This window comes from Bradyrhizobium sp. 139 (genome assembly GCF_023074175.1).
In the GTDB taxonomy this organism is placed as follows: Bacteria; Pseudomonadota; Alphaproteobacteria; order Rhizobiales; family Xanthobacteraceae; genus Bradyrhizobium.
Map to the genome: position 1 here is coordinate 56,189 of NZ_JADPKS010000128.1, position 48,469 is coordinate 104,657.

Annotated in this window: 37 protein-coding genes, 1 tRNA gene and 2 pseudogenes (1 of these 40 only partly in view); 20 read left to right on the forward strand and 20 right to left on the reverse strand. The window is 59.6% G+C overall.

From position 1 onward, the window contains the following. The 6 genes from IVA80_RS29305 to IVA80_RS29330 form a co-directional block, all read right to left on the reverse strand. Positions 1–96 carry the start of a S41 family peptidase gene (locus IVA80_RS29305; protein WP_247438102.1) on the reverse strand. The gene continues 1,263 nt to the left of window position 1, outside the view, so 96 of the gene's 1,359 nt are visible here — the first part of the coding sequence; the start codon lies at positions 94–96; its stop codon lies off the left edge, out of view. Continuing rightward, positions 93–1,418, reverse strand: a complete 1,326-nt coding sequence (locus IVA80_RS29310; protein ID WP_247438103.1) for a peptidoglycan DD-metalloendopeptidase family protein — start codon at positions 1,416–1,418, stop codon at positions 93–95. The genes IVA80_RS29305 and IVA80_RS29310 overlap by 4 nt, the downstream gene beginning before the upstream one ends. A gap of 33 nt (positions 1,419–1,451) precedes the next feature. Beyond that, entirely contained in the window at positions 1,452–1,934 is a 483-nt protein-coding gene (rlmH, locus tag IVA80_RS29315) for a 23S rRNA (pseudouridine(1915)-N(3))-methyltransferase RlmH (protein WP_247438104.1), read from the reverse strand. Between the two features lie 93 nt (positions 1,935–2,027). Next, positions 2,028–2,384, reverse strand: a complete 357-nt coding sequence (rsfS, locus tag IVA80_RS29320; protein ID WP_247438105.1) for a ribosome silencing factor — start codon at positions 2,382–2,384, stop codon at positions 2,028–2,030. A gap of 197 nt (positions 2,385–2,581) precedes the next feature. Beyond that, positions 2,582–3,226 (reverse strand): nicotinate-nucleotide adenylyltransferase, encoded by a 645-nt coding sequence (locus IVA80_RS29325; RefSeq protein ID WP_247438106.1) that lies wholly within the window; start codon positions 3,224–3,226, stop codon positions 2,582–2,584. Between the two features lie 22 nt (positions 3,227–3,248). After that, the gene (locus IVA80_RS29330) at positions 3,249–4,544 is read right to left on the reverse strand and encodes a glutamate-5-semialdehyde dehydrogenase (RefSeq protein WP_247438107.1); all 1,296 of its coding nucleotides are present in this window, start codon (positions 4,542–4,544) and stop codon (positions 3,249–3,251) included. A 193-nt stretch (positions 4,545–4,737) separates the two neighbouring features. Here IVA80_RS29330 and IVA80_RS29335 point away from each other — a divergent pair, with 193 nt between their 5' ends. Continuing rightward, positions 4,738–5,016, forward strand: coding sequence for a type II toxin-antitoxin system ParD family antitoxin (locus IVA80_RS29335; RefSeq protein WP_247438108.1), 279 nt, complete (start codon positions 4,738–4,740; stop codon positions 5,014–5,016). Continuing rightward, on the forward strand, positions 5,006–5,302 hold the full coding sequence (locus IVA80_RS29340) for a type II toxin-antitoxin system RelE/ParE family toxin (RefSeq protein ID WP_247438109.1): 297 nt from the start codon (positions 5,006–5,008) through the stop codon (positions 5,300–5,302). The genes IVA80_RS29335 and IVA80_RS29340 overlap by 11 nt, the downstream gene beginning before the upstream one ends. A 19-nt stretch (positions 5,303–5,321) precedes the next feature. On the opposite strand, the gene proB is transcribed toward IVA80_RS29340, so the two are convergent. Continuing rightward, a complete protein-coding gene (gene proB / locus IVA80_RS29345; protein WP_247438111.1) occupies positions 5,322–6,443 on the reverse strand; it encodes a glutamate 5-kinase in 1,122 nt (373 codons plus the stop codon). Between the two features lie 201 nt (positions 6,444–6,644). Between proB and IVA80_RS29350 the strand changes: the two genes are divergently transcribed. Beyond that, positions 6,645–7,610 carry a Bug family tripartite tricarboxylate transporter substrate binding protein gene (locus IVA80_RS29350; RefSeq protein ID WP_247438113.1) on the forward strand — a complete coding sequence of 322 codons (966 nt, stop codon included), beginning with the start codon at positions 6,645–6,647 and terminating at the stop codon, positions 7,608–7,610. Between the two features lie 131 nt (positions 7,611–7,741). Here the strand turns inward: IVA80_RS29350 and IVA80_RS29355 are convergent, their stop codons facing one another. The 3 genes from IVA80_RS29355 to IVA80_RS29365 form a co-directional block, all read right to left on the reverse strand. After that, positions 7,742–9,376: an alkaline phosphatase family protein gene (locus IVA80_RS29355; RefSeq protein ID WP_247438115.1), complete on the reverse strand. Its 1,635-nt coding sequence runs from the start codon at positions 9,374–9,376 to the stop codon at positions 7,742–7,744. 96 nt (positions 9,377–9,472) lie between these two features. Next, positions 9,473–10,513 (reverse strand): GTPase ObgE, encoded by a 1,041-nt coding sequence (gene obgE, locus IVA80_RS29360; RefSeq protein WP_247438117.1) that lies wholly within the window; start codon positions 10,511–10,513, stop codon positions 9,473–9,475. Between the two features lie 97 nt (positions 10,514–10,610). Further along, positions 10,611–11,090, reverse strand: a complete 480-nt coding sequence (locus IVA80_RS29365; protein WP_247438119.1) for a MaoC family dehydratase — start codon at positions 11,088–11,090, stop codon at positions 10,611–10,613. A 215-nt stretch (positions 11,091–11,305) separates the two neighbouring features. Between IVA80_RS29365 and IVA80_RS29370 the strand changes: the two genes are divergently transcribed. Beyond that, positions 11,306–12,220: a DMT family transporter gene (locus tag IVA80_RS29370; RefSeq protein WP_247438121.1), complete on the forward strand. Its 915-nt coding sequence runs from the start codon at positions 11,306–11,308 to the stop codon at positions 12,218–12,220. A gap of 4 nt (positions 12,221–12,224) precedes the next feature. Here the strand turns inward: IVA80_RS29370 and IVA80_RS29375 are convergent, their stop codons facing one another. From IVA80_RS29375 to rplU, 3 genes are all read right to left on the reverse strand, one after another. Next, the gene (locus IVA80_RS29375; protein WP_247438123.1) at positions 12,225–12,818 is read right to left on the reverse strand and encodes a GNAT family N-acetyltransferase; all 594 of its coding nucleotides are present in this window, start codon (positions 12,816–12,818) and stop codon (positions 12,225–12,227) included. 155 nt (positions 12,819–12,973) lie between these two features. Continuing rightward, the gene (gene rpmA / locus IVA80_RS29380; RefSeq protein WP_008137923.1) at positions 12,974–13,243 is read right to left on the reverse strand and encodes a 50S ribosomal protein L27; all 270 of its coding nucleotides are present in this window, start codon (positions 13,241–13,243) and stop codon (positions 12,974–12,976) included. A 97-nt stretch (positions 13,244–13,340) separates the two neighbouring features. Next, positions 13,341–13,733, reverse strand: coding sequence for a 50S ribosomal protein L21 (gene rplU / locus IVA80_RS29385; protein WP_247438125.1), 393 nt, complete (start codon positions 13,731–13,733; stop codon positions 13,341–13,343). Positions 13,734–14,092: 359 nt separating this feature from the next. Between rplU and IVA80_RS29390 the strand changes: the two genes are divergently transcribed. Next, a complete protein-coding gene (locus IVA80_RS29390) occupies positions 14,093–15,235 on the forward strand; it encodes an ROK family protein (protein ID WP_247438127.1) in 1,143 nt (380 codons plus the stop codon). 394 nt (positions 15,236–15,629) lie between these two features. Here the strand turns inward: IVA80_RS29390 and IVA80_RS29395 are convergent, their stop codons facing one another. After that, positions 15,630–16,493 (reverse strand): alpha/beta hydrolase, encoded by an 864-nt coding sequence (locus IVA80_RS29395; protein WP_247438129.1) that lies wholly within the window; start codon positions 16,491–16,493, stop codon positions 15,630–15,632. Positions 16,494–16,628: 135 nt separating this feature from the next. Here IVA80_RS29395 and IVA80_RS29400 point away from each other — a divergent pair. Next, positions 16,629–16,718, forward strand: a tRNA-Ser gene (locus IVA80_RS29400). Between the two features lie 370 nt (positions 16,719–17,088). Beyond that, on the forward strand, positions 17,089–18,690 hold the full coding sequence (locus tag IVA80_RS29405) for a hypothetical protein (RefSeq protein ID WP_247438131.1): 1,602 nt from the start codon (positions 17,089–17,091) through the stop codon (positions 18,688–18,690). Between the two features lie 1,146 nt (positions 18,691–19,836). On the opposite strand, the gene IVA80_RS29410 is transcribed toward IVA80_RS29405, so the two are convergent. Next, on the reverse strand, positions 19,837–21,864 hold the full coding sequence (locus IVA80_RS29410; RefSeq protein WP_247438133.1) for a DEAD/DEAH box helicase family protein: 2,028 nt from the start codon (positions 21,862–21,864) through the stop codon (positions 19,837–19,839). Positions 21,865–21,933: 69 nt separating this feature from the next. Here IVA80_RS29410 and IVA80_RS29415 point away from each other — a divergent pair, with 69 nt between their 5' ends. The 5 genes from IVA80_RS29415 (at position 21,934) to IVA80_RS29435 (ending at position 35,375) form a co-directional block, all read left to right on the forward strand. Then, positions 21,934–23,625 (forward strand): DUF6119 family protein, encoded by a 1,692-nt coding sequence (locus IVA80_RS29415; protein WP_247438135.1) that lies wholly within the window; start codon positions 21,934–21,936, stop codon positions 23,623–23,625. Between the two features lie 220 nt (positions 23,626–23,845). Then, complete coding sequence (locus IVA80_RS29420) at positions 23,846–27,355, forward strand: helicase-related protein (RefSeq protein WP_247438137.1); 3,510 nt, start codon at positions 23,846–23,848, stop codon at positions 27,353–27,355. 87 nt (positions 27,356–27,442) lie between these two features. Next, the gene (locus IVA80_RS29425) at positions 27,443–28,444 is read left to right on the forward strand and encodes a hypothetical protein (protein WP_247438139.1); all 1,002 of its coding nucleotides are present in this window, start codon (positions 27,443–27,445) and stop codon (positions 28,442–28,444) included. Between the two features lie 2 nt (positions 28,445–28,446). Beyond that, positions 28,447–32,016 carry a DUF1156 domain-containing protein gene (locus IVA80_RS29430; RefSeq protein ID WP_247438141.1) on the forward strand — a complete coding sequence of 1,190 codons (3,570 nt, stop codon included), beginning with the start codon at positions 28,447–28,449 and terminating at the stop codon, positions 32,014–32,016. A 17-nt stretch (positions 32,017–32,033) separates the two neighbouring features. Next, on the forward strand, positions 32,034–35,375 hold the full coding sequence (locus IVA80_RS29435) for a DUF499 domain-containing protein (RefSeq protein WP_247438142.1): 3,342 nt from the start codon (positions 32,034–32,036) through the stop codon (positions 35,373–35,375). Positions 35,376–35,399: 24 nt separating this feature from the next. Here IVA80_RS29435 and IVA80_RS29440 read toward each other — a convergent pair whose 3' ends face one another. After that, a complete protein-coding gene (locus IVA80_RS29440; protein ID WP_247438143.1) occupies positions 35,400–36,449 on the reverse strand; it encodes a phage exclusion protein Lit family protein in 1,050 nt (349 codons plus the stop codon). A gap of 643 nt (positions 36,450–37,092) precedes the next feature. Here IVA80_RS29440 and IVA80_RS29445 point away from each other — a divergent pair. Together IVA80_RS29445 and IVA80_RS29450 are read left to right on the forward strand one after the other, a co-directional pair. After that, positions 37,093–37,467 (forward strand): hypothetical protein, encoded by a 375-nt coding sequence (locus IVA80_RS29445; protein ID WP_247438144.1) that lies wholly within the window; start codon positions 37,093–37,095, stop codon positions 37,465–37,467. A 262-nt stretch (positions 37,468–37,729) separates the two neighbouring features. Beyond that, complete coding sequence (locus IVA80_RS29450; protein ID WP_247438145.1) at positions 37,730–39,154, forward strand: type IV secretory system conjugative DNA transfer family protein; 1,425 nt, start codon at positions 37,730–37,732, stop codon at positions 39,152–39,154. On the opposite strand, the gene IVA80_RS29455 is transcribed toward IVA80_RS29450, so the two are convergent. From IVA80_RS29455 to IVA80_RS29465, 3 genes are all read right to left on the reverse strand, one after another. Then, a complete protein-coding gene (locus IVA80_RS29455; protein ID WP_247438146.1) occupies positions 39,100–39,798 on the reverse strand; it encodes a hypothetical protein in 699 nt (232 codons plus the stop codon). The two genes, IVA80_RS29450 and IVA80_RS29455, sit on opposite strands and share 55 nt — an antisense overlap. Before the next feature lie 26 nt (positions 39,799–39,824). Continuing rightward, on the reverse strand, positions 39,825–40,544 hold the full coding sequence (locus IVA80_RS29460) for a hypothetical protein (RefSeq protein WP_247438147.1): 720 nt from the start codon (positions 40,542–40,544) through the stop codon (positions 39,825–39,827). Positions 40,545–40,741: 197 nt separating this feature from the next. Continuing rightward, positions 40,742–41,212: a hypothetical protein gene (locus IVA80_RS29465; protein WP_247438148.1), complete on the reverse strand. Its 471-nt coding sequence runs from the start codon at positions 41,210–41,212 to the stop codon at positions 40,742–40,744. 429 nt (positions 41,213–41,641) lie between these two features. Between IVA80_RS29465 and IVA80_RS29470 the strand changes: the two genes are divergently transcribed. The 4 genes and pseudogenes from IVA80_RS29470 to IVA80_RS29480 all read left to right on the forward strand — a co-directional run bounded on the left by IVA80_RS29470 (position 41,642) and on the right by IVA80_RS29480 (position 45,978). After that, positions 41,642–41,962, forward strand: coding sequence for a hypothetical protein (locus IVA80_RS29470; protein WP_247438149.1), 321 nt, complete (start codon positions 41,642–41,644; stop codon positions 41,960–41,962). 117 nt (positions 41,963–42,079) lie between these two features. Beyond that, positions 42,080–42,838: pseudogene (gene mobF / locus IVA80_RS38150) on the forward strand (MobF family relaxase); the annotation flags it as partial. A 123-nt stretch (positions 42,839–42,961) separates the two neighbouring features. Further along, complete coding sequence (locus IVA80_RS38155) at positions 42,962–44,854, forward strand: AAA family ATPase (RefSeq protein ID WP_346348032.1); 1,893 nt, start codon at positions 42,962–42,964, stop codon at positions 44,852–44,854. Between the two features lie 725 nt (positions 44,855–45,579). Then, positions 45,580–45,978, forward strand: coding sequence for a hypothetical protein (locus tag IVA80_RS29480; protein ID WP_247438150.1), 399 nt, complete (start codon positions 45,580–45,582; stop codon positions 45,976–45,978). Here the strand turns inward: IVA80_RS29480 and IVA80_RS29485 are convergent. Next, positions 45,975–46,210 (reverse strand): annotated as a pseudogene (locus IVA80_RS29485) (SOS response-associated peptidase); the annotation flags it as partial. The gene IVA80_RS29480 and the pseudogene IVA80_RS29485 sit on opposite strands and share 4 nt — an antisense overlap. Positions 46,211–46,643: 433 nt before the next feature. Between IVA80_RS29485 and IVA80_RS29490 the strand changes: the two are divergent. Beyond that, the gene (locus IVA80_RS29490; RefSeq protein WP_247438152.1) at positions 46,644–47,096 is read left to right on the forward strand and encodes a hypothetical protein; all 453 of its coding nucleotides are present in this window, start codon (positions 46,644–46,646) and stop codon (positions 47,094–47,096) included. Positions 47,097–47,117: 21 nt separating this feature from the next. Beyond that, complete coding sequence (locus tag IVA80_RS29495) at positions 47,118–47,693, forward strand: hypothetical protein (RefSeq protein WP_247438154.1); 576 nt, start codon at positions 47,118–47,120, stop codon at positions 47,691–47,693. Positions 47,694–48,469: the final 776 nt, after the last annotated feature.

Below are 48,469 nucleotides of genomic sequence, written 5' to 3' on the forward strand. Positions count from 1 at the left end.
GGAGCCCATGAAGGCCGCGCGCGGCTGGGTCACGAACAGCGTCAGCGCCGCACCGGTGGCGGCGCTGAGGAGGATAACTGAAGTCTTGCGCATCATCCGCGAACCTTCTCGCCTTCATTTGCGGCCCACCATGGGCCTGGATCGATTGGAGTGCCGTCCTTACGGAACTCGACATACAGCACAGGTTGACTCGCGTTCGTGGCGAGAATGGAGGCGACTTGAGAAGTCGACCCCATGATCGCGACCGGCTCCCCCGTGAGCACAAACTGTCCGATGTTGACCGAAATGCGCTCCATCCCGGCGATCAGGACATGATACCCGCCCCCGGCATTGAGGATCAAGAGTTGTCCATAGCTGCGGAACGGACCGGCATAGACGACCCAGCCGTCACACGGCGTCGTGACCTGGGAGCCGGGCCGACTTGCCAGTGAAATGCCCTTCTGGACCCCGCCGACCCCATCGGAACCGCCAAAGTCCCTGATCTTGTTACCGTTAACCGGAAGAGGCAGGAGCCCCTTGGCCGACGCAAAAAGGATCGCCGGGGTGGTCCGGGACCGGTCTTTGAAAGCGGCAGGGCCCGACTTGCTGCTGGCGGCCGCCTTTGCCTCGGCCTGCTTTGCGGCCTCAGCCGCCTTCTCAGCCGCCTTGGCGGCGCTTTGCAGATCCTGCTCCATCTTGGCGATCAGCCCCTGGAGATCGCCGACTTGTCTGGAGAGCGCGATGGCGCGCGAATTTTCGGCGTCCAGGTCTTTTTCACGCGACGCCTGCTGGCGCTGCCGCTCCTCGACCAGCGCGGCGAGCCGGGTCTGGTCGTTGCGGACCTTGTCGCGGTCGGTGGCGAGCTGGTCGCGTTCGGCGGCGATGTTCTTGCGCAAGCCTACGAGCTCGCCGAGGTCGCCTGCGATCTTCTCGGCGCGGCCGCGCAATTCCGGCACCACGGCGCCCAGCAGCATGGCGGTGCGCAGGGATTGCAGCGCATCTTCGGGCCGCACCAGGAGCGCCGGCGGCGTGCGCCGGCCGGCCCGCTGCAAGGCCGCCAGCACTTCGACGATGTCGGCGCGGCGCGATTCCAGCGAGGTGCGCATCGCCTGCTCGCGGCTATTCAGCGAGCGCAGCCGCGCTTCGGCCTCGTCGATCCCGGTCTCGACCGACCGCACATTGGCTGCGGTATCGATCAGCTGCTGATTGAGTTGGGTGCGGTCCTGGCCCAGCGAGGAGATCTCGGCCTTGAGCTTGGCCTGGGCCTCTTCCGCGCTCTTCTGCCTTGCGCGCGCGGCCTCGAGCTCCTGTTCGCGCTGCTTGATCGCATCGGGCGAGACGGCCGCTGTCTGTGGCACCGGCGCTGCCGTCTGAGCTTGCGCAAGGCTTGCGCCCGTGACGCCAGTGATCAGCAGCAGGTTGAGGATCGGCGCTCGCATCACTTTACGCAAAGGTGCTCGTTGTGGCGCGCATCACGCGCGGTGATAGGGGTGGCCGGCCAGAATGGTGGCGGCCCGATAAAGCTGTTCCAGAAGCATGACGCGGACCATTTGGTGCGGCCAGGTCGCAGAGCCGAACGCGATCGCGAGCTTGGCCTTACGGCGCAATTCGGGCGAAAGTCCGTCCGCCCCTCCGATCACGAAGATAGTATGTCCGGCACCCTCGTCGCGCCAGCGCCCGAGGTGCCGTGCGAATACGGTGGAGTCGAGGTTCTGGCCGCGCTCGTCCAGCGCCACCAGGATCGATTTTTCCGGGACGTGCGCACCGATCGCCGCGGCCTCTTCGGCCATCCTGGTCGCGGTGTCGCGCGCCCGGCTTTCGGGAATTTCGTGGATGACGAGTTCGCGGAATCCGAGCTTGCGGCCGGCCTCGTCGAACCGCTCGAAATAGCGGTCGGCAAGCTCCCGTTCGGGGCCCTGCTTCAGCCGGCCCACCGCGATGACAGCAACACGCATGATATTTTCAGGTCGCGTTTCAAGACCGCACGCAATATGCGCGCGCACGACGCTAGCATGCGCGTCAGCCGATTCGAAATCGGCTCGAGGAGCCTAGATCGCCTTCGCCGCCCCTGGGCCCTGCGTGTACAATCTCTCGAGATTGTAGAACTCGCGGACCTCGGGTCTGAACACGTGCACGATCACATCGCCGGAATCGATCAGCACCCAGTCGCAATTGGGCAAGCCCTCGACGTGGATGTTCTTGATACCGTTTTCCTTGAGGCTCTTGCTGACGTTCTCCGCGATCGCGCCGACATGCCGGTTAACCCGGCCGGTGGTGACGATCATGTAGTCGGAGTACGCCGATTTGCCGCGAAGGTCGATGGTGACCGTCTCTTCCGCCTTCATGTCGTCGAGGCGGGAGAGGATCAGGCTCAGCGTCTTGTCGGCGTCGGGTTGCGCCTTCAAGGCCGCAGCTTTGGTCGATGTTTTACGCGTAGGCTTGGCAACCTTGGGTAAAACAGACTTGGACAATACAGATGTGGTCAGGGACCATTCCTTTCACTGTATCGCGAACGCCGAATCCAGCGCTCACTGGTTACACTACATCATGTGGGGTTAAGGGTTTCAATATGCCAGAGAGCCCCGGCTCCGCATACTCCGTCTCACTTCGTACCTTTCCAGCTCCCGTCCGGGTTCCGCAGGCCCGTTGAGGAGAGGTTCAGCTTCAATCCGGTCAGGAACACCCAGGCCGGCGCAGGCTGATCCGCAAGCAGTGCTGCTTTGTTCTCCGGCAGGCGGTAGCGCGCGAGTGCCTTGGCGGCGGGAGAGGCGAGGGCACGAAAGCTCTGCGGCGGGCGATCGATCACTGCAATCGGCACCTGGGCGGCGATGCGCCGCCAGTCCTGCCAACGATGGAATTGAGCGAGGTTGTCGGCGCCCATGATCCAGACAAAGCGCAGGCCTCTGAAGCGGCGGCGCAAGGTGTTGATCGTGTCGATAGTATAGCGGGTGCGAATGACGGATTCGAGACAGCTCACCTCGATCCTGGGGTCATCAGCGACGTCGCGCGCCGCCTGCATGCGCGCGCCGAGCTCGTGCAGCGTGCCGTTCTCCTTCAGCGGATTGCCGGGGGTTACCAGCCACCAGACGCGATCGAGCTGCAATCGCTTCAGCGCAAACTGGCTGATCGCGCGATGGGCCTGATGCGGCGGATTGAAGGAGCCGCCGAGCAGGCCGATGCGCATGCCCGATGTCGAGGGCGGGACCGCTTGCGCCAAGGAACGCGGCACGACGAAATTTTTGCTCAATGCCCGCGCCCCGCGACGTTACTTACGGCCGGGTCTGGCCGGTGCCGTGCACGCGATATTTGAAGCTCGTCAACTGCTCGGCGCCAACCGGGCCGCGGGCGTGGAATCGGCCGGTGGCGATGCCGATCTCGGCGCCGAAACCGAACTCGCCGCCGTCGGCGAACTGCGTCGAGGCATTGTGCAGCACGATCGCGGAATCCACCTCGCTCAGGAATTTCCTCGCAGCAGCCTCATCCGCGCTGACGATCGCGTCGGTGTGATGCGAGCCGTGGTTCTGGATATGCGCAATCGCGCCGTCGACGCCGTCCACCACCTTCGCCGCGATGATCGCGTCGAGATATTCGGTGTCCCAATCGTCCTCGCTCGCAGGTTTGACGCGCGCGTCGGTCTTCTGCACGACGTCGTCGCCGCGAACCTCGCAGCCGGCCTCGATCAGCATCTCGACCAGCGGCTTCAGGCTCTTCGCAGCAGCGGCGCGATCGACCAGCAGCGTCTCGGCCGCGCCGCAGACGCCGGTGCGGCGCATCTTGGCGTTGAGCACGATCGACTTCGCCATCGCGAGGTCGGCGCCGGCATCGATATAGACGTGGTTGACGCCTTCGAGATGCGCGAACACGGGCACGCGCGCTTCGGCCTCGACGCGCGCGACGAGGCTCTTGCCTCCGCGCGGAACGATCACGTCGACGGCGCCGTTCAATCCCGACAGCATCATGCCGACTGCCGCGCGGTCGCGCGTCGGCACCAGCGTGATCGCAGCTTCCGGCAGACCGGCTTCGCGCAGTCCCTGCACCAGGCATTCATGGATCGCGCGGCAGGAGCGGAAACTGTCGGAGCCGCCGCGCAGGATCACGGCATTGCCGGCCTTCAGGCACAGCACTCCGGCATCGGCCGCGACATTGGGCCGGCTCTCGAAGATCACGCCGACGACGCCGAGCGGCACGCGCACGCGCTCGATGGTCATGCCGTTCGGCCGCTGCCAGCTCTCGGTGACGATGCCGACCGGATCGGCGATGCCGCGCACGATACCGATGCCCTCGGCCATGCCTTTGACGCGCGCCGGCGTCAGCGTCAGGCGGTCGATGAAGGAGGAGGTGGCATTGCCGGAGGCGCGGGCCTCCGCAACGTCCTCGGCATTGGCGGCGAGGATTGCTGCAGCGTTGCCGCGGATCGCCCGCTCCATGGCCTCGAGCGCCCGGTTCTTCTGCTCCGGCGGCGCCAGCGCCAGCACGCGCGCTGCGGTGCGGGCACGGGTGGCGAGATCGGACATCAGCGCCTGGAGGTCGGCGTTGCCGTCGACGGCTTTGAGGGGGGCGGCCATGGGGAGTTCAACCTTTTGCTAAGGCAGTGTCCTAGCACGGAAATCCCGCTTTTGCGAAGGGCGGGAAGGGTATGGCTGGGGCCCGGTCCGCGCCGCCGGGTCGGCCAATAGCTCGGTTGTGCCAAGGGCAGCATCGCTACTTGCGGGCCACCCGGATATCAATAAATATCATTAACTGATAACGGAGCCTCCCATGGCGGGTAGTTTCAGCATTGGCAAGCATTTCGAGGACCTGATCGACAATCTGGTCGAGAGCGGCCGCTATGCCACTGCGAGCGAAGTGATGCGCGAAGGTCTTCGCCTCGTCGAAGAACGCGAAGAGCGGCGCCAAGCCAAGCTGGAGGCGCTACGCGCCGAAATCCAGAAGGGATTTGACAGCGGGCCAATGGAAGAGGTCGATCTTCACGAGTGGATGAACGACATCAAGGCGCGGGGACGGCAACGGCTGGCAGCCCGCAAACGTGCCGAATAGATTTCGCAAAGCCCCACAAGCAGACCACGATCTCGATTCGATCTATGACTTCATCGCTTCAGATAGCGTGCGGGCTGCTGACAAGCAGATCGCGCGCATCAGCGAGATTTTCGAGATGCTAGTGCAGAACCCGCTGGCCGGACGGGAGCGGTGGGAATTGCGTGCAGACCTCCGCAGCTTCCCGGTCGGCAACTACGTGATTTTCTATGTCCCGTTGCCCGATGGCGTGGAGATCGTCCGTGTGATGCACGACCGGCAGGATATCGCTTCCGACGACATGCAGTAGCAGGGCGCGAATTCGGCCCTTACCCGCCCAGCACCAGATCGTCGCGGTGGATCATCTCGGACCGCCCGCTGATGCCGAGGATGGCCATCACGTCCGGGGAGGAGCGGCCCTTGATCCGCTCGGCGTCGTCGGCGTCATAGGCGATCAGGCCGCGGCCGATCTCGCTGGTGTCGGGGCCGCGCACGATCACTGCGTCGCCGCGGGCGAACTGGCCCTCCACCTTGATCACGCCGGCCGGCAACAGGCTGGCGCCGGCGCGCAACGCGGCGACTGCGCCGGCGTCGATGGTCAGCGTGCCCTTCGGCTCCAGCGAGCCCGCGATCCAGCGCTTTCGCGAGGTGATGGGATTGGCCGGCGTCAGGAACCAGGTGCAGCGGCCGCCATCGGCGATCGCCTGCAAGGGATGCTCGATCTTGCCGGAGGCGATCAGCATATGCGTGCCGCCTGTCGTCGCGATCTTGGCCGCCTCGACCTTGGTGCGCATGCCGCCGCGCGACAGTTCGGACTCGGCGTCGCCCGCCACCGCCTCGATCTCCGAGGAGATGCTGTCGACCACGGGAATGAGCTTTGCGTTGGGGTTGTTCTTCGGCGGGGCGTCGTAGAGCCCGTCGATATCAGACAGCAGCACCAGCAGATCGGCGCTCGCCATGGTGGCGACACGTGCGGCGAGGCGGTCGTTATCGCCGTAGCGGATCTCGTTGGTGGCGACCGTGTCGTTCTCGTTGATGACAGGGATCGCGCGCCACTCCAGCAGCTTGCCGATAGTGGAGCGTGCATTGAGATAGCGGCGTCGCTCCTCGGTGTCCTGGAGCGTCACCAAAATCTGCCCGGCGCCGATGCCGTGCGCGCCGAGCACCTCCGACCAGATCCGTGCCAGCGCGATCTGGCCGACGGCGGCGGCGGCCTGGCTCTCCTCCAGCTTCAGCGGGCCGCGCGGCAATTTCAGCCGGCTGCGGCCGAGCGCGATCGAGCCCGAGGAGACGACGAGCACGTCACGCCCCTCGCGGTGCAGCTTGGCCATGTCATCGGCGAGCGCGGCGAGCCAGGAGGCGCGCACCTCGCCCTTGTCGGAATCGACCAGCAGCGCCGAGCCGACCTTGACGACGATGCGGCGGAATTGACTGAGTTCGGGGCTGACCATGGCGCGTGCGACGAGTTGCTCTGCATCGGAAACGGCGGAGCGACAGGCGGCGCCGGTAAGGCCTGCTTTTGCAGCAGGACGATGGCCGGCGCAAGGCGGGTGGAATGGTAAACGGCGAAGGTTGGCCTTGTCTTGAGCCTTGTGTTGGACGCCGACCCGGTTCTAATGCCCGCAACCAATAATGGGCTGGAGAGGAAGCGAATGGATCGCCGCAAATTCATGGCCGGATGCTTCGGTTTGCCGCTGCTGGCACAGGCGGGCGAGGCCCAAGCGCAGGCCGGGCTGACGAAGGTCATCTTCCCGTTCGCGGCGGGAGCGGGCGGCGACACCCTGTGCCGGCTGATCGCGCAGGAGATGGCGCCGGCGCTGCAACGGACTGTTGTGGTCGAGAACCGCACTGGCGGTGATGGCCTGATCGGCATCAAGGCGGTGAAGGGTGGCAGCCCCGACGGCAGCATGGTGCTGGTGACGACGGGGCCGACCATGTACCTGCTGCCGATGGTGGAGACGACGCCGAGCTTCGACACGGCCAAGGATTTCGTGCCGGTGTCGCTGCTGGCGCGGTTCGAATTTGCGCTCGTGATCGGTCCGGACGTCGATGCCGCGGATTTCAAGGGATTTGTCGCCTGGCTGAAGGCGCATCCGGACAAGACCTCGTTCGGGGTGCCGAGCAACGGCACCATTCCGCATTTCATGGGCTCCAAGCTCGAGAAGGATATCGGCATTCCCTTGACCCGCGTGCCCTATCGCGGCAGCGCGCCGATCCTCAACGACCTCGTTGGCGGCCATGTCTCGTTCGGCATCACGACCTTGGCGGATGCGCTGCCGCAGCATCGTGCCAAGGGCGTGAAGATCATTGCGGTCTCAAGCGCAGAGCGTTCGCCTTTCGCGCCGGAGGTCCCGACGCTGAAGGAAAGCGGCATCGATCTCGTCGCCGACGCCTGGTACGGCATGTGGCTTCCCGCCGGCAGCTCGCCGGAGTTCGCGAGCAAGCTCGGCGTGGCCGCAAGCGTCGCGCTCGCCAAGCCCGAGGTGAAAGAGAAGCTCACCGCAATCGGGCTGATCCCAATCGGCAGCACCGCGGACGGCCTGTCGAAGGAGCTCGCCGCCAACACCGCGTTCTGGCAGCCGATCGTGAAGGCGACGGGATACAAGATCGAGAATTAGAGTTCGCGACCACTCTATCCCCTCATCCTGAGGTGCGCGGAACGCGCGTCTCGAAGGATGAAAGGCCCGGCTGTCTGCGGGGGCCTGCATGGTTCGAGACGGCGCTTACGCGCCTCCTCACCATGAGGGTTTTAGAGTTTCGCGCGCTGTTCGATTCCGTCGCGAATGGTGGCCAGCTCTTTTTCGTCCCACACACCGATCAAAATGCCGCCCTTCACCTGAAGCTGGTTGTCCGCATAGTTCGCGATCTTTTCGCGCGGGGTGGTGATGTGGTCGTTCGGGTGCAGCGCCCAGTCGAACAGTTCGGCCTGCAACCGCGCGATCACGCCCGCGCACTCCGGGTCGTCGCCGCGATCCAAAAACTCTTCCGGATCGGTCTCCAGATCATACAGCATCGGGCGGAAGCCGGAAGCGTGGATGTATTTCCAGCGGCCGTCGAACACCATGAACAGCCGGCAGCGCTCGATCGGCTGGTTCAGTTTAAGCCGCACGTCCTGCATGGCGTAGTCATATTCGGAGAATGCGACCTTGCGCCAATCGCTCGGCGTCGGCCCGCGCAGCAGCGGCAGCAGTGAACGCCCTTCGAGAATATGCGCCGGCACCTTGCCGCCGAAATAATCGACGAAAGTCGGCGCGAGATCGATCGCCTCCACCAGCGCATCGCTGCGCGTGCCGCGCGTGGCGTCGGCCTCCTTCGATGGATCGATGACGATCAGCGGAATCTTCGCCGACTGTTCGTGGAACAGATCCTTCTCGCCCATCCAGTGATCGCCGAGATAGTCGCCATGATCGGAGGTGAACACGATCATGGTCGTCTCCAGCAGGTCGCGCTCCTCCAGAAACTTCATCAGCACGCCCATCTGGTCGTCGATCTGGGTGATCAGGCCCATATAGGTCGGGATCACCTTCTCGCGGGCATCGTCGCGCGCCATGTTGCGGGAGTAGCGCATGTCCATATACGCACCGAACACCGGATGCGGATTCTGCCGCTCGCGCTCGGAGCGGATCACCGGCAGCATATCCGCCGTGGAATACATGCTGGCATAGGGCTCGGGCGCAATATAAGGCCAGTGCGGCTTGATGTAGGACAGATGCAGACACCACGGCCTGCCGTCGGTCTCGGCCTCGGTGATGAAGTCCATCGCGCGCCGCGTCATGTAAGGCGTCTCGGAATGCTCCTCCGGCACGCGCGCGGCCTTGTCGGCGTGGGTCAGCAGCCAGCCGTTCTGCAAGCGGCCGTCGTCGGCGGCGCCGGAATTGGCCCAATGCTCCCAGGGATTCGTTGCTTCAAAACCCTGCTGGCGCAGATAATCGTCGTATTTCGGGCGCGGCCGGCCGGTCGGATGCAGACCGTCGTCGCGCTCATAAGGCTCAAAGCCGCACTCTGCGACGTGCACGCCGATCATCGATTCCGGCGGGATGCCCAGCGCCTTCATGCCTTCGAGATCAGGCGCCATGTGAGTCTTGCCGACCAGCACGTTGCGCACGCCGATCTTTTTCAGGTGATCCCCGAGGGTGGGCTCACCGACGCGCAAAGGCCAGCCGTTCCAGTGCGAGCCGTGCGAGCGCATGTAGCGGCCGGTGTAGAACGACATCCGCGACGGCCCGCAGATCGGCGACTGCACATACGCCTTGCGGAAGAGCACGCCGCGCTTCGCCATGGCGTCGATGTTCGGGGTCTTCAGCGTGGGATGGCCGGTGCAGCCGAGATAGTCGTAGCGAAGCTGGTCGCACATGATCCAGAGAACGTTCTTCGCGCGCGCCATGCTTCGCCCCTGCCGTTTCTGATCGTTGATGCTGCGCCATCGCGTCAGCGAACACAATCGGGCGGCCCTTGGGCCGACCACATCAAGCCGACCAAATCAGGCCGACCACGGCTCCGCTTCGGCCGCGCTCTTCGCCTTGGTGGAGACGGGACTCTCGCCGATCAGGTCAGCCAACGCGCGCAACGCTTCCTTGACGCCATCGCCGGTCACGGCGGAGAGCAGCAGCGGCGTCTTCTTGGCGGCGCGCTTGAGCCGGTCCTTCTGCTTCTTCAGCTCGTCCGGCTCGACCGCGTCGATCTTGTTCAGCGCGACGATCTCGATTTTCTCGGTCAACAGCCCGCCATAAGCATCGAGCTCCGTGCGCACCGTCTTGTAGGCCTTGCCGGCATGTTCGCAGGTCGCATCGACGAGATGCAGCAGCACACGGCAGCGCTCGACATGGCCGAGGAAGCGGTCGCCGAGGCCGGCGCCTTCATGCGCGCCTTCGATCAGGCCGGGAATGTCGGCCAGCACGAATTCGCGGCCGTCGGCATTCACGACGCCGAGCTGCGGATGCAGCGTGGTGAAAGGATAGTCGGCGATCTTCGGCTTGGCCGCACTGACCTTGCTGAGGAAGGTCGACTTGCCGGCATTGGGCAGGCCGACGAGTCCAGCGTCGGCGATCAGCTTCAGCCGCAGCCAGATCCAGCGCTCCTCGCCCGGTTGGCCGGGATTGGCATTGCGCGGCGCGCGGTTGGTCGATGACTTGAAATGCGCGTTGCCGAAGCCGCCATTGCCGCCCTCGGCGAGCACGAATTTTTCGCCGACATTGGTGAAGTCGTGGATCAGCGTCTCGCGGTCTTCGTCGAAGATCTGCGTGCCCATCGGTACCTTCAGCACGATGTTTTTGCCGTTGGCGCCGTGGCGGTCGGAGCCTGCGCCGTTCTCGCCCTTCTGGGCCTTGAAATGCTGCTGGTAGCGGTAGTCGATCAGCGTGTTCAGCCCGTCGGCGACCTCGAGGACGACACTGCCGCCGCGGCCGCCATTGCCGCCGGAGGGGCCGCCGAACTCGATGAATTTTTCGCGGCGGAACGCCACGCAGCCGTTCCCGCCGTCACCGGAACGGATATAGACCTTTGCTTCGTCAAGGAATTTCATGGGCCATAGGTAGGCCAGCCGGTCCCGCGCGGCAACCCGGACTGACCCGCAAATCGGCCGAATTTCTGCGATTTTAGGCGCTTGCTTAACCCCGAGATCAAGCCGGGCGGCGCCGGATCAGGAATTTCTGCGCGCCCTCCAGCACCAGCTCCCTGCGCTGGTTGAACACGGTGCTTTTGAGCGTCACCGTGCCGGTCGAGCGGCCCGGCACCAACTCGGTGACCTCGAGCGCGGGATAGATGGTGTCGTCGGCGAAGACAGGTTTGAGGAACCGGCTCGATTGCTCGAGGAAGCCGACCAGGGATTCCTCGACCATGAACGGAAACAGGCCCGCGCCGGGCGCGGTATGAATGAGCGTCTGGAAACCGTGCGCCAGCAGCTGCGGCATGCCGCGGCTGCGGCAATACTCCACGTCGTAGTGCACCGGATGGGTGTCGCCGCTCGAGGTCTGGAAGGCCGCGAACACCGCCGAGGTCTGGGTCCGGCTCGGCAGCACGAAGCGCTCACCGACCACGAAATCCTCAAACCAGCGTTGCGCCGGGATCATGCGATGCCGGGAGGGATCGAAGTCGGTCATGTGCTGCACCATCAGAAAAAGTCGAAGAATGATCCGTATCGCGCGACGCGCAGTGCGACAATGCGTTCAATTCGCCCAAGGCGGGCTTGTCCTGCGCGCCCACGCGATTAAAACGACCGCAAGCGAATGGTCGCCGGTTCTTGATGCTCCCTCCGCTCGTCATTGCTTTGTCGCAAGAGCTCCTCGCAATGACGGCTTTCCCACGAACGAGAGAAATGCCCTTCTTCAAGAATCTCTCCGCCTATGACGACCGCTCGGCGCGACTGGCCGGCATTGCACTGATGGTGCTGTCGATCTTCATGTTCTCGTTCGGCGATGCCATGGGCAAGTTCCTGGTCGGGACGTACTCGGTGGGACAGCTCCTGTTCCTGCGCGCCTGCGCGGCGCTGCTGCTGCTGTCGCCGCTGGTCTGGCGGCAGCGTCATCAGTTCCTGCATCTGGAGCGGCCGCGTTTGCAGCTGTTCCGCGTCGTGCTGTCGACGCTGGAAGTGGCAGCCTTCTTCCTCGCGACGGTCTATCTGCCGCTCGCAGACGTCATCACCTATTATCTCGCCGGCCCCATCTTCGTCACCGCGATGTCGGCGATCTTTCTGGGCGAGAGGGTCGGCTGGCGGCGCTGGACGGCGATCCTGATCGGCTTCTGCGGCGTGCTGATCGCGCTGCGGCCGTCCGCACAGACGATCAGCCTGCCGGCGCTGATCGCGCTTGGCGGCAGCCTTTCTTTCGCAACGCTGATGCTGATCACACGCAGCCTGCGCAAGACGCCCGATATCGTGATGGCGTCGTCGCAATTCGTCGGCACGTTTTTGCTGGGCGCTGTACTGTCGGCGTTCCACTGGGTGCCGCCGACATCAGGCAGCCTCGTGATCTTCGCGCTGGCGGGATGCGTCTCGGTGACGGCACTGTTCTGCGTCAACCGCTCGCTCAAGCTGGCGCCGGCCAGCGTGGTCGTGCCCTATCAATATTCGATGATCGTCTGGGCGGTGATCTTCGGCTTCGTCGTGTTCGGCGACGTTCCCGAGATCGCCACCATCGTCGGCGCCGCCATCATCATCGGCGCCGGGTTCTATATCTACTTGCGTGAGCGCGATCTCGGCCACGCCGGCGGAGAGGTGAATCCGCCGGCGTAGTGCCTTATCTCACGCGCCTTGCACTGCTCCAGCTCTTCAGCGACGCCCACACACTGCGCGAGAGACGGAAGCAGTCGACGGGCGTGGACGACCCCAGCGCCAGGAACCGATGCAGCTGCACGCCGCTCCACTGGAAGCCGCACTTCTCCAGCACGTTGCGCGACGCCGGATTAGTGACGCGCGCACCGGCGTAGAGCTGATCGTCCTCGAACTCCTCAAAGAAGAAGTCGATCGCGCCGCGCGCGGCCTCGGTGGCAAAGCCCTGGCCCCAATGCTCGACGCCGAGCCAGTAGCCGAGCTCGGCATTGTCAGGCGTGGAGCGGTCGATGCCGACCATGCCGACCGGTCCGGTGTCGTGCTCGATCAGGAACACGGTCTCGCTGCCGAGCGCGGCGGTGGCGCGGACGAATGCGACGGCGTCGTCCTGCGAATAGGGATGCGGAAGGCGGCGGGTGTTTTCCGCGACACGGCGGTCGTTGGCGAGGTGGGCGATGGTCCTGACGTCGGCGAGTGTCGGCCGCCGCAAGGTCAGCCGCTCGGTGGCGACGACGCTTGGTCTCGCCTCCCGCAAGGTCACGCTCGAAAAATCCTGCAACATGTCCGGCTCCGTCGAAGTCACTAAGTGAAAAGTGAGCACGCAAACGAAAAGGGAGGCCGGTTTCCCCGCCTCCCCTGGAGCCTTCGATCTCTATGATCTCAAGGACTCCGCCGGTTCGGTCTGGGACCCGGCGGACTCGAAATTTGATCCACCGTCTATTCAGCCGCCTCTGCGAGCGGGAGCACCGATACAAAGGTGCGGCCGTTGGCTTTGGCCTGGAATGTGACACGACCCTCGATTTTGGCGAACAGAGTGTGGTCCGTGCCCATGCCGACATTAAGGCCGGGATGCCAGGTGGTGCCGCGCTGACGCGCAATGATGTTGCCGGGAATCACGACTTCCCCGCCGAACGCCTTGATGCCGAGGCGCTTGCCCTTTGAATCGCGACCGTTGCGCGATGAACCGCCTGCTTTTTTGTGAGCCATGGCTCGTCTCCAAAATCTTGCGTATGTCTAGATCAATTCCGTGACGGAATCATTTCACAATTTCTCACGCATCAATTCGTGAATTGGCGTGATCAAATTATGCGGCGTCGGCTTCGTCCTTGGCCGTTTCCTTGACGACCTTTTCCCGCTTCGGGCGCGGGCCCTTGGTGGGCTTGGCATTGTCCGTCAGGATCTCGCTGATGCGCAGCACCGTGATCTCGTCGCGATAGCCGCGCTTACGGCGCGAGTTCTTGCGGCGGCGCTTCTTGAACGCGATGACCTTCGGCCCGCGCTTGTGGTCGAGCACCTCGACCGCCACGGATGCACCGGCCACCGTGGGCAGACCCAGGACCGGCGTGTCGCCGCCGACCATCAGAACTTCATTCAACTGCACGATCGAGCCGACTTCGCCTTCGATCTTGCCTACTTCCAGGACATCATCCGGAACGACGCGGTACTGCCGGCCGCCGGTTTTGATGACTGCGAACATCGTTTTCTTCCTTCGTGTTCAATCCCGGCCTCGCGACGGATTGTCCGGGCCGGCTTTTTGTCAGTCGCTACGGGTTTATGCGAGTATGGGTTTATGCGAGTTTTGTGCGGGCGGGAATTATCCCTTTGAAAACCCACGCAAAAACAAGCGGCGCGAGAAACGCCCCGCGCCGGTTGTGGGACTTATAGCCGCCGATCGCCGGGAGTCAAGGAAAACCGCGGGAAAAGGCCTGGATTTGAAGGATTTGGCCCCTTCCGATGCCTGCGCGGAATCTGCGGCCGGCCTGCAACCAACCGGTTCCCCCGCCGTTGTGTCCTCGCAAATGGATACGCGGGCAAGGGGCCATCAAGGGGGCTATCATGGCAACAGACGAGCTGGTCAAGACGACGGGAATTGCCCAGCACGGGGCAAGCCGTCTGCCCTCGGTCGACGTCGACAGTTTCAACATCGAGATCAAGGACGACGACGGCTTTCTCGGCGATCGCGCCAGCAAGGGCGCGTTTCGCGGGATCCTCGAAGAATGGCGAAAGCCCCTCCGCAAGACCGGCGAGGATCCCTTTGGCGACGAGCCGTCCGATGGAATCAGCAAGAAGGCCCTCGATGCCGTTCTGGTCGGCGACGATACGGAGGCCACGGCCGTCGTGCACAGCGCGATCGAGGACTTCGCGCAGCAGCTGGCTTATGTCACGCGGCGGTTCCTCAAGACCAAGGCCTGGGCCAAGACCGAGTGCATCGTGGTCGGCGGCGGCTTTCGCGCCAGCCGGCTCGGCGAAATTGCCATTGCCCGGGCCGAGATCATCCTGAAATCGGAAGGCTTCAAGATCGACATGGTGCCGATCCGCTTTGATCCGGATGATGCCGGCTTGATCGGGGCCCTGCACCTCGCGCCGTCCTGGATTTTCGAGGCCTATGACAGCATCCTCGCCGTCGACATCGGCGGCACCAACATCCGCTGCGGGATCGTCGAGACCCGTTGGAAGAAGGCGCCTGATCTGTCCAAGGCCGTCGTCTTCAAATCCGATTTGTGGCGCCACGCCGATGATGAGCCCAGCCGCGAAGCTGCGGTCAAGCGGCTGGTCAAGATGCTCGAAGGCCTCATCGAGGACGCCGAAGCCGAGGGATTCAAGCTCGCCCCCTTTATCGGAATAGCCTGTCCCGGCGTGATCAACGAGGATGGCTCCATCGAAAAGGGCGCGCAGAATCTGCCCGGCAATTGGGAGAGCAGCAAGTTCAACCTGCCGGCGAGCCTGATCGAGGCTATCCCCGAGATTGGTGAGCACGACACTGCGATCGTAATGCACAATGACGGCGTGGTTCAGGGCCTCTCCGAGATCCCGTTCATGCAGGATGTCGATCGCTGGGGCGTGCTCACCATCGGCACCGGCCTCGGCAATGCGCGCTTCACCAACCGCCGCAAGGAGGGCAGCAACGGAAAAGACCGGGGCTCTACGGAGAACGGCAAGGAAACCAACAAGAAAAAGAGCAGGAATGACAAGGAGTAACCTTGACTGGTTAGGTTAAGGACCGGATTGCGTTGCCGCGCACGGGCCGCACGCTAGGATCGAATCGTCGCCTCACCTGGCCGGCGAAGCCGCCCTTCCCAGCCAGTATTTCAATGAGCGGCACGGGACCGCCAGTGTTTACCGCGTCTGGCGGTCCCACCTCTGATTTGGGCACGGCTATCGCGTATGAAGAAAAACGTGGCGGGCAGCTTGCTTGCGGCTATCCTTCGAGACGCCCGCCTACAGCGGGCCCTCAGGATGAGGTCACGGTTTGCGGCGAGACTTTAGACCCTCGTGGTGAGGAGCCCGCCAAAGCGGGCGTCTCGAACCATGCAGGCCGAGCTCGTCCGGCAGCCTCCCGCTGTGATAGGCGATAGCCCTGCCTGTTTGGGCCTCAACGCCAGCCGATGCGCTGAAAGAACGCCCCGATCTCCGCGGCCGCGCGATCCGGATCTTCCCGATGCGGGAAGTGTCCGACGCCAGGAAACATCGCAAGATCGAGATCGCCAAACGTCTCTCCCAGACGGTCGGTCCAGGCATAGGGAAACAGCGGGTCGTGCTCGGCCCAGCGCACGCAGGTCGGCACATCGATCGGCGGCAGCGGCACGGCCTCGCCCTTCATCATCGCGACACGCCCGGCATGCGACGCGCGATAATGCGCAAAGCCGCCGGCGAGGTTGCCCTCCCTAGAAAAATTGTCGGCGAAGGCGTCGAGGACATCGTCGAAGGCGTTCTTTCGATGCGCCCAGGCTTTGAGGAAGTGGCCGATATAGAGCCGGCAGCTTTCGCGGTTCGCGCCGACAAGTTTTGGCGCCATCTCCATCTGCTGGAAGGACTGGTACCAGATGTGGTTGAGCCTATCGGGCGCGGCCATGCGCGGCCCGATGCCGGGATAGACGAAATCGAAGAAAAACAGTCCGGCGAGCCGCTCCGGCGCCTGCCGGGCGAGGGGCTGCATCACGGCGCCGCCGACATCATGGCCGACCAGCCCGAATCGTTCGATGCCGAGCCCGTCCATCAGCGCCAGCATGTCGGAGGCATGGCCGTCCGGCCCGTAAGGCCCGTCCGGCTTGTCGCTGTCGCCGAAGCCGCGCAGATCGGGCGCGATCAGCATGAAGCGATCGGCCAGCCGGGCCATCACCGGCTCCCAGGTCAGCCAGAATTCCGGCCAACCGTGCAGCAAAAGCAGCGGTTTGCCCCGTCCGGCGCGGACCAGGTGGAAGTCGGCACCATTGGCCCTGATCGTGAGATGCTCCATGGCAGTTCCTCCGGAGTTTGGAAGGACAGGGCGAAAGAGGCAGCGGATTTTCCCTTTCGCGCCTTGTCTGGCCCGCCATCCTCGCCTATTAACGCCCCCAACCACAGGGGCCCTGCTCCTTACTTGGCGCCTTCAGGAGAGGTGGCAGAGTGGTTGAATGCACCGCACTCGAAATGCGGCATAGGTGCAAGCCTATCGGGGGTTCGAATCCCTCCCTCTCCGCCAGTTAATTCGCACCTCGCCGCCACTTTAGATCTGCGAAAATCTCGAAAAACAACGCTTCCGGCCTGCCCCAGGTGTGCAAGTGTCGAAGCGTGTATCCACCAATGTAGTCCACGAAGTAGTCCACCAGGAAAGGGCGTCCAAGGGCCCGGCACGCTGGCCCAGAGGGCCGGGGCGTGCGCCAACCTATCTGGTGCGCCGGCTTTCCACGTATTTCTTCCAGATTCGGCCCCCCTCAAACCTTGCAGCCAGACTGCCGTCATGCGCTCCTATTCGGGTGCGTCTTGGGGTGCTTCCGCATCGTGAGGCGCAGCGGCGGGCGTCTTGGCTGGGCGCGTTGGCGCAGACCGGCTTCAGCCAGTGGAGAGGCGGGGTGAGTACCGACATCGGGGGCGAGATCCCGTGCAGTGACGTCGGGTTTCCGAGGGGCAACAGCCCTGAGGAATTCCTTGCGAACATGCACACCTTCCTGGAGGCGGCGGCGGCTAAAATCGCCAATCCCGCTCCGTGGCCGGATTTCTCGCCGGACGCGCTTCGCGACATCGCCTCGATTCAAGAGGCTGTGCTGATCGAAAAGGAGGTCAGCAGGGGTGGAGCGGGCAATCCCACGGTTGTGGCCCGAGCCGACCTGTTGCGGCAAGACGTCTGGAATCGTTGGCGGGCTGGCGCAGGAATCGCCCCGAGCGGTGAGCCGCTCTCAGACGTGCTCGGCAAGTTGACCGAAGTCGCCGACCGGCAACTTGCAATTCTGGAGCAGACCTCGGCAACGTCGACCAGCCGCAGGTCGCGTGACTTCAGGCCGGTGAAGCCCGAGCCGGCGCATGCGGTCGCTACGCCTAACGTCGAAACCTCGACCGCGCCAAAGTTCAGTGAGCTAGAAGACGAATATTTCGAGCTCCGAAAGGCCGGAGGAGCGTCTGACAGTGCCCTAAGCACGGGGCGGATGCGTGCGGCAACCTTCAAAGCTCTTGTCGGAGATCGGCCGATCGATTGCTATTTGCCGATTGACCTGCAGAACTTCGTCAACGAGCTTCAGTACGTCCCGGTTGAGCTCTCGCGCGAAGGCGAAAATACCGAAGAGCTCCGACAGATGGGCATCCATGCAGCGATCGAAAAGAATAGGATTGAAAGCTGCTACGAGCCTCTCGCCCTGAAAACAATCCAAGATGGATACGTTCAAACGGTGCGAGCTATCATCAACGGCGCCGTTGGCTTGCACCGACTTCGCAATCCGTTCGAGGGCTACCGAGTGCGTTGGCCGGACAACGCCAAACCTTCAGTGAAACGCGAAGCGCTCGACTACGAAAAAGTTGACAAGGTCTTCAGACTGGGCGTCGACAGCGGCTATCTGGATGACGCGATGCTGGGCCCTTTGTGCCTTCTCTCGTCGCGCCGCATCGGAATCCTTCCGTTCATCCGGGGCAGCGATATTGATCGCAAGCATGGTGTCGACATCGTGCGCGTCAACGGCATCGTTTATGACAAAGAAAAAGGGATGTACAAGCGCGTCGGCTTCAAAACAGAGGCGAGCCTGCGCTTCTTCGTGCTGCATGATTTTTTCCGTCGTATCGGTTTCGTCGAGTGGGCAGCCGCGCAGGGCGATAACTTCATCTTTCGCTTGTTGTCAGGTACGACTGATCCAGGCGATGTTGCTTCAAAGCGGGTGAACCGTCTCCTCAAGAAGGCAGGCGCCATTGGTATGAATATCGAAGTGGCTCATTCCCTTCGACACGGTGCCAAAGAGATGTTCATTGAAGAAGACCTCGATGATGAGGCGACGAGGCTGCAAATGGGCCACGAGCCAAACGACGTTCACGGCAATTACGGCCAGCAGTCTGCGCTACGCCGCAAGCAGTGCCAGGAGTTGGCTCATTTCGAGCTGCCGAAGGAGATCGACTGGTCGATGTTTAATGGCTTGGATTTTGAAGCAATGGCATCCAGGGCGCGGCTAGTTGGGAGGCCAAAACGATTGTGATTCTTGGCAGCCAGCGCGAAGTCGCTCACGCTCCATAGCGCTATTACGCAGGCGTGATGTCTGGAAGTCCTGGCGGCGGAACTCTGTGGCTGCACTCCTCGTTTGTTCCCTGGACGTAGATGCGTAACCAAAGGGAATGCTTTGAGCAGAGCAAAATGGTTTGGCGCTGTGGCATGTTGCGCCACAGCTGTTGCAGGCCTCGCCGCATTTTTGGAAAATACCGACAAGGTCGTAAATGAGCTTCACAAAGGATGCGAGGCCGCGAATGCATGCGCTTCGGACCCCGGACCGGCCCCTACATTGGCCGGCTATGACTCGCCCGAGATGGGTGGCGGCCATAATCAAGGTGAGCAGTGTTCGCCAACGCTAAAGGCTTACGAAGCTCAGTATCCCCGGTTCGAAATCAGCTTGAAGTCGTGGGAAGACAGCAACAAAGATTGGCTAGGTCATGCGACCTACCACTATCATTGCCGCTATTCGGCAACGCCCAGGCAGAGTTAGCTCACATCCGCGGCGGTCGAACCCGGCCATATCGCTGCGTAGGTCGAGTGTTACGCGCTGCCGATACCCGGAGCTGAACTGCCCGGGCTTCCAGCAGATCTGTGTCGACCCTCGTCAATAGATGCAGGCCGCCGCCCGCGATAACCCCGACTGTATGATGCGCGGACATCGAACTCATAGCGATAGTCCTGCCAGCTCGCTTTCAGCCGTTTGAGAAAAGCAACGCTACCATCCTCGAAGCGAGAGCTTTGCCCCTTATCGAGTCGCAGCTTCTCGAGCTTAAGCATATGCGTAAACATTGCGGCTAGGGCGGTCGCGCCACCGCGCAGGCCAGTGGCCATCGCGACTTCCAAGCACGTTGCTATCAACTGTGAAGCGGGGGGAGGTCCTAAGGGCCGAGGCCCTGAGCAGTATTAAAGGCTCGCCACCTCCGCTAAATCTTCAGCAGTCTTCGCCACCATCTGTTTAAAACAATCGTCGCACATGCGGCGAGCGGATGAATATGCGCCCCCAAGCTTGGGGACCTCAATGCAGGTAGTCCCCTTCACGAGGGAATCGTTGCATCGATAACACGATGAGAGCTTCTTCACCTCGACCCGCTTTGGACGGCCGTTTGAACCGCCGATGAGCGAGGGTGTGGGTCCTCTAGGTGTTATTTTTGTCATAGTCAGCCTTCGCTTTCCGAACCCGTCGAACGAGCGTCTGAAGAAGATCATCAAGATTATCGAGAACGACGCGAAATTCCTCGCTCGATGCGTCTTGCCGCTTCTTGCCAAGCCGCTTCTCCGCTTCTTTATTCACCATCATCAATGCACAAATGAAGTTGCTCTTGCCGCTGAGTTTCAGCGATCGATATTTGAAGGCCATCTCCGTTCCGGCCATATCAAGACCGACATGGTTGAGAAGAATTTTGGCCAAGCTTTTTGCCTGCTCATTGAGACGTTTCCGCGCTTCCTCAAGCTCGCGCTGTGGCAGAATGCTGAATGGTTGTACCGCAGCGCCTTTACGCATGGCCGGCGGCTTCGCTTGGCGAACCATCTCCTCTGCACGACTTGGATCAAGGCCGTATGCCTCGAGTCGTTCGCGCAAATCCTCAACGATTTGTTGATCTTCGACCGACGTAAAATCCTCTTCCCATAAAGACTCCACCACCTCTCCGTGCACGACCACGCTATCCGAAGCTCGGAGGCGCGCATTGCCCGAGAGAATCTCCTGTGGCAGTTCAGGCTCTTCGCCCCCAATGACCTTGTCCCAAAACGCCTGATCATCGTTCTCGAACTGCTTGAATTCTTTCAATCGCTCATCAAGGTTCATGCCAAGGTGCGTGACAATATGGCCTACATTGTCCGGATGCCCTGGGTCGTTTTGGACCACCACCCGCATAATGCGACCGACGAATTGGATGTATGGACTCAACGATCGGAAGGGACGGAAGATTGCGGCGACGCTGAGCTTAGGATGATCAAATCCCTCACCCAACATCTGGACCTGGATGATGCAGTCGAGACTTCCGTTACGAAGCTGAGCCAGTATGCCCTGCTGTTCATCTTCGGACTGCTTGCTGTGAATGACTTCGGCGCTGAAGCCGCGTTCGCCGTAAAGCGACCGAATTTCCTTGGCGTGGTTGATTGAGCACGCTACAGCGATCAACTGGTGTTGCGTTCCCGTTCGCCGAAGCTCTTCTAGTTTCTGGAGACTGCTATCGACGATGTGCTGATTGCAGGGCCTCGCAAGAGCGACACCCCGACTAAACCACTCTTCCTCTTTCAGCTTTAGAACTTCGTCCAAGGCGTAAGAGCGCCCTCGGGCGTCACAGAAACTCAATTCTATTGAAGCCGGCGCAACGTAGCTCGCCTTAAGCCGCTTTATGTATCCCTTCAGAGTTGCATTGCGAAACGGGTATCGAAACACAAGTGTGCCATCGAGTTCCTGCCGGTCGCTGCGGAACGGCGTGGCAGTCAGTAGAACAACTTTGGCTTTCGGAAACCGATCGATGACCTTTTGCCAGCTGGCTGCGGCGCTGTGGTGGGCCTCATCGACAATGATCATGTCAAAGAAGTCGTCGGCAAACTGGTTTAACCACTTGTCGTCGCTTGTGGCGAGTTGTTGGACGTTCGTTATGACGACGTGGGATTTAGTGGCAACGCTGATGTTGCCACTATCGAGCGTGCATGCCAGGGGCCCTGCAAGCATCTGGTCCGCGCTGAGCACCCCAGCTTTTCGCCAGAAGCATTTCTGACGATTAGTGATGTCCATTGCCTCGAAGAGACCGGTTTTAATGGTGAGATTAGGAGCGATAACGATGACACGCCCTTGGGACAATCCGAAAGGCAATAGGGACGCGAGACCAGTTTTGCCGCAACCGACAGGTATTTGAATAATTGCTTTGTTCTTGCCCTGCCGGAAGAATTCGTAAGCCAGAAGGTAACCTTCACGCTGTGGGTCACGGAGGAATTCGTTTCCGTCGATTTTGAACTCAATGTCTAAAAAGAAGGATTCAGGCGGCCTCGCCGACTTGAGCCATTGGTCAAGGCCCGCCTTTTCGAAAATCCATTTCTTGCCGAGCTTGCGCGCCGGGACACGACCTTCGCGTGCGGCGGCATATAGAGCCGTCTTTCCCATCCCCAAGAAGTTTGCGGCTTCGTCTAAAGACAGCCATTCTATTGCTGGCATCAATCCTCGCTATCTGATATCAAACGATAGCAAATGATAGATAGGGTGGCAAGTGGAAAGGCTGGATCCGTGACAACAGCAGCTGTTTCAAAGGCAATGTCGCTCTCTCTACGCCTCATGCGGGCTACGCGAACTGTTGAAACCTCCCTCCGCAAAGACCACGAGCTGACCGAGGTCGACGCTGAAAACGGGCGCCTTTTCATAGGACAAGGCCCAGCCGCTGCACCTAGCTGGCTTCCCTTCGTCGGTGAGTTCGCGGTCGGTCGACCCCTGCGGCTGCGCAACCGGAGCTGCGGCGCAGTCCTCTTTCTCAAAATCGAAGCGGAAGGGCATCCTGGGGTCACCAGAACGATGGCGCTGACCTTCGGGACGGGTCATCACGCCTTGGAAGCCGATGCCTTTGAACGGGGCTTCGGCCTCCGTGTGGTATTAAACGCTGTCGCTCGCTCCAATCTTCGCGGCATTGATGTGGCGACGTTGGACGCGACGACGTTCCTGAAGCGCGTTCAAGCAAGTCGTGATGCCGATCTCGAAGGGTTCAAGATCGACTTCGAGCGCGATCTTGTTCGGCTTGCGGCTGGGTCGCCGAAGGACACGACGTTTGCGCGGTCGCTTGCCGGCAAAGATATGCTAACGCTGCACAGCAAGACCTCTTCGAGCGACGTCCGCGAGAAATGCAGGAAGGCCCTGACACTTTACGAGTCGCGGGACTATAAAGCGGACTTCGGTTTCATCGATTTCGTGGCACCGGTACAAGACAAGGCACTGATCGAGACCTTGGATGGACTGGCATTTGCGGAGATTCAAAGCCTTGCACAGGGTGGCTCGTCGGACTTGCATTTGGCATTACCCGAGATTCTCGACCCGGAGGAGGGCGTCGAGATCGGCTATTACGGCATTGGTCTGAAGCCTGGGGCGAAACCTTCGTTCAGTCAGGTAATGATCGACGATTACGTGGACGAGTTGCAGGGCGGGCGACTCAATGACATTGCCGATATGGCAGCGTTGCGTAGTAGTCACGAAGTGCGGGTCATCAGGAATGGTGAACTCGATAAAAAACAGAAACGAAAGTTGTACGATTGCCTCGTCTTCGAAGTTGACCACCACGGCAGTATCTATGTTCTGTTTGGCGGCGAGTGGTTCTCTGTTGACAAGAAATTTTACGCGGCCATTGAGAAAAGCTTTGCGAGACTTGTATCTCCGGTTCCGTTCGTGGCATCGACCACCGCGACGAACGAGCGCGACTTTATCGCCGAGCTCAATAGCCGCACCGATCTCCTAAACATGGATCAGGTGAAAATCAGTCCAGAAGGAATGCCGGGCGCGTCCTTCGAGCCGTGCGATTTCTTGTCTACGAAGCGACAGTTCATCCATCTCAAGGACGGACACGCCTCAGACTTGATCAGCCATCTCTGGAACCAGGGTATCGTAGCCTCGGAGTCATTTGTCCGTGACGGGAAATTCCGGAAGGAATTTCGCGACAACGCAATTGTACGTCAGCGAAAATACCGGAAGGCTGGCTTTGAGAAATTGCTTCCGAGCGGACGTTCTAGGCCGGATGCTTCCCAATTCACCGTGGTGTTTGGAATTCTGCGACTCCGCTACCGAAGAAGCGGGGCTCTCGGCATCCCCTTCTTTAGCAAAGTTAGCCTTCGCGCGGCGGCGGACCGAATTGCGTTGATGGGTTTTAACGTCGAACTTCATCTCGTCGAAAAGCAAGCTAAGCTCGGTAAAGCACCTTCCGCCAAGAAGGCAGCTTAATCCCGATCGTCCTGCACCACCGATCATCCAATGCAGTCCTGCTGTCCACAGCTAATCGAGCTTCGAATCATGAGTGTGAACTTTACGTTCGGCATTGCTGCAGGTGCGGCCGGCTCAGACGCTGGGCCGTCCGCGAGCCGCTCGATTGGCGGGTCCGTACTTCATCACGATCGCAGTGCTACGGCCAATCGGCGAACAATTATCGTAGGGGGGTAGGTTGATGCATACGTTTGAGGAAATTAAGCCCGGGGCTCGCTTGCGAGGTCTCGACCCCACTGGTATCGCCGAGGTCGTTTCCGTTTCAAAGTTTGGCAATGATGCGATCAATCTAGTTTTTCGAGTCGATGGAAAAGTCGCAGAGCGTCTTGTCTACAGGGGCGAAGAAACGAGTTTCGAGTTCGTAAGTGCCGGTAGGGCTTATGCTTTCGATGCGGACGGCGGCCTTTTGCGCCTGGCGTCGGAGGCATATCGGATTCGGCTGGCTCACCTGTTCGACCCTTACCTTGCCATCAGCGCGTCCCAGATCGAGGCGCTACCTCACCAAATCACAGCTGTTTATGGCGAGATGCTTCCGCGGCAACCTTTGAGATTCTTGCTGGCCGACGATCCCGGCGCCGGCAAGACCATCATGGCGGGTCTGCTGATCAAGGAACTGCTTATACGCGGCGACCTGGAACGCTGCATGATCGTTGCACCGGGTAGTTTGGTCGAGCAGTGGCAAGAGGAATTGGCTGAGAAATTCGGATTGAATTTCGACCTGCTGACGCGTGAACAAATCGAGGCATCGGTCACGGGCAACCCGTTCATCGAAAAGAATCGGCTGATCGTTCGACTGGATATGGCTGCACGTTCAGATGAGCTTAAAGCCAAGCTTGACGCGGCGCCTGATTGGGATCTGATCATCTGCGACGAAGCCCATCGGATGGCCGCCTCCTATTTTGGCGGAGAGGTAAAGGAAACGCGCCGCTACAAACTTGGCAAGTTACTCGGCACCCGTACCCGCAATCTTTTGCTCATGTCGGCAACCCCTCACAACGGCAAGGAGGCGGATTTTCAACTCTTCATGGGCCTACTTGACGCGGATCGTTTTGAAGGCAGGTTTCGGGAAGGCATTCACAAAGCCGACGTCTCCGACATGATGCGGCGGATGACGAAAGAAGAACTCTACCGCTTCGATGGCACGCCGCTTTTCCCTGAGCGTCGGGCGTATACCGCCAGCTACGCGTTATCCCCGGTTGAGAACGATCTTTATCAGGCAGTCACGACCTACGTGCGCGAAGAGATGAATCGCGCGGATCGCAGCGGAGATGATAAGCGCAGGTCCAATGTGGGATTCGCCCTGCAGATTCTGCAACGGCGCCTTGCTTCGTCTCCCGCAGCTATTCACCGTTCGCTTGAACGCCGCCGGAAGAAACTCGAAGAACGGCTACGGGAAGAGAAACTCATGCGGCGGACCGGCTCCGCACCGCTGAGCCATGCGCCTGTTCTCCCGCCCTATGATCCCGACGATCTCGACGAGGTTCCTGGCAACGAAGCTGAGGAAGCCGAAGAGCAGATTGTGGATCAGGCGACCGCCGCCGCTACGTTGGCCGAACTGGAGGCTGAAATCATCATCCTAAGGGATCTTGAGGAGCGCGCGCTCCGTCTAAAGCTCTCCGGTCAGGATGCAAAATGGCGCGAGCTAGAGTCGATCCTAGATGAGCCGCTGATGCTGGATTCCACCACGGGCCTGCGGCGGAAGGTCATCATCTTTACTGAGCCAAAGGACACGCTCGAATATTTGCAGCAGAAGATTACGGCGAGGGTAGGGGAGCCGGCTGCGGTTGTTGTGATTCACGGCGGCATTGCTCGCGAGGCCCGGCGCGCGGCCATCGCGGCGTTCAATTCTGATCCGCTCGTTCGCGTGATGATCGCGAACGACGCCGCCGGCGAAGGCGTAAACCTTCAGCGAGGCGCGCATTTGATGATTAACTACGATTTGCCGTGGAATCCCAACCGGCTCGAACAGCGCTTCGGACGTATCCATCGCATTGGTCAAACCGAGGTTTGCCATCTATGGAATCTATGTGCCGCAAATACCCGCGAGGGCGAGGTCTATCGGCGCCTACTCGAAAAACTTGAAGAAGCGCGCGCCGCTCTTGGCGGTAAAGTCTATGACGTGCTTGGAGAACTCTTCGAAGGTCACGCTCTCCGCGATCTCCTCGTCGATGCGATCCGCTATGGCGACCGGCCTGAAAAGAAGGCCGAGCTCTTCCGTAAGGTCGACGGCGTAGTCGACGTGGAAACGATCGAAAAGCTGGTTGCTGAGCGCAAGCTCACGTCCGAGGGTATGAACCCTAGCTCCGTTGCTGAGATACGCGAACAGATGGAGAGGGCGCAGGCACGCCGCCTGCAGCCCCATTTCATCGGAGCCTTCTTTCGCGAGGCGTTCACGATGCTCGGTGGTCGCATCACCGAGAGAGAAAAGGGGCGCTTTGAGATACTTCGGGTGCCGTCGATCCTTAAGGAGCGAGATCGACTGATCGGTCGAACCGATCCTGTACTGGACCGCTACGCCCGGATCACCTTCGAAAAGAACCTCGTTATTGGTCAACCGCAAGCCGAACTCGTTGCCCCCGGTCACCCGCTCTTAGAAGCCCTGGTGGATGTAGTACTCGAACGGTTCCAGCCGCTGTTGTCTCAGGGGAGCGTGCTGGTCGACGATGCGGACCAAGGAGAAGAGCCGCGTCTTCTGGTCTATCTCGAACATGCGGTTCGCGATGCGCGCACAACTCGCTCAGGCGAACCACGGGCCGTTTCGCAACGCCTTCAGTTCATATTCATGAAGGAAGACGGCTCCGCTATGGACGGCGGGCCGGCCCCATACCTCGACTTCCGACCGATCACGGCGGAGGAGCGATCGGTTGCGGCCGACGCGGTATCAGCGCAATGGCTTTCCGGGAACGTCGAGGCCCAAGCACTCGGATATGCAGTGCGGGAGCTGGTGCCAGAGCATCTGGCAGAAATAAGGACGCGCCGTATAACTGAGATCGACAAGGTCGAGCGCGAAGTGCGTGCCCGGCTCAACCGCGAAATTAATTATTGGGACGCCCGGGCAGCACGTCTGCGGGAAGAGGAGCGCGCCGGGAAGGAGCAGCGCATCAACGCACAGAACGCCGAGGCGACTGCTGCGCGCCTTGTGGAGCGCCTACACAGGCGCCAAGGCGAACTGGACCGGGAACGCCAGATATCGGCCCTACCACCTGTCTTAAAGGGCGCTGCACTGGTAGTTCCGGGTGGGCTCCTCAAGGCAAGGACAATTGAACCCCCGCCTACGGTCAAGGCGGATGGGTTCTGTGAGGATCCCATCGCCCGTGCTGAGACCGAGCGCCTAGCTATGGAGGCTGTATTCGTGGCAGAGCGGGCGCTTGGCCATGAACCGCGGGACGTGTCGGCAGCGAAAAAGGGCTGGGATATCGAGAGCCGAAACCTGAAGGCCGGGCATCTGCGCTTCATCGAGGTGAAGGGTAGGCAGACGGACGGTCGCGAAGTAATTCTGACCAAGAACGAGATACTGGCCTCCTTGAACGCGGCTGAAGCGTTCATTTTGGCGATAGTCCAAGTTGACGGCGGATTTGCAAGGGAGCCGGTCTACGTTCGGAAATTCTTCACTCGGGAGCTTGGGTTCGGCGAGACCGCAGTTGTATTCAACATCTCAGACCTACTCTCACTAGGGTCCCGGCCGGACTGAGATCTGATCTACTGGCTTCCCCCAAGCGGCGATTTCAACCTTGCGTCGTCAACACCGTTGCGCTCTCCTTCGGGAATAGGGGGCAAGATGACAAACAATACGAAGCTATTAGAGGCCGTTGCGAACATCATCGCCGATTATCGGGACGGAGAAATCTGCCGACCCAACGCGAATCACGTTGAACTATGGCTTGCTCAGTTTCCAGCGCAGGACCGGGCAGCTGTGTTGTCTGAGACGGCACACGTCCTCGACAAGACATATTTCACCAAAAAAAATGCCGCTGGCTTTATTAAATCATTGATATCGAACGATAAATTAGCCGGGTCCAGTCCCAAGACTTTCTGGAAAAACGTCAATTTCCTGCGTATCCAGGAAAACGGCGAGAGCCAAACGGATATGTTGGGGCTATTCGACGAAAGTCTAAACACCCAACACGGCATTAAAACGAAGGATTGCGGAGGAGGTGATGTTTACGTGTACCTCGACGACGTCATTTTTACTGGCAGTCGTGCGGGTAACGATCTTGAAGCCTGGATTCGAGACGTCGCTCCCGCGACGGCAACCCTCCACGTGATTGTCATGGCGCTACACGCATTTGGAAGTTGGAAGTTGGGGGACCGCCTTAAGAAGGTTGCTGCCGCCGGCAGCAAGAACATTACGCTGCATGTGTGGAGATCGTTAGAGCTGGAAAATCGGAAAGCTCACAAAAACGACGCGGACGTCCTCTGGCCAACTAGCCTGCCTGACGAAGCCATGGAGTACGCTGCGGGGAAATTCCCCTTTGAAGCTCGTGCCGCTGGCGGCAACAGCAAGATCTTTTCGGGCGAGGCGGGCCGAAATGCGCTCGAACAAGCGCTCCTTCGGGCAGGAATGAAGATTCGGGGATTCTCTGCCAATCCGAAGGCAATCTTGCGACCATTAGGATTTGGCCCCTTCGGGGTCGGGTTTGGCTCGACGATTGTGACGTATCGCAACTGTCCGAACAATGCGCCTCTGGCTCTTTGGTGGGGCGATCCGGACGCCCACAAGGGCCACCCTTTCAGCAATTGGCGCCCCCTTGTGCCGCGGAAGACTTACGGCGGAGCCTGATTTTGAAGATTGAACACGCGCCGCAATCGAAATTCCGAGAGTACGAGCGAAGTTCGTCCGTCGTCTTCCTCAAAACGAAGGAAGCCTATGGCGGACTCTCGAACATGGCTGGCGGATTTCCACTGCGCGTCAATGGTGTACGAATTCTGACCTCCGAAGCGCTGTATCAAGCCTGCCGGTTCCCCCATCGACCGGAAGTGCAACGCCTTGTCATCGAGCAGACCAGCCCGATGACGGCGAAGATGAAGACCAAGCCCTATCGCGATGACACGCGTCCTGATTGGGATAGGGTGCGAGTCAAGATCATGCGCTGGTGCCTACGCGTAAAGTTGGCTCAGAACTACTCGAATTTCGCGCGCCTCCTTCGATCGACGGGCGACCGTCCAATAGTGGAGGAGTCGCGCAAAGACGACTTCTGGGGAGCTAAGCCGCTCGACATCGACGTTCTGGTTGGCATGAACGTCCTTGGGCGGCTTTTGATGGAGCTTCGACAGGACGTTTACCAGAAACCAGAACAGGTTCTTGATGTATTACCGCTGGATATTCCGGACTTCCTCTTGTTTGGCGAGCCCATAGAGGCCATCCAGGGGCGCGCGTCTGCGATTGTTCGTGCTGCAGACGGACCGCCGGCGCCGCAGGCTAACCCGCACTCGCCGCTTGCCGCCTCAACCGATCGCGCTACGGATCAAATGGTCAATACTGTGAGAAAGAAGCTGATCGAGGTTTCGATCCCGTTGGAGGCGATCAATATCGCCTCGGCGCGGGAGAAGTCGATCCGGCACGGTCATCCTTCAACCTTGCACTTATGGTGGGCGCGGCGCCCATTGGCCGCGTGCCGCGCGGTGCTGTTTGCGCAACTGGTGGATGACCCATCCTCGTGGCCCGACCGGTTCGATAACGACGAAGCAAAGATTGAGGCTGAACGCAAACGCCTCCACAAGATCATCGCCGATATGGTGCCGTGGGAGGCTTCCAGCAACGAGACCATCCTGAACGCAGCGCGATGGGAGATCGCGCGCTCCGTCGCATGGGGTCTAGGCGAGGAGCCCCCGCAGAAGGACGATAGCAAGGCTGTACTGGATTTTCTTCAGACCAAGGCTCCGCCTGTTTATGATCCGTTTTCCGGTGGTGGGTCCATTCCGCTGGAGGCCCAACGGCTCGGGCTACGGGCCTATGGCTCAGATCTTAATCCGGTCGCCGTCCTTATTGGCAAGGCGCTAGTGGAGATACCGCCGAAATTCGCCAATCGATCGCCACTCAATCCGAAGGCGCGCGAGGAAGCAAAAAATGGTGCTCTACGCGCCTGGAGGGGTACACAGGGTCTAGCCGAAGATGTGCGGCACTATGGCCAATGGATGAGGGAGGAGGCAGAGAAGCGAATAGGCCACCTTTACCCCAAAGCGAAACTACCAGACGGCTCCGAAGCCACTGTCATAGCTTGGTTGTGGGCGCGCACGGTCCGCTCGCCCGATCCCGCGGCGAAGGGTGCGATGGTGCCGCTTGTTTCCTCCTTCATGCTGTCGACTAAGGAAGGAAAGAAAGCATGGGTTGAGCCAGTAGTCGATCCGGCTGCACCGAACGGTTATTATTTTGTGGTGCGCGAGGGGAAACTCTCAAAAGAGCACGAAGAGAAACTTGAACTCGGCACAAAATCGGCGAAGGGCGAAGCCTTCGTTTGTGTAATTACAGGCTCACCCATTGAGCGAAAATACATTCAAACAGAAGGAAAAAGCGACCGACTAGGGACGAGACTGATGGCGGTTGTGGTTGAAAAGGATCGCAGCCGAATCTATCTGGCTCCCAACCCGTCACATGAGCATGCAGCGTCAACGCTAATAGACGATCGTATCGTCGAAGATGCTCGGGCCAGCTTTCTTTCGGCAGCAACGCCCACTCGGGCGATGATCACAGGCGGTGTTTGCTCGGCGTATGGCTTGCGTTCTTGGGGCCACCTTTTTACTTCCCGTCAGATTGTCGCTTTAAGCACCTACGCTGAGCTAGTTATCGAGGCGAGAGAGAAAGTCAAACATGACGCGGCACTGCTCGGCGCCGAAAGTCAGTTATACGCAGACGCGATCGCAACCTATCTAGGGCTTGGGGTTGGCCGGCTGACTGATATTCAGAATTCTCTTTGTCGTTGGGAAACATCAAAAACGCAGGTCCGAAACTTGTTTAGTCGCCAGGGTATGGCGATGGTATGGGATTTTGCAGAAAATAATATATTCAACGGTGCGGCAGGAGATTTTGCGACAAGCCTAGAAAACCTCACCAAGGCAATGAAGTCCGCGCCAGCAATCGGTGTTGGTCAAATCGATCAACTTGATGCCGCAAAGAATAATTATCCAATTCGGCCCATCGTGATTTCTACCGATCCTCCATACTATGACAACATCGCTTATTCCATCTTGTCTGATTTTTTCTACGTCTGGCTAAGGAAGGCGCTGTCTGAGGTGTGGCCCGACTTATTCAGGCGGCTCACAACTCCCAAAGAAGGGGAGCTAGTCGCTACGTCTTTTCAGCATGGGGGAAAGGTTGAAGCCGAGGCCTTCTTTATGAAGGGCATGGGCCAAGCTCTCACCGCCATCGGAAAGGCTGCGAGAGATAACGAGCCGCTCGCAATCTACTATGCGTTCAAGCAATCAGAATTGGCTAAGGAAGGCGTTGTCTCGGCAGGTTGGGCGTCGTTCCTTCAAGCAGTTGTCGATGCAGGGCTTGGGGTTGATGGCACTTGGCCGGTTCGCACCGAATTGTCCAATCGAATGATAGCGAAAGGCACTAACGCTCTCGCTTCTTCGATTGTCCTCGTTTGCCGCAAACGCGAACAATCCGCGTTCGTCGTGACCCGTGCCGACTTCGTTCGGGCACTAAAGCGCGAAATGCCCGACGCTATTGATGACATCCGCAAGGCGGGCGTTGGACCTGTCGATATGGAACAGTCAGTGATCGGTCCAGGAATGGGGATTTTCACGCGTTATGCAAAGGTGCTGGAAGATGATGACAGTGCTATGCCAGTGAAGACAGCCCTGGCGCTCATCAATCGGGTGTGGGAGGAGATCGAGAACGAGCTCGACACTAATTTCGACGCAGAAACTCAGGTAGCGTTAGCCTGGTTTGCTACGTACGGCTTCGAAGCTAAGCCCTCTGGCGAGTTGATTACGCTCGCTAACGCGAAGAACGTCTCACTTGGTATCCTGTTTTCCTCCGGCGTGTTTTGGGACGGGAAGGGCAAGGGGGGGCTCACTGTTCGTAATGATCTACCGCGCGACTGGAATCCAGAGTCTGACAAGAGTCTCACTGTTTGGGAATGCGTTCAACATACCGCCCGTGCGCTCAGTGCACAGGATGGTGGTGGTGAGGCCGCGGCGAAATTGGTTGGCCAAATGGGTTCAAAAGCTGATCCAGCGCGTGCGCTCGCATATCGGCTTTTTGAGATAGCCACAAAAAAGGGTTGGACAGCCGAAGCGCTGATCTACAACGAACTCGCCCAAGAGTGGCCGAAGCTTGAAGGTTTGGCTTCTGCCACTGATAGCCGCGCGGCTTCGACGGCTCCTGCGCAAGCTGAGATGTTCTGATTGTTCGGGAGGATCGAATGTCGGCAGAAAAAGAAATCCTGCAAAGGGTTCAGGGCGGGCTTTACCATCTTCAAAAGGGCCTCACACCATTTGTCGAAGCTCGCATGAAGCTGGCGCACGGCGCAAACTGGCTGAATTATGCGAGCCGCGCGTCCGGCGGGGCACCGAACGCGCCCCTTGATGCCTATGGTCTCGTGAAGACGATGATTGACCGATGGCGTGAGGTTTTCGATGACGCCTTTGGACGAAATGACAAACATAAGGCTCGCAATTTTGCCTCGATGGCACTCGAAGCGCGAAATGCCATCTCGCACCTTGCGATCGGCCTGCAAGATGACGAAGCGTTGCGTTACATCGATGCGATGCACCAGCTGCTAAAGCTGGTGAAGGCGCCGTCCAGTGAGGTTGTGGAGTTGAAAAAGCTTTACGACGCGCAACGCCAGTCCGGACTAGCAAGAGCACCCGTCTCGGACCCTATAATGATAGCGTCTTCCGGATCTTCAAAGTCCACCCAAGCAACGTTGACGCTGCCTCAGACTTCTGAAGGAGAGCGAACCGGCAAAGCACTTAGGCCTTGGATTGAGGTTGCGCTGCCGCATCCGGATGTGATCGCTAACCGATTTAAGGAAGCAGAGTTCGCTGCCGATCTTTTCGCGGTCGACACCGGCCATGCGAGCGATGCTTATGCAACGCCAACAAATTTCTTTGGGATCACCTTCCTGACGGAGGGGCTAAGCCGCGTGCTGACATCGGCCGTGCAGCGGTTGGGTGACACGGGCGGTGACCCCGTAATCGGGCTTCAGACCTCGTTCGGTGGTGGCAAGACCCATACTATGCTCGCGATATATCATTTAGCCCGCCATCTCAGTGATGGCGGCGACGCAAGCCGCTTGCCAGGCGTTGGAAAGATTGTGGAGGAGACTGGCGCGCTCAGGCTGCCAAAGCCCAAGATTGCAGTGTTCGTTGGTTCTGCAGACGGTCCCGATATTAGTTTGAAGCTAGAGGAGGGGCCTCGGGTTCACACGGTATGGGGCTACATTGCGTGGAGGCTTGCTGGCGACAAGGGACTTGCACTGGTTGCCGAGGCTGAGGCGGCCCGCACGAGCCCCGGTTCGCGCGTTATGGTCGAGGTATTCAAGCTGGCTGGTCCCAGCGTTGTCCTTCTCGACGAGCTCACTATGTTCGCGCGTCAGCTTGACGACGATCGCTTCGAGGCGTTTTTGTCGTTTATTCAGTCGCTGACTGAGGCGGCAAAAATGGTACCCGGCATCCTGATTATAGGTTCACTGCCGGAAAGCGACGCCGAGGCGGGCGGCGAACGAGGAAAGGCTGCGCTGCGGCGTCTTGAAAAAGTATTTGGTCGAGTGCAGTCACCGTGGTTGCCGGCTTCTGGCGATGAAACATATGAGATCATCCGCCGTCGCCTGTTCCAGGCGCTCGATGCCGATGGAGAGAAGGCGCGCGAAGAGACCGTGAAGGCGTTTCACGAGCTTTACAAGAAGAACGCAGCTGAATTTCCACCCGAAGCGAAGGAACAGCGATATTTGGAGCTGCTGCGTTTATCCTATCCAATTCACCCGGAGTTGTTTGACAGGCTGTCGAAAGATTGGGCCAGCCTCGAAAAATTTCAGCGAACCCGAGGCGTTCTCCGGTTCATGGCAAATGTCGTGGGAGTCCTCTGGCCTTCGCAGACGCATGACCCACTGATTACGCCGGCTCGCATTCCGGTGGCTCATGAACGTGTTCGTGCGAGCGTGCTATATCCGCTCGATCCCCAATTCGGGTCCGTGGTTGACAAGGAAGTTGATGGCGAGGGTTCATTACCGAACCGCATGGAGTCGAATCCGTCGCGAAGGATCTCGCAGCTACGGGCCGCCACTCGTTCTGCCCGGGCCGTCTTTCTATGCTCCGCACCTTTGGTAGGTCAGCCAAATGCTGGGCTTACGGGACAAGGGCTTCGGCTTGCCTGTGCCGAGCCTGGCGATCAACTAGCCATTTTCGGTGAGGCGCTTCGTGAACTGAGCGAGCGTGCTACTTATCTCTATGAGGAGGCCGGCCGCTATTGGTTCTCGACGCAGCCGACGCTTAATCGACTAGCGGATGATCGCGCTAAGGCGTTGGCTGATCATGACGTTGACGAGGCGATTGCTGATCTTCTCCGGAAGGATGCGGCAACCAAGGGCGGATTTGATCGCGTCCATGCGGCGCCAGACGACCCAGTGACAGTGGATGAAGCACAAGCATTGGCGCTTGTCATGCTCGCACCGGCAAGCTCGCATGCCGGAAAGGGCCCTTCGAAATCTGCAGCGACTGATGCCGCGAGCGACGCACTAATGCGCTGTCGGGCCTCCCAGCGTCGTTTTCGTAATACTCTTGTTTTTGTTGCGGCCGACGAGGCAAATCTAGGGACAGCCCGAGACGTTATGCGAAAGGCTTTGGCGTGGAAGCAGATCGTTGACGACAAGCGTCTGCACGAAGCGATGACGACGTCGCAAATTGCGGACGCGGAAGACAAAGCGAGGACAAATCGCGATTCTGCGCTGAAGGCGGTTCGTGCCGCGTGGAGCCACATTCTTTACGCCGTCAAAGGCGATATCGCCGGCAAGCCGTTTGAGCTTGAGCATAGCCTAATCTCGTCGCGAGATCGCGCAGCCATACCGTCTGTTGTCTACGACAAGGCTAAGGCGGATGGAATCGTGCTGGAAAAATTGGGCACCGAGCGACTCTGGCTTGCGCTTAAGCCGATCTGGCCAATTGATCGGGATCACCTGCCTATATCCGAGCTCGCGGATTGGTTTTCTTCCTACGTCTACCTGCCGAAACTGCGTGATCGTGTTGTATTGGAGACGTCGATCAGAGACGCCGTTGCAAAATTGGATCCCCAATTCGGATACGCCGACGGGTTCGATGAGGGGAGTGGTAAATATCAAGGGTTGTTATGGGCAAAGGATCCGCCGCAGCCGTTCCCTGCAACAGCGATGCTGATCAGCGACGCTGCAACAAAGAAGCAACTCGCTGAAGGCGCTGCCGCTGGACAAACGGCGCCCGCAGGAGCGTCCGCGGCGCCTGGAGAATCGCCAGTTGCAACTGTTCACACACCGTCCACAACCCAGCCTCGCAAGGCTCGCCGGTTCTATGGCTCGGTGGAGCTCGACATGGTGCGGCCGGTAAAGGCCTTCGATGCCATCTTAAATGCCATCGTCATGGAACTACAGCGTGCTCAGGGAGCCAAGGTGAGGCTGACTCTGGAGATCGAGGCAGTGGCCGAAGAAGGGTTTTCGGAAAATGATGTAAGCGTGGTCAGGGACAACGCTAGACAACTCAGGTTCAAAGCGGAATCCACAGGTTTTGAAGACTGACACTGAGTCCTGCGGTGTGAGAAATCATGAGCCAGTGGGAGCGAGCCTAGAATGGAGTATCCATACCGCCTCATCAAGGGCGGCTCGCGCTGTTGCCTTAGCTGGATCTTTTCCCAAGTCCCAATCGCCTAGCCGGTCAAGCCAAGCTTTGATCGTATCAGACAGGATTTCGGAGGCACCCGAATCGTCGCTCAGGCCGAAAATCTGGAGGACCTTGTCGAACCTCGTCGAGATCTCGGGATGATCGGAGCTCGATTGTCCGTTGTGGTGTTCAAAGAGAGCAATCCAAATCAGAGCAATTCCTGCCCGTAGTGCCCACCCCTCAAGCTCTAGCTCTTCTGACGTAGGCGTCGCTCCGGCACTCCGATTTGGATCTGCTTGCCTCATGCCTTTGAGCCAAACAGCGGCCTGCTTATCGGCAGCGAATTCGTTGGCCTTCATTATATCGACGGTGTCGGTAGCTTGATGTCCGAGAAACAGGTGGGCCCGTTCATGTGACAAAATGAAATCTAGGCTGCCTAAAAAAAGCCGGCGAACTTGATCTTCTTCATCCGTAGCTGGCGTCGGGGTCGGAAAGGGGACGCCCGCGGGCCATTCTCGCAACTCCGTTTTGGTGAGTAACTGCGAGATTTCAATCGCTTTAATTGCGGCTTTTAGATCGTCGTCTTCAGGGAGGCTGGACTGACCATTACGCCGTGCATGAAATGATCGACTGCCCAAACGCAGCACGGCAAACGTTGCAAGCCACAGGCTCGCAAGCCCGTCCCAGGTCACTCTGACCTGCTGAAGGCTCGGTACCGCCTCAAAGACAGTTCTCGCGACGTTAAGGTTTCCGCTGGCGAATTGACCCGGCTCTCCTATGACCAGTTCAACAACACTAACATCTGCTTTCAACTGACTTTCAAGAAACATCTTGCGTATCTGAGCCTCAAGCGGCTTCATCACGATTGTTAAATTCTTGATTGGTATGTTCGGCTTAACCGGCCTTCCGAAATGAAAACTTACTTTGATCATAATACCTCTAAACTGAGACAGGCGACGATATCGCAGAAGGTCGGATATGTCGAAGATCATCCTTTGCAATCGGCCGCGGTGGGCCTCAAGACGAAAGGCAAGTTTACACTTACCCCTGTGTTCTTGTCAGGGGTGTTCCTAAGGGATCCTCTGCTTCACATACGTGATAAGGTGCCCGCATTCTGCGGCGGCCATTAACAGCTCCAGTCGGATTTCGTCAACTTCGGTAGAACGGGCGCCAAGTAAGGCGGCGTGCTCGTAGAGAAGACCGAGAGCAAAGGCGCGCCGACGCATTAAAGCATGCGATTGAGGACTTGGCGCCTAGATGTGCGCGAGTGCCAATCTCGGGAGCTCTGTTGCGCAAGGTCCCAATTCTGTTCAGCCTGTCTTCCACGAACGCACCGCGGCTTAGATTGCGGCGTTATTCCCGGAGATAGTGAAAATGGCGTTGGAAGGCCCCGCTGAGGCGCTTGCGGGGCGATTGCGCTCGTGGCTATCGCCTACTTTCTCGAGCAGCGTAAAAAAAGTTTGCGCGGGTCTGCGGTCAGCGCGACCCCTCAGAGAGCTATGTGGCGCGTGGCTTTGTCAACTTTTGAGCGCCGAAAATGATGGCACCCTGAGCCGAAGGGAGGGCTATCTCACGCTCGACATAGCTTGCGGTCGATCTCGATGCGCACCATCTCGGACTAGTCTTGATCAGAATTTGCTGGAGGATACGATGCTTACGGAAATTGCGAAATGCGTTATCGATTCTGCGGCCAATTTTATTGCGAGCGGTCGCGTAGCCGCGCCGTCGGTCGTACTCGAGGGCCTTTGGTACGATGTCCTCGACAGTCAGAAGCCGCATAATGACGCCATGTCGGCAAAACCGCTCACTGTCGCCGTCGTTAACAGCTGGTCGCTTGAGGCGCGCATCGCTTGGTTGATGAACAATTTCGACGCTGACGATCGCTATGCTGCGAGCTGGAACGTCGCTCGGCGCGCCATGGCCGAATTCCACGCCGAATTTTCGAACGAGCTCGATCGCCTCTGGCAGGAGCGTATGACTAAAAACTGGCGCGGCGACAATCCGGCCTAAGCTTACGTTCAATGACGGTAGGGAGAGGGGGATGCTATTGCGAAACTTTGGCATAGCTTTGGTGACGATTCTCGCGATACTAGTTGGCTACCCCTGCGCCGCGGCGGTCACGCACGGAATAGACCCGACGTTGTGGCCGTCTGCAGCGCTTACGCCGTCGCAGTGGGTCGCGGGGTGGTTGCATTCCTATGGACTTCCGAACCTAACGGCACTTGCTGAAATGGCCGAAAGCAAATCCCCGGCGTTCGCAGGAGGGGGGCTTGTGCAGCTTCTCGCTCTCGTTGCCGCTCCGATAGCGCTGTTGATGACGGCGCCATCGCGGAAAGCTGGGCCGAGGAGGGATCCAAATGCGCCGCACGGCGAAGCGCGCTGGGCCATTCGCCGCGAACGCAAGGCGATGAGGAAAGGCGTGGAATTCGGCATCGATGCCGAAACGGGTGCCCCAATTCGCGTCGCGGTCGAAGGAAATTTATTGACAATTGCTCCCCCGCGGACCCGCAAAACCTCGGGATTGCTCATACCAAACCTACTGCAGCCCGATAAGGATTCCTGGAGCGGGCCGGCCGTGGTCCTTGATCCCAAAGCGCAAGCGTATCAGGCCGTCGTTGAGCGGCGCCGCGCATTGGGAAGGATTGTACGTTGCCTAGACCCGATGGCCTTGGCAGGGGGCACCGATCGTTGGAATCCCCTTGCGGACCTCAATCCCGCGAACATCGTCTACCTGCAGCGCGTGGCGCGAACCCTCCTGCCGGCCTCCGTCTCGGAAGAAAATGCGTATTTCCAGAACAGAGCCACGGATCTCGTCGTAGCGGCTTTCCTCGCTGCCCACCGGCGCGGGAATCCGACGCCGCTGGCCGTGTCCGAACTATTGTCAGATGGCGATAGGCTTGGCGAGGCTCTCGAAGCCATCAAAGGTACCACTGCGAGCCGGGTACGAAAGCTGCTCGCCATGGACGCCAAGACGAGAGACCCTATCTTGTCGACTGCGCAACAGGCGTTTCAGTGGTGCGACGACGAGCGGTTGCAGGCTTTGACCTCTGAGAGCACATTCTCGATGACAGATCTCTGCCACGGGGATGTGGATTTATTTATAAGTCTGCCGACGGAAGATCTTGAGCCACTAGCCCCGTTTGTCCGATGGATGCTCATTGAATTGTTCGTCGCGATCCGGCGCAATCGAGTGACCAAGCGATTGATCATCTTTGTGGATGAAGCGAGGACGTTAGGCAAAAGCCGTGAGCTGGTTTCCGCAGCCGGAGAACTCCCCGGCTACGGCGCGTCGCTATGGACATTTTGGCAGGATAGGTCGCAGCTAATCTCCGTCTATGGTGAAGATGACGCGGCGACGTTGATTCGGTCGTCAGAATTCGTCACCCTTTCCGATCCAACGATGGTTGACCCGGACGAGAGAGAATACTGGTCGAGGGCATTGGGCGACTATTCAGCATTTGAAGTAACGAAGATGAGCGACAAGTTGAAGGGCGGTGATAGCACTTCCGAGACAACGCGTGCGTTGAGGCTGATGACCGCGGAAGAGCTCGGGCGACTTCCATCCGACGAACTGATCCTTTTCGCCAATAGCCGCCGTTACGCCAAGCGGCCGGTGCGGCTGTTCAAGAACCGCCATGATGATCAGCGATTCGCGGGACTCGCCACCGCCGTGGCGCCGGTCGGGGCGACGACGTAAGTAAAGCTATGATCCAACAGCCAATGCTCGTCGACTTCCGTCGTCGCGTAGCCTCGGCCGTTCAGCCAAAGGCGCAGGACCACTGTTCCATTTTTTGCGCGCATGGCGACTGTCGGAATGCGCGCGTTCCAGGCGCCGTGCAGGATTGCGCCATCCGGAAGGCGCCAATCGACGATCCAGGTGTCGTCCGAGCCGACGAGACGGGTGCCGGTGTTGCGCCAGGCGAAGGTGGTAGCCACGGCGAAGGTAACCAACGCGATCAGCGGCGTGATGCACTTGTAGCCGCAGCGCAGCTTGAGCCCGCGCAACGCTCCGGTCGGGCGCCACCCGGGAAATCTGAGCCGGAACGAAGCCGGCAGAGCCGACCGGACCGAGTTCGCGAGTGCGTCGCGATCGGCGGAAGTCAGTTCCGAATCGTTCAAATGAGCCATCCGGTTGCGCGGAGGGGACACCATCAGCCTCGCCAAGTGGGCTTGGCTGACGCGGACGACGTCCTGCTCAGCGCTAACGGCGTCCTGCTGCGCCTGCCGGAGTGCTTCGGCCGCCGCGGCACGCAGGGAAGTTTTTGCGAGCGCGCGGGCACGGAGGTCCGGCGTCCGCGGCCTCGGCGGCGCCGACTTGTCATCTGACAATCGCGCGGTCAATTTCGACGCGAGATCAAGGAACTTGCTCATGCGACCAGCCATTCCGCGGCGGGGCGCACGGCCTGCATCACGTCGAGGCGGACGCGGGCGAGATCGCGGCGGATCCGGCTACCCTGGGCGATGCCGAACTTGGCGTTCAGCGCTTTTGCATCGAGCTTCTGGATGGACGCCAGGCCGCCAGCCTGCAGGATCGCCGCTGCCTGTTCGTCAAGGACTTGATTCCTCAGACAGGCCAATGTCGTGTCGGCGGCGATCTTCGCGAGCATTCTTGGGTCGAGCTCGCCCGCGACTCGGTTCTCGATGACGAAGCGCGCCGCAGCGAAGTGTTCCGCGATCGCGAGCAGCTTGGGAACGCAGGCCAGGGCGCCGGGCTCGGCCGTCGTGACGACGAGGACGCCGAACTCGATGCCGGCGGCGCTGAAATCCTCGCCCAAGTCGGCGATCACCGTCAACAAAGATGCGCCGGTGTTCGCGCCGACGTCGACGATGGTCGGCAGCGTTGCCGAGGCGATGGCATCGATCACCGGATCGAACTCCGCGCGGGCCGCGGCTCCGCCGGTGCGTTCGATCGCTTCGCGGTCCGCTCGCATCTGGAAGAACTTGACCCGCTTGCCGAGCTCGAGCATGCGCTGGCTGGAATCGACTTCGATCAGCGGGGCCGCGGGGACAACCTCCGCCAATCCGCGCGCAGCGAGCGTCTTGCCCACGCCGCCCTTGTCCTGGATGATCAGCATTGCCTTCGTCATTGCTTACTCCTTTCAGTAGCGCCGGCACGCGGCCATCGGATTCTTGATGCGAAACGGTCGCTTCACTTTCGGTCGCTGTGGCCGCAAGCCGCCGAACATTGGTCGATGGTGCCAGCGTGTGGGCGCTTGCCGGCAACGGTGCGGGACTAGGGTCTTGCCAGGGCCGCCCTCGGCGGCCGTGATGAACAGCATTTTCTTCATGGCGGATCGTCCTTGAGCAGCGACCGAACGCGGTTTTCGAATTCCTGGTGCCTGAGGGCCGCCTCGTTGTCGGTCACGTCAGCTGCCGGTACGATCGTTCGATCCAGGTCGGCCGACAACGCAATCGTTCGAGAGCTCGCCGGTAGCGGCACGAGGTCTCGTCGTTTGGCGCGATCGGACATATGCGTCTTGCGTCGCTGCTCGCGTTTGTCGATTGCTGAAATGAGTGCGGTCAGCCGGCGCGCCGTGATCGGTTGGCGATCGCCGCCTTGCACAACGCCCTGTTTCGCCAACGCAGAGGCGATCGCCGCCCAGCTGAAGTTCTGCTCGCGCAATTCGCGGATCAGCGGAAGAATGGGCTCGATGATCGCCGTCGCCCCGGTGTTTCGGTGCGCGCAAGTGGAAGCAGCCCGATTCGTCTGGGCGGCAGTGCAATCTTCCAGCAAGCGTTTTGCATCAACACGCATGTTCGCGACATGGGGACGCTATCGACGCAACGCCAGGGCGCCGGGCGGCCGTCGATCGGATCGTCGATCCGCTCGCAGAACGCGCGGGGGGCACGTCTGGCGCAGCCCCTCAGGCCCGCCACGAAGCCCCGCTCAGCGCGTTTCCCGACCGAAGGTGACATCTTTGTCGCGCCGACGCCGCTTCCTACCCAGACGTTGCAGACGCCGACGAGAAGCGATCGAGAATTTTTCGTTCAGGAGCGGCATAGCCTAAGAAGCTCGAGGCAGATGCAACGTGCCGTTTTGTGGAATACCAACGATACCAACTCGAACCAACAGATGCCAACATGCCCATTCGCAGCCCAACAGAAGGCCAACTAAAGTTCTTTGCACACCCCACGCACTGAAGCTGCCAACCGAGCGGAAAGCGCCGAAAAGTAAGAGCCGCCATTGCCGATCGCTTCGCTCGGCTCCATCTTTGCTTCGACTTCGACAATGCCCCAGGCAGAGATCCAGATGACTACTGCGAAGACGGTTCGTTTCAGCATCGAGATCGCGGCCGACCTCGCCGCAGCGGTCGTTAGTGCGGCCAGCACAAATAACGTGACGGCCGAGGATATCGTCAATGATTGCCTTCGCCAGCAGTTCGAGACCGCGTTGCGCTACCGCGTGCTTCTTCAACGCCAGAACGACGTAGATGAGGCGCTGATCGAACTTGCACGACTGGTCGGCCGCTTGAGCGCTGCGCAAGAAAATATGCCCGGGGAATGACAGGTGACGGCGAGCCTGCATGCGCTCGGATGTGGCCGCGGAGCGGGCGCTTACTACACCGAAGATCCCAACCGTGAGGCGAGCCCGCGGCTCCGGGACAACTAGTATGCTCGTGACGACGTCAATGGGACTTGGTGGTCGACATCATCCAGCGTCGTTCGGAATGGTTCATCTATCGACAAGGAGACGTTCCGGGACCTATGCGCGGGCATTGATCCGCGCACCGGCAAGAGCTTGGTACGAGGCGCCGGCGAACGTCACCGCGCCGGATGGGACATCACGTTTTCTACGCCGAAGAGCTTCGGAATCCTTTGGGCCGCAGGCACTCCCGAACAGCGGGTCATCTTGGAGACGATTCAGCGAGACGCCGTCGACCAGGCATTGCAAATGGTGGCCGACGAGCGTCTCATCGAGGTCCGGCTGGGCGCCGGTGGCCGGCTGCGCGAAGCGCCCAGCGACATCATGGTGGCTAAATTCCCGCACTTCACGTCGCGAGAAGGGGACCCCGCCTGTCATACGCATTGCATATTATTAAACAGCGCGCGGTCGTCGAACGATCCAAAGAAGTACCTCACCATCGAGCCACGGCAGGTCTACGCTTGGCAGGTCGTCCTTGGGGCGGCCTTTCGGACGACGCTCTCGGAAAAATTGGTTGCGATGGGATTTTCCGTCAGGGCCGCGGGTCGGGGCCAGTTCGAAATTGCCGGCATTTCAGATGCGCTGATCGAACAGTTCTCGAAGCGCTCCCGGCAGATCAAAGCCGTGGTACGAGGCGACGCGTCGGCAGCCGAGAAAGAGGTCGCGGCGCTTGCGACCCGAGGCGACAAGGCCAGCGTGCCGACCGGGGATGAGTTGGAACGCCGTTGGCGTCAGGAGCTCGCGGAGTTCGGCATCGATCCGTGGAGCGCTGCGTTGGCTGCTGGACGGAAGCTTGGCCCGCACCGCGGAGCTTTGCGCGACTACGAGTTTGATCCGCCGGAAGTCCCTGGAGATACGCCCGTGGCACTGGCAGCTTCGGAAATCTTCCGCACCGAAAGCGTCGCGACGCGCAAGGAACTGCTGCAACGGGCCTTGGCCGAAGCAAGCCTTCAGGGAGGCAGCATCGAAAGCGTCTATGCAGGACTCGCGCAGCATGCAGCATCGGGAAAACTTGTTCGGCTGGACCGGGATGCGTTACCCCAGGATTGGACCACGGCCGGCCTCGCTGCGGAAGAAGCAACGCTGCTCCGCCTCGCAGGGGAACGGCAGCGGGGATCGTGGTTCAAGCCGGAGGCCATAGAGGCCGCATTGAAGCACGCTTCAATCGTCTCGGAAGAACAACATGAAGCGATTCGAGAAGTGACGTCGCAAGATCCGACGTGCGTGCTCGAGGCGGGCGCGGGGACGGGTAAGACCACCCTGGCAAAAGTAGTCCTGGATGCCGCCAAGAGGTCGGGTCTCACCATCGTAGGATTGGCGCCTTCCTGGGTTGCGGCGGATGAATTGTCGCGTTCAACCGGAATCGAGGCTATTGCGATCGCGCGGTTTCGGCATGAAATCGACGTAGGGAAGCGGCGTCCACCCGACGACAAGACACTGGTGATCGTCGATGAGGCGGGGATGGTAGGAATGCGCGACATGGCGGCAATCTTCAAAGCTTGCACCGGCCATGTGCCTTCGAATGCCTTAGGGGACGGTTCTGCAAAAATATTGCTCTGTGGCGATCGCCGCCAGCTTGCCTCGGTAGCAGGAGGCAGTGCGCTCAGGGCGATTGCCGACACTATCGAGCGCAGCTCGACCCTGAGAGGCGTTCGGCGCCAAGCGGTGGATTGGCAGCGCGCGGCGTCTGTCGCCATGGCACAGGGCGACTCGGAGGCTGGCCTACGCGCCTATGCCGAGGAGGACCGCATCGAGATGGTGGCGGGCCGCGAAGCTGCGGAGGCCCTTGCGATAAAGACTTGGCAGGATCTTCGGCGATTCCATGGCGATGACGTCATCGTCGTGACGCGTCGCAATCGCGATGCCGTCTCGCTCAACCTCGCCGCCCGCGAAATTCTACGCGAGGAAAGGAAAATCCAGGGCCCGGACATTGCCCTGCCCGCGATCGACCGTGATGGAGAGATCGTTCAGCTTCCGCTTGCTATCGGCGATCGCATTCGCTTCAGCGAAACGCTCCCCCGCCATGAAGTTCGGAATGGTACCCGTGGGACGGTTGAACAGTTGTTCCCAAGTGGCGATGGATCAGTTCGCCTTGCAATCCGTCTCGAAGATGGCCGCGTGGTGGAGGATGCATGGTCCGGCTTTGCGGCTCGCAGGCGCAGCCACCAGGCAGGCGTTCCAAAAATCGTTCATTCGGTAGCTGGATCAGCTTATTCCGTTCAAGGTCGCACCGCTGCCGCGACCGTATACTACGTTCCGGGCGCAACTGACGCTCGCGAAACCTATGTGGCGTTGACACGCCACCGAAACGACGTACGGATCGTGGTCGAAAGTGCGAGGCTGGACGGCATATGCCGTACGGATCAAGCGGATCCGACTGTGCCACCGACCAAGTCGGTGCTGCTCGAACGGCTATTTAGTGAAGCGCGTCGATATAGGGAAAAAGTGAATGTTGCCGATTACGTTGAAGATCGGCTGCGGTTCGTCAGGTCTGGCTTCGTCGAATTGCCGCAAGTTCAAAAAGAGATGAATTTAGGCCTCGTGGCCAGGGCTGCGCGCCGCATTGAGTTGGCTGCACATTCACTTGGTCTAGATGGACATCGTTTCATTGCGGAGCTCCGCCGTCATGCCCGCTTTGTACCCGAAAGGCAACTGTACGAAGGTGCTGCTTCTATCGTCGAAAGGGTCAAATCGTGGTCCCGTACCCGCGTTGGGTCGGTCGAGCGCGATCCTCATGAACCGTCAATATCTTGATCGAGGCCACCGCGCTTTTCATTTCCATCAAAAGCCGGCGGCCGGAAGCGCTCGTTTGGCAGTGCGCGCTCTCGTGCGTCTGTGTTTTCTATCTCGGCTGCAATGAAGGATTCGAAAGTCTTGCTCAAGGATTCGAATTAGTGCGGTTCAAGTTTTCAAGGATTCGAGTGATTTATCAACGTGTTAGATCATTCTTGGCTTGACTCCCAAGAATTCATTTTTGTATGGGGCTCTCATCGGCAGAGGAGAGTTTCATGAAAAAGCATGTCGCACTTGTGAGGTGACAACGGAGACGTGGGCGTCGGTCGAGGAGTTCATCTCCTACAACAGGCGGAGAAAGAGTTCGTCGCACGGCGCCCTTACCCTCGAACTTTTGCTTGAGCTTTTCCTGCAGGACGTCGCGCTGATGCTGAACCGCCACGGCTGTTGGGAGGCCGATGCAGTGTTCGGATTGCTCGCGAGCCACGGCTACGATTGCTAATTGCAGCGTCTTTAATGAGGGAGAAGACCATGGAGAGATACGGCATTCACGTCCCGGGCTTCCGCCGACCGTTGAGCATAGCTATGGGGCCGATTTTTGGCGGCCACTGCATTGTTGGACCGCCCGAAGCCCTCAGCTTACATCTGCGTTGCTGTTGCGCCGATGCGTGCCAGGGCGGGTTGGCCGCACCTCGAACCATTCGATACCTTTCGCTATCTCTCTAACGACAGGTCAAGCTTTCGTCATGCACAGGGACTTCTTCATCAGTAGCTTTCTCATTGCCGATATCGCGATCGAAGGAGGCATTTGGTTAACTGCTGCAATGATCGACGCGACAGACGCTAACTCGCCCTTGGTCCTGTCATCTGCTCGCGCTGCTGAGGCTTTCGCTCGCTCGGATGCCATCAGAGAACTCGCGACGCTATCCGAGGAAAATCGTCATCGCATGTTCATCGCCGGCTTCCGCAGAATTAAGCCTCACCCAGGACAATTGGGGACCATCTTTGAAAAGATGTTGGAAAAAGATAGTACAGTTGTCGATGAGGTCTTCCGAATCCAGTGGCTCAAGCGCTGTGACGTTTTGACGCCAAACGGTCACCAGGCTGAGGCTTGTCCACGTGCTGCGCGGCGCTCTGTGGACTAAGTCGCGGGCGCTGCGTCTTCCTTCGCGTCGCGCGCGACGATCTTCAATGACCCAACCGGAAGGGGACGCGGCCGTTTGAAGGCTTCATCCGCGGGAGCCGTCATCCGATCTCGACCTCTTGGGGCGTCTCAGGATCACCGGCATCGCCTCAGGTGGATGGCGAAGACTCGGCATTCGCCTCCGTCGTCAGGAACGCAAAGAGGTCGTTGGTGGTCTCGCCTTCCTTGACCTTGTCTCGCAGGATCTGCGCGCCATCGCCGACCTCACGCCACTGTAGCACCGATTGAGAAGGGCGCTGCGGGAGGACGGGCTTGAAAACGAGGCCGCTTCGACAGTGCGTCTTTTGCTGACTTCATGCAGCTGGGCCGGTCGCGATGGCAGGTTCAACTTGGTGCTGGGCCGGCTAGGGGCCTCTGCATTGTCGCGGCTTTCCGAAGAATCGCAGCTCCGTTTCGGCGGCTTCCGCACCTGTTCCATCCCCGTGCTTTTTCGGTCAGTTTCGCTCATTCAGTGCAGCGGGCCCCTCAAAAATGATTGACGCGTCGCCCTAAAACACATGTACGGATAAATTCAATAATTGGCATGAAACCATTGGCAGTACGCCATATCTGGCATTAGATATGTGACCTGCCGGTTAGCACCGTGTCTCCAGCTAGGGGGTTAAGATGTCGTTTACAATAACCGACCTCCAAAAATTGGAGGCGCAACTAAAGGTCGCAAAAAACGAAAGTAAGGCAGCCAGTCTCGCCGTACTTAAACGTATCGGTGTCGTAGACAGCAAAGGAAAGTTAGACAAGTCTTACGCCATCAAATCGAAGAAAGGCACTTTAGCCCAAGCTCGGAAAGTTGCTCAGAACCAGACAAGGGCATGGAAGCGGCTTGTCGATCCCAATTCCATGGTTCGTCAGAAAGGCGTTTACAGCGTCAAGGATGTGCCCGATGAGGTTGTGGTTGTTCGTGTTCGGAATGGAGCGATTGAGCCTGTAGCTGTCACGAAAGACAAACTTGGTGCCATTAAGCGCTATCGTGGTTTCGACGGCAAGCTATCGCCCGTAACTGTATCCGTGAAGAAGCAAGTGAAAGCTGGCGCAGTTCGGAAGCGATTCCGAACACCCTGATAATTGTCAGGGTTCTCGTTCATGTATCACAGCTTGCATGCAAATCTGATCCTTGCTTATCACGGCTGCGATGAGCGCGTGGGTAAACGTCTTCTCCAAGGTGCAAAGTTTAAGCCGAGCACGAACGACTACGACTGGTTGGGGCCTGGTATATATTTTTGGGAAGCGAATCCCAATCGTGCGTGGAGCTTCGCCAAAGAACAGCAGGCTAGGGGAAGGGTAAAGAAGCCCTTTGTTGTAGGTGCGGTTCTTTCTCTTGGAACTTGCATAGATACTTTAAGCGAAAGCAGCATCGAAGCCATTGCGTATGCCCATGCGGCATTAAAGAAGCGACTTGCGCGGCAAAGGCAGCCTATGCCTAAAAACGTTGGCAAAGATCTTTTGCTTAAACGGCTAGATTGCGCTGTGATCAATCAGCTTCACGATATGAGCGCTGCGGCAGGCATTCAAAAGGCCGATAGTCTCCGTGGTTTGTATTTCGAGGGCAGGCCCCTTTACCGAACTGCCGCTTTTTACGAGAAGTCTCACGTCCAGATTTGCATTGTAAACCCAGCTTGCATTAAGGGTGTATTTTACGTGCCGCAGGTCGTCTCGTAAGTTGGATCGAACCGCTCGAGTGGGCTTTGTCTGAGAAGTAGCTGTCTTCCCGACTGGGTTCGTCCAAGCCTGCCCCATGCGTCAGCTCCACTCCAGTTCGGCCCTGTTGCGCGGGTGTTGGCGGCGCTCGACGGCGGCGTATTCGATGAAGTGACGATAAGGCGGCATTTCGATACAGTCGGCTGACGGAAGATAGCAGGCACGGTTGTCAATCGGCGTTCGACTGGGACCCCCGATCGGCATCCAAAGGGTTATTCCATGCCGAAACACATCGGGGTGCCCTCTTCATTCAAAGTGACGCGAATGGCGACCGCAAGATCGGTCATCGATCGGAAGGTGAACTCCTGGATGACAATCGGCCGATGATCGCGACCTGGATCCAGCCGGTTTTCTGCAAGAAGATGCGGGGCGCTTCGATCTGATTGGCTTGAAGTCGCCCTCGCGCGGGAGCGTTGTTTCTGGAGGCGCCGTTTGCCCGAATGAAGATGGTTTAGTCATCAGCCCATTGATCGAAGTCGCCCGGGCACCGCGATTGCCGCCTCGTCGGAGTCAATGCCGCTCGGAACGCTTATCTGCCCCAACCATTGAGCGGGCTCGCGCGCGGTGCGAAACCACTAGAAATCGACGCTTTCGCCCCCAGACGCGGGGAGGCCGAGCGTAAGCCCCCGGTGAAGGCCGCCTTCCCGGATCGTGCTCAAGCGTGAGATGCTTTGCTCATTAATTTGCAAACAAATGAGCAAACGTGACGACGGTAACGGTTCTATCCGGTCCAGAGC

Coding starts and splice junctions, on each gene's coding strand:
- IVA80_RS29495 (WP_247438154.1), top strand. CDS start 47,118: ATGTATCACAGCTTGCATGCAAATCTGATCCTTGCTTATCACGGCTGC.
- IVA80_RS29330 (WP_247438107.1), bottom strand. CDS start 4,544: ATGGCCGCCCCCCTCAAAGCCGTCGACGGCAACGCCGACCTCCAGGCG.
- rlmH (WP_247438104.1), bottom strand. CDS start 1,934: ATGCGTGTTGCTGTCATCGCGGTGGGCCGGCTGAAGCAGGGCCCCGAA.
- IVA80_RS29350 (WP_247438113.1), top strand. CDS start 6,645: ATGGATCGCCGCAAATTCATGGCCGGATGCTTCGGTTTGCCGCTGCTG.
- proB (WP_247438111.1), bottom strand. CDS start 6,443: ATGGTCAGCCCCGAACTCAGTCAATTCCGCCGCATCGTCGTCAAGGTC.
- IVA80_RS29375 (WP_247438123.1), bottom strand. CDS start 12,818: ATGTTGCAGGATTTTTCGAGCGTGACCTTGCGGGAGGCGAGACCAAGC.
- IVA80_RS29465 (WP_247438148.1), bottom strand. CDS start 41,212: ATGCGTGTTGATGCAAAACGCTTGCTGGAAGATTGCACTGCCGCCCAG.
- IVA80_RS29490 (WP_247438152.1), top strand. CDS start 46,644: ATGTCGTTTACAATAACCGACCTCCAAAAATTGGAGGCGCAACTAAAG.
- rpmA (WP_008137923.1), bottom strand. CDS start 13,243: ATGGCTCACAAAAAAGCAGGCGGTTCATCGCGCAACGGTCGCGATTCA.
- IVA80_RS29355 (WP_247438115.1), bottom strand. CDS start 9,376: ATGGCGCGCGCGAAGAACGTTCTCTGGATCATGTGCGACCAGCTTCGC.
- obgE (WP_247438117.1), bottom strand. CDS start 10,513: ATGAAATTCCTTGACGAAGCAAAGGTCTATATCCGTTCCGGTGACGGC.
- IVA80_RS29395 (WP_247438129.1), bottom strand. CDS start 16,493: ATGGAGCATCTCACGATCAGGGCCAATGGTGCCGACTTCCACCTGGTC.
- IVA80_RS29310 (WP_247438103.1), bottom strand. CDS start 1,418: ATGCGAGCGCCGATCCTCAACCTGCTGCTGATCACTGGCGTCACGGGC.
- IVA80_RS29420 (WP_247438137.1), top strand. CDS start 23,846: ATGCATACGTTTGAGGAAATTAAGCCCGGGGCTCGCTTGCGAGGTCTC.
- IVA80_RS29410 (WP_247438133.1), bottom strand. CDS start 21,864: ATGCCAGCAATAGAATGGCTGTCTTTAGACGAAGCCGCAAACTTCTTG.
- IVA80_RS29335 (WP_247438108.1), top strand. CDS start 4,738: ATGGCGGGTAGTTTCAGCATTGGCAAGCATTTCGAGGACCTGATCGAC.
- rplU (WP_247438125.1), bottom strand. CDS start 13,733: ATGTTCGCAGTCATCAAAACCGGCGGCCGGCAGTACCGCGTCGTTCCG.
- IVA80_RS29460 (WP_247438147.1), bottom strand. CDS start 40,544: ATGACGAAGGCAATGCTGATCATCCAGGACAAGGGCGGCGTGGGCAAG.
- IVA80_RS29440 (WP_247438143.1), bottom strand. CDS start 36,449: ATGATCTTCGACATATCCGACCTTCTGCGATATCGTCGCCTGTCTCAG.
- IVA80_RS29365 (WP_247438119.1), bottom strand. CDS start 11,090: ATGACCGACTTCGATCCCTCCCGGCATCGCATGATCCCGGCGCAACGC.
- IVA80_RS29390 (WP_247438127.1), top strand. CDS start 14,093: ATGGCAACAGACGAGCTGGTCAAGACGACGGGAATTGCCCAGCACGGG.
- IVA80_RS29435 (WP_247438142.1), top strand. CDS start 32,034: ATGTCGGCAGAAAAAGAAATCCTGCAAAGGGTTCAGGGCGGGCTTTAC.
- IVA80_RS29480 (WP_247438150.1), top strand. CDS start 45,580: ATGCACAGGGACTTCTTCATCAGTAGCTTTCTCATTGCCGATATCGCG.
- IVA80_RS29425 (WP_247438139.1), top strand. CDS start 27,443: ATGACAAACAATACGAAGCTATTAGAGGCCGTTGCGAACATCATCGCC.
- IVA80_RS29370 (WP_247438121.1), top strand. CDS start 11,306: ATGCCCTTCTTCAAGAATCTCTCCGCCTATGACGACCGCTCGGCGCGA.